The sequence below is a fragment of the Verrucomicrobiia bacterium genome, from assembly GCA_019634625.1.
Lineage (GTDB): Bacteria > Verrucomicrobiota > Verrucomicrobiia > Limisphaerales > CAIMTB01 > CAIMTB01.
Window position 1 is genome coordinate 1 of record JAHCBA010000004.1, and the last position, 57,671, is coordinate 57,671.

The 57,671-nt window shown below is 63.7% G+C and carries 46 protein-coding genes and 2 pseudogenes (1 of these 48 running past the window's edge); 14 read left to right on the forward strand and 34 right to left on the reverse strand.

What is annotated here, in order from left to right; genetic code table 11:
* The first annotated feature begins 80 nt into the window (after positions 1 to 80).
* The 7 genes from KF833_03320 (at position 81) to KF833_03350 (ending at position 15,545) form a co-directional block, all read left to right on the forward strand.
* The gene (locus KF833_03320; GenBank protein MBX3744315.1) at positions 81 to 479 is read left to right on the forward strand and encodes a BlaI/MecI/CopY family transcriptional regulator; all 399 of its coding nucleotides are present in this window, start codon (positions 81 to 83) and stop codon (positions 477 to 479) included.
* Complete coding sequence (locus tag KF833_03325) at positions 476 to 3,916, forward strand: carboxypeptidase regulatory-like domain-containing protein (protein ID MBX3744316.1); 3,441 nt, start codon at positions 476 to 478, stop codon at positions 3,914 to 3,916. Before KF833_03320 ends, KF833_03325 begins: the two co-directional genes overlap by 4 nt.
* A 103-nt stretch (positions 3,917 to 4,019) precedes the next feature.
* Entirely contained in the window at positions 4,020 to 6,818 is a 2,799-nt protein-coding gene (locus KF833_03330) for a sigma-70 family RNA polymerase sigma factor (protein ID MBX3744317.1), read from the forward strand.
* A gap of 843 nt (positions 6,819 to 7,661) precedes the next feature.
* Positions 7,662 to 9,038, forward strand: a complete 1,377-nt coding sequence (locus KF833_03335) for a hypothetical protein (GenBank protein ID MBX3744318.1) — start codon at positions 7,662 to 7,664, stop codon at positions 9,036 to 9,038.
* Between the two features lie 112 nt (positions 9,039 to 9,150).
* Positions 9,151 to 10,551 carry an ROK family protein gene (locus tag KF833_03340; GenBank protein MBX3744319.1) on the forward strand — a complete coding sequence of 467 codons (1,401 nt, stop codon included), beginning with the start codon at positions 9,151 to 9,153 and terminating at the stop codon, positions 10,549 to 10,551.
* 273 nt (positions 10,552 to 10,824) lie between these two features.
* The gene (locus KF833_03345; GenBank protein MBX3744320.1) at positions 10,825 to 12,456 is read left to right on the forward strand and encodes a site-2 protease family protein; all 1,632 of its coding nucleotides are present in this window, start codon (positions 10,825 to 10,827) and stop codon (positions 12,454 to 12,456) included.
* Positions 12,456 to 15,545 carry a c-type cytochrome gene (locus tag KF833_03350; protein ID MBX3744321.1) on the forward strand — a complete coding sequence of 1,030 codons (3,090 nt, stop codon included), beginning with the start codon at positions 12,456 to 12,458 and terminating at the stop codon, positions 15,543 to 15,545. The genes KF833_03345 and KF833_03350 overlap by 1 nt, the downstream gene beginning before the upstream one ends.
* Before the next feature lie 37 nt (positions 15,546 to 15,582).
* On the opposite strand, the gene KF833_03355 is transcribed toward KF833_03350, so the two are convergent.
* Positions 15,583 to 17,076, reverse strand: a complete 1,494-nt coding sequence (locus tag KF833_03355; GenBank protein MBX3744322.1) for a DUF1501 domain-containing protein — start codon at positions 17,074 to 17,076, stop codon at positions 15,583 to 15,585.
* A gap of 164 nt (positions 17,077 to 17,240) precedes the next feature.
* On the opposite strand from KF833_03355, the gene lpxK reads away from it, so the two are divergent.
* The gene (gene lpxK / locus KF833_03360) at positions 17,241 to 18,422 is read left to right on the forward strand and encodes a tetraacyldisaccharide 4'-kinase (GenBank protein ID MBX3744323.1); all 1,182 of its coding nucleotides are present in this window, start codon (positions 17,241 to 17,243) and stop codon (positions 18,420 to 18,422) included.
* A gap of 283 nt (positions 18,423 to 18,705) precedes the next feature.
* The gene (locus KF833_03365; GenBank protein MBX3744324.1) at positions 18,706 to 19,026 is read left to right on the forward strand and encodes a hypothetical protein; all 321 of its coding nucleotides are present in this window, start codon (positions 18,706 to 18,708) and stop codon (positions 19,024 to 19,026) included.
* Positions 19,027 to 19,222: 196 nt separating this feature from the next.
* Here the strand turns inward: KF833_03365 and KF833_03370 are convergent, their stop codons facing one another.
* The 5 genes from KF833_03370 to KF833_03390 all read right to left on the reverse strand — a co-directional run bounded on the left by KF833_03370 (position 19,223) and on the right by KF833_03390 (position 24,668).
* Positions 19,223 to 20,248, reverse strand: a complete 1,026-nt coding sequence (locus KF833_03370; GenBank protein MBX3744325.1) for a metal ABC transporter permease — start codon at positions 20,246 to 20,248, stop codon at positions 19,223 to 19,225.
* Positions 20,241 to 21,683 (reverse strand): metal ABC transporter permease, encoded by a 1,443-nt coding sequence (locus KF833_03375; protein MBX3744326.1) that lies wholly within the window; start codon positions 21,681 to 21,683, stop codon positions 20,241 to 20,243. The genes KF833_03370 and KF833_03375 overlap by 8 nt, the downstream gene beginning before the upstream one ends.
* Before the next feature lie 41 nt (positions 21,684 to 21,724).
* Positions 21,725 to 22,480 carry a metal ABC transporter ATP-binding protein gene (locus KF833_03380; protein ID MBX3744327.1) on the reverse strand — a complete coding sequence of 252 codons (756 nt, stop codon included), beginning with the start codon at positions 22,478 to 22,480 and terminating at the stop codon, positions 21,725 to 21,727.
* 67 nt (positions 22,481 to 22,547) lie between these two features.
* Entirely contained in the window at positions 22,548 to 23,543 is a 996-nt protein-coding gene (locus KF833_03385) for a zinc ABC transporter substrate-binding protein (protein ID MBX3744328.1), read from the reverse strand.
* 123 nt (positions 23,544 to 23,666) lie between these two features.
* Positions 23,667 to 24,668: a hypothetical protein gene (locus KF833_03390; GenBank protein MBX3744329.1), complete on the reverse strand. Its 1,002-nt coding sequence runs from the start codon at positions 24,666 to 24,668 to the stop codon at positions 23,667 to 23,669.
* A gap of 138 nt (positions 24,669 to 24,806) precedes the next feature.
* Between KF833_03390 and KF833_03395 the strand changes: the two genes are divergently transcribed.
* Positions 24,807 to 26,276: a dynamin family protein gene (locus KF833_03395; GenBank protein MBX3744330.1), complete on the forward strand. Its 1,470-nt coding sequence runs from the start codon at positions 24,807 to 24,809 to the stop codon at positions 26,274 to 26,276.
* A 147-nt stretch (positions 26,277 to 26,423) separates the two neighbouring features.
* Here KF833_03395 and KF833_03400 read toward each other — a convergent pair whose 3' ends face one another.
* Entirely contained in the window at positions 26,424 to 28,094 is a 1,671-nt protein-coding gene (locus tag KF833_03400) for a hypothetical protein (protein ID MBX3744331.1), read from the reverse strand.
* Positions 28,095 to 28,453: 359 nt separating this feature from the next.
* On the opposite strand from KF833_03400, the gene KF833_03405 reads away from it, so the two are divergent.
* Positions 28,454 to 29,167, forward strand: coding sequence for a hypothetical protein (locus KF833_03405; protein MBX3744332.1), 714 nt, complete (start codon positions 28,454 to 28,456; stop codon positions 29,165 to 29,167).
* Between the two features lie 329 nt (positions 29,168 to 29,496).
* Here the strand turns inward: KF833_03405 and KF833_03410 are convergent, their stop codons facing one another.
* The 5 genes from KF833_03410 to KF833_03430 form a co-directional block, all read right to left on the reverse strand.
* Positions 29,497 to 29,745 carry a DUF86 domain-containing protein gene (locus KF833_03410; GenBank protein ID MBX3744333.1) on the reverse strand — a complete coding sequence of 83 codons (249 nt, stop codon included), beginning with the start codon at positions 29,743 to 29,745 and terminating at the stop codon, positions 29,497 to 29,499.
* Positions 29,742 to 30,029 (reverse strand): nucleotidyltransferase family protein, encoded by a 288-nt coding sequence (locus KF833_03415; GenBank protein MBX3744334.1) that lies wholly within the window; start codon positions 30,027 to 30,029, stop codon positions 29,742 to 29,744. Before KF833_03415 ends, KF833_03410 begins: the two co-directional genes overlap by 4 nt.
* Before the next feature lie 337 nt (positions 30,030 to 30,366).
* Positions 30,367 to 30,879, reverse strand: coding sequence for a hypothetical protein (locus tag KF833_03420; GenBank protein ID MBX3744335.1), 513 nt, complete (start codon positions 30,877 to 30,879; stop codon positions 30,367 to 30,369).
* Positions 30,861 to 31,193: a nucleotidyltransferase domain-containing protein gene (locus KF833_03425; GenBank protein ID MBX3744336.1), complete on the reverse strand. Its 333-nt coding sequence runs from the start codon at positions 31,191 to 31,193 to the stop codon at positions 30,861 to 30,863. Before KF833_03425 ends, KF833_03420 begins: the two co-directional genes overlap by 19 nt.
* Before the next feature lie 258 nt (positions 31,194 to 31,451).
* Entirely contained in the window at positions 31,452 to 31,673 is a 222-nt protein-coding gene (locus KF833_03430) for a four helix bundle protein (protein ID MBX3744337.1), read from the reverse strand.
* On the opposite strand from KF833_03430, the pseudogene KF833_03435 reads away from it, so the two are divergent.
* Positions 31,672 to 31,887 (forward strand): annotated as a pseudogene (locus KF833_03435) (DUF1720 domain-containing protein). The gene KF833_03430 and the pseudogene KF833_03435 overlap by 2 nt on opposite strands.
* Here the strand turns inward: KF833_03435 and KF833_03440 are convergent.
* The 6 genes from KF833_03440 to KF833_03465 form a co-directional block, all read right to left on the reverse strand.
* Positions 31,865 to 33,766: a polysaccharide biosynthesis protein gene (locus KF833_03440; protein ID MBX3744338.1), complete on the reverse strand. Its 1,902-nt coding sequence runs from the start codon at positions 33,764 to 33,766 to the stop codon at positions 31,865 to 31,867. The pseudogene KF833_03435 and the gene KF833_03440 overlap by 23 nt on opposite strands.
* 451 nt (positions 33,767 to 34,217) lie before the next feature.
* A complete protein-coding gene (locus tag KF833_03445; GenBank protein ID MBX3744339.1) occupies positions 34,218 to 34,472 on the reverse strand; it encodes a type II toxin-antitoxin system prevent-host-death family antitoxin in 255 nt (84 codons plus the stop codon).
* A gap of 645 nt (positions 34,473 to 35,117) precedes the next feature.
* Positions 35,118 to 35,408 carry a hypothetical protein gene (locus KF833_03450; GenBank protein ID MBX3744340.1) on the reverse strand — a complete coding sequence of 97 codons (291 nt, stop codon included), beginning with the start codon at positions 35,406 to 35,408 and terminating at the stop codon, positions 35,118 to 35,120.
* A gap of 124 nt (positions 35,409 to 35,532) precedes the next feature.
* A complete protein-coding gene (locus KF833_03455; GenBank protein MBX3744341.1) occupies positions 35,533 to 36,198 on the reverse strand; it encodes a class I SAM-dependent methyltransferase in 666 nt (221 codons plus the stop codon).
* 133 nt (positions 36,199 to 36,331) lie between these two features.
* A complete protein-coding gene (locus tag KF833_03460) occupies positions 36,332 to 37,294 on the reverse strand; it encodes an FkbM family methyltransferase (protein MBX3744342.1) in 963 nt (320 codons plus the stop codon).
* Positions 37,287 to 38,321 (reverse strand): sugar transferase, encoded by a 1,035-nt coding sequence (locus KF833_03465; protein ID MBX3744343.1) that lies wholly within the window; start codon positions 38,319 to 38,321, stop codon positions 37,287 to 37,289. Before KF833_03465 ends, KF833_03460 begins: the two co-directional genes overlap by 8 nt.
* A gap of 127 nt (positions 38,322 to 38,448) precedes the next feature.
* Here KF833_03465 and KF833_03470 point away from each other — a divergent pair.
* A pseudogene (locus KF833_03470) lies at positions 38,449 to 38,722 on the forward strand (IS1634 family transposase).
* Positions 38,723 to 39,062: 340 nt separating this feature from the next.
* Here the strand turns inward: KF833_03470 and KF833_03475 are convergent.
* The 8 genes from KF833_03475 to KF833_03510 all read right to left on the reverse strand — a co-directional run bounded on the left by KF833_03475 (position 39,063) and on the right by KF833_03510 (position 48,504).
* Positions 39,063 to 40,322, reverse strand: coding sequence for a DegT/DnrJ/EryC1/StrS family aminotransferase (locus tag KF833_03475; protein ID MBX3744344.1), 1,260 nt, complete (start codon positions 40,320 to 40,322; stop codon positions 39,063 to 39,065).
* 39 nt (positions 40,323 to 40,361) lie between these two features.
* Positions 40,362 to 41,087, reverse strand: coding sequence for a class I SAM-dependent methyltransferase (locus KF833_03480; protein MBX3744345.1), 726 nt, complete (start codon positions 41,085 to 41,087; stop codon positions 40,362 to 40,364).
* Positions 41,088 to 41,098: 11 nt separating this feature from the next.
* Positions 41,099 to 42,196, reverse strand: coding sequence for a glycosyltransferase family 2 protein (locus KF833_03485; GenBank protein MBX3744346.1), 1,098 nt, complete (start codon positions 42,194 to 42,196; stop codon positions 41,099 to 41,101).
* Positions 42,193 to 43,281 (reverse strand): glycosyltransferase, encoded by a 1,089-nt coding sequence (locus KF833_03490; GenBank protein MBX3744347.1) that lies wholly within the window; start codon positions 43,279 to 43,281, stop codon positions 42,193 to 42,195. The genes KF833_03485 and KF833_03490 overlap by 4 nt, the downstream gene beginning before the upstream one ends.
* Positions 43,282 to 43,378: 97 nt before the next feature.
* Entirely contained in the window at positions 43,379 to 45,238 is a 1,860-nt protein-coding gene (asnB, locus tag KF833_03495) for an asparagine synthase (glutamine-hydrolyzing) (GenBank protein ID MBX3744348.1), read from the reverse strand.
* A gap of 61 nt (positions 45,239 to 45,299) precedes the next feature.
* The gene (locus tag KF833_03500) at positions 45,300 to 45,623 is read right to left on the reverse strand and encodes an FkbM family methyltransferase (protein ID MBX3744349.1); all 324 of its coding nucleotides are present in this window, start codon (positions 45,621 to 45,623) and stop codon (positions 45,300 to 45,302) included.
* A 658-nt stretch (positions 45,624 to 46,281) separates the two neighbouring features.
* Entirely contained in the window at positions 46,282 to 47,931 is a 1,650-nt protein-coding gene (locus tag KF833_03505) for a hypothetical protein (protein MBX3744350.1), read from the reverse strand.
* A 222-nt stretch (positions 47,932 to 48,153) separates the two neighbouring features.
* A complete protein-coding gene (locus tag KF833_03510; protein MBX3744351.1) occupies positions 48,154 to 48,504 on the reverse strand; it encodes a glycosyltransferase family 2 protein in 351 nt (116 codons plus the stop codon).
* A gap of 43 nt (positions 48,505 to 48,547) precedes the next feature.
* Between KF833_03510 and KF833_03515 the strand changes: the two genes are divergently transcribed.
* The gene (locus KF833_03515) at positions 48,548 to 49,771 is read left to right on the forward strand and encodes an ISAzo13 family transposase (protein MBX3744352.1); all 1,224 of its coding nucleotides are present in this window, start codon (positions 48,548 to 48,550) and stop codon (positions 49,769 to 49,771) included.
* A gap of 5 nt (positions 49,772 to 49,776) precedes the next feature.
* On the opposite strand, the gene KF833_03520 is transcribed toward KF833_03515, so the two are convergent.
* The 8 genes from KF833_03520 to KF833_03555 all read right to left on the reverse strand — a co-directional run.
* A complete protein-coding gene (locus KF833_03520; protein MBX3744353.1) occupies positions 49,777 to 50,781 on the reverse strand; it encodes a glycosyltransferase in 1,005 nt (334 codons plus the stop codon).
* 82 nt (positions 50,782 to 50,863) lie between these two features.
* Positions 50,864 to 51,565, reverse strand: coding sequence for a polysaccharide pyruvyl transferase family protein (locus tag KF833_03525; protein ID MBX3744354.1), 702 nt, complete (start codon positions 51,563 to 51,565; stop codon positions 50,864 to 50,866).
* A 218-nt stretch (positions 51,566 to 51,783) separates the two neighbouring features.
* Positions 51,784 to 53,193 (reverse strand): ABC transporter ATP-binding protein, encoded by a 1,410-nt coding sequence (locus KF833_03530; protein MBX3744355.1) that lies wholly within the window; start codon positions 53,191 to 53,193, stop codon positions 51,784 to 51,786.
* A gap of 84 nt (positions 53,194 to 53,277) precedes the next feature.
* The gene (locus KF833_03535) at positions 53,278 to 53,643 is read right to left on the reverse strand and encodes a four helix bundle protein (GenBank protein ID MBX3744356.1); all 366 of its coding nucleotides are present in this window, start codon (positions 53,641 to 53,643) and stop codon (positions 53,278 to 53,280) included.
* Between the two features lie 75 nt (positions 53,644 to 53,718).
* Entirely contained in the window at positions 53,719 to 54,084 is a 366-nt protein-coding gene (locus KF833_03540; protein MBX3744357.1) for a four helix bundle protein, read from the reverse strand.
* Positions 54,085 to 54,121: 37 nt separating this feature from the next.
* Positions 54,122 to 54,964 carry an ABC transporter permease gene (locus tag KF833_03545; GenBank protein MBX3744358.1) on the reverse strand — a complete coding sequence of 281 codons (843 nt, stop codon included), beginning with the start codon at positions 54,962 to 54,964 and terminating at the stop codon, positions 54,122 to 54,124.
* A 255-nt stretch (positions 54,965 to 55,219) separates the two neighbouring features.
* Positions 55,220 to 57,037, reverse strand: a complete 1,818-nt coding sequence (locus tag KF833_03550; protein MBX3744359.1) for a hypothetical protein — start codon at positions 57,035 to 57,037, stop codon at positions 55,220 to 55,222.
* A 37-nt stretch (positions 57,038 to 57,074) separates the two neighbouring features.
* A protein-coding gene (locus KF833_03555; protein MBX3744360.1) for a glycosyltransferase family 4 protein crosses the window boundary here: on the reverse strand, positions 57,075 to 57,671 show its 3' portion. It continues 567 nt past the right edge of the window; 597 of the gene's 1,164 nt are visible here — the last part of the coding sequence; the start codon falls outside the window, past its right edge; its stop codon occupies positions 57,075 to 57,077.

The following is a 57,671-nucleotide window of genomic DNA, read 5'->3' on the forward strand; positions in this document are numbered from 1 at the left end:
TCTCAGGCCGCCCCGCCTTATTGTCATGGTTGACACAGTACTATGATTATAGTAGATACGGTCTTCACAGTATTGATGCGATGAAGACCCGGCCGTCGGAACTTGAACTCGAGGTGCTGTCGCTGCTCTGGGATCGCGGGCCTCTGACCGTCCGCGAAATCCTGGAATCCCTTCCCGACCGCAAGAAGCGTGCCTACACCAGCGTCCTGTCCGTCATGCAGGTCATGGAGAAGAAGGGCCTGGTCGGGCGCTCCCGCGAGGGCGTGACCGATCGATGGCGTCCGGCAGTACGCCGCCAGAAGGTGATGGGACCGTTCCTGAAGAAGTTGGTCTCGCACCTCTTCGCCGGGCGCCCCAGCGCCGTGCTCCAGCAACTCCTGGATGCCTCGCCGACCAGTCGCGAGGAAATCGAATCCCTGAAGCGCCTCATTCACGAACACGAGAAGCAACTCCCGCCGAAGGAGGGTGACCCCTCATGAACGCCCTCATCGAAGCCCCCGGGTGGACGCCGCTGGTCACCGCCCTCGCCCATTCGCTGTGGCAGGGGGCCGTCATCGCGGCCTTCCTCTTCCTCGCCCTCCGCACGGTCCCAACCCGCCACACCAACGCCCGGTACGCCCTCGCCGTCGGGTCCCTGCTGCTGCTGGTGCTGGGCTGGCTCATCACCTGGACCTGGCTGGAACGTGGCCTCCAACCTGTCGCCGCCACCCCAACGTCCATCCACCCCCCTGCCGCGTCCCCTGCTCCTCCGGCCAATCCCCCCGCGCCGACCGCCCCCGCGTCCACCGCTCTCGCGCCTCTCGCACCCGTCCCCAGCCCCGTGACCCGCCCGGCCCCGCCGCGAACCCCATGGCAACCCGACCCCCGCTGGCATGCCCGCCTCGGCATCGCCTGGCTGGCCGGCATGCTCTTGTTCCAGATTCGAACCCTGGTCTCGATGGGACAGGCTCGCGCCCTGGTGCGGGACAGCCGGGTCCCGAACGACCCCGACCTCCTTTCCTGTTTCCACCGGGTCCGAACCCTCCTCGGCCTGCCGGTCCAGGTCCGCTTGCGAATCTGTCCCGCTCTGTCCGTTCCCGCCGCCTGGGGCGTCTTGAAACCCGTCCTCCTGCTTCCGGCGTCCTGTCTGGCCCGGGTTTCGCCCTCGGAACTTGAGGGGATTCTCGCGCATGAACTCGCCCATATCCGACGTCACGACGTGCTGGCCAACCTCCTGCAAAGGGCCCTGGAGGGTTTATTTTTCTTCAATCCCTTCGTCTGGTGGATCGGCCGCCAAATCCGCCTCGAACGTGAAGTCTGCTGCGATGCCCTGGCTGTCGCCGCCACCGGCGAACCGGTGACCTATGCCCGGACCCTTACCACCCTGGTCGAGCAACACTCCCCCACCCTCCTGATTCCGCCCTCACCCATGCCCGCCCTGGGCCATGCCCGGCACCCGCTCGTCGAGCGCCTGCGCCGGCTCCTTCAACCCCACCAGGCACCCCACCTGCACCTGCCTCGATCCTCCCTCGTCGCCACCCTGCTCCTCGGCGCGCTCGCCCTCGTCCTGATGAAGTGGACCACCGGCGCCGTCCTCGAGGCCCTCTCCCCGGCCCAGCGGATCGAACGGTTCGCCGAACTCCGCAAAGCCTATCCCGATCCCAACCGCTACTTCGCACAAGAGCCTTCGGAGGACCCGGCACCGACCACCCTGGTCCAGGGTCTCGTCCAGACCGCAGATGGCGCAACCCTGCCCCGTGCGACCTGGGTCCACATCCAATCGCGAAGGTTCGGCCACACGGCATTCTCCAGCGCGCATGTGACCGCCGACGGACGGTTCTCCCATGCCGTTCAGTCCGGCACCCTCCACCTCGCCGCCCGGGCGGACGGCTACGCGCCCGACTTCGCCGGCCCTTTCGAATCCCCCGCCCAATGGACCAACATCACCCTGACCCTCGGACCCGGATTCACCGGCGTCCTGCGACTGACCGATCCCGAAGGCCGCCCGGTGCCCAACGCACGGGTCCTCTCCCGTTATGATCACCCCGCCGGCCTGAGCCAGCTGGAACATGTGTCGGATGACGACGGGCGGGTGACCTTCGAGCACCTCGGAAACATCCCGCTCCATCACCAGGTCGAGGCCGGGGGATTCCAGTTCGACACCCTCCTGAATGTGTCTCCCCCCGCCGGCGAACCACTCACCTGGGTGCTCCATCCCGCCGCTCCCGCCACCGGCGTCGTGGTCTTCGACGACACCGGAGAACCCGTCCCCAACGCCGAGATCCACCTGGGCCAGCGCACCGGCACGCCGCCGTTATCGTACGGTGAAGCCGGTCCGCTCAACTTCCTGTCCCGGGCCGACGCCGACGGACGGTTCCAGCTCCGCAGCCTGCGGGACGACGCGACCTACCGCCTCCTCGTGTCCGGCCCCGGCGCCAGCGGGATCGTGACGGGCCCCATCGGCTCGGGCGACACCTCCCTCCGTTTCGAACTCCCGCGGGCCGTGATGCTGGAGGTCACCGTCCGGAACATCGCCCCCGCCCACCTCGACCGGATGGGCCGCCTGGCCCTTCATGCCGGCGCCTACATCCGCTACGAAGGTACCAGTCACGGCACCTCGAAGACGTTCCATGCAATCCCGGAAGACGGCGGGGCCACCCTCCGCGTCGGCCCCCTCTGGCGGTCGCCCACGTCCCTCAAGGTGGCGGATCGCGAGGTCAACCTGACCTGGGAGGAAGCCCGGGCCCGCACCGAACCGCTGATCATCGACCTGGCCATCGAGGAACCCGCACCCCCGCCTGCCGTCGAACCCGTCCTGCGGACCCTCCGCTTCGCGTTTCCCGACTCGCCCGGCCATCCAGCCCCCGGCGGGGCCGTGCTCGTCGAATACGTTCATGACCGCCGCATGAACCGCATCCTTGCCGGCATCACCAACCACCAGGCGGTGGCACAGGTCCCGGTTCCCACCCGCGTGGAACTGCTGCCCAACGCGCTCGATGGCTACTGGTTCGCTCCCCAATCCCTCCAAGTCCCCGCCGTTCCCGAACCCCTCGACATCCCCCTCAAGACGTTCCCCGCCGGCGCCATCCACGGCGACGTCGTCGAGGAAGACGGTCAGCCCGCCGCCAGCGTTCTGGTCAGTGTCATCCCGCTCGAACCCCTCCCCCAGGGAACCGGCTCCTCGCTCGGAGTCACGGTCAGGAACAGCACCGACTCCGGCGACCGGCAGAACCGGTTCCTGGCGGGCCCGCTGCCCTTCGGCGGACGCTACGTCATCTGCGCCTACCGCGGCGCCACCTACACCGTGAGCGAACCGCTCCCGATCAACGCCACCCAGCCCTTCCACGAAGTCCGCCTCGTCCTCCCCCTCGGCATCGAACTGACTGGCACAGTGCTGCATCCCGACGGCACCCCGCGACCTCGTGCAACCGTCGAATTCCACTTCAGTCCAACGGCCGGTCACGGGTTCTCCGGGGCGAAATCCCTCACCGATCGCGCCGGCCGCTTCACCTTCCCGGCCATCAATCCCGACGTGCGGGGCGAATACCACCTGCTGCTCCCCTCTCGCCGCGACGTCCTTCCCGTCCGCCAGCGCGTGGTTCCCGGTGAGCCTGTCGAAATCCGCCTCGAAACCGGACTCGTCCTCGAAGGCCAGGTCCTCGACCACCCATCCGGTCTCCCCCTCGAAGGCGCGGAAGTCTTCGCCCTGCGCCAGCCCCCGACCACCACCTCCTCCGGGGTCATCAACTGGACGGATGCGGAAGCGCCAACCGACACCGAAGGCCGTTTCCGCTTCAGCAACCTTGCTCCCGGCGCCTATCGGATCCTGTGCCGAAGTGGCCGCCTGGTCTCCCCAGACCGCATCGCGCAGGCTGGCGCAGGGGAAACGGTCACACTCACCATCGAACCCTACCCGTGGCACCGCCCCCAACCGTAGGGCCCGATTCCCCATTCCCCATTCCCGATTCGTCACCCGGCATCGCCTCCGCTGCGCCCTGCCCCGCTCAATACCCCGTGAGCGGCCACACGATTCCAGCAGGATGCGCGGCCAGCGCCTCAAGCGGGCCGTGCCCGGCTTCCAGGAGTTGTCCCCTTTTTCGCGGCGCGGCGATAAGAGAGGGATCACGCAGGCGATGAACGACTGGGAACTGATTCGGCGGTACGCGCAAAGCGGGGACGACTGTGCCTTCGCGGAGTTGGTGCGGCGGCATGGCCCCTTCGTGTATGCCAGTGCCCGGAGGCAACTCGGCGATGCACTGGCCGGGGACGCGACCCAGTCGGTGTTCCTGGTGCTGGCGCGCAAGGCGGCCGGGCTGGGTTCGAACGTCGTGCTGTCTTCCTGGCTGTTCCGAACCACCGGCTTCGTGGCGGCCCAGATCCGTCGCCGGGAGGCGCGACGCAACCGGCGGGAACGGGAGACCGCAGCGATGCTTTCCGATGCCATGGACAAGGAGGCCACCGATCCCCTGCGAGAGGAGGACGGGGAACGGTATCTCGACGACGCCCTGGCCGCGCTCTCGGAGCACGAACGCAGCGCGGTGCTGACCCGGTTCTTCGAGGGACTTCGCTTCGCCGAAGTGGGGGTACGATTCGGGATCGGCGAGGAGGCGGCGAAGAAGCGGGTGACGCGCGCGATCGAGCGGATGCGAATGCATCTGGTGCGGCGCGGGGTCTCGCTGTCGGCGGCGGCCCTCGGGACACTCCTGTCCGGACCCCGGGCCGTGGCGCTCCCGGATGCACTCGCACGGAGCATCGTCCGGGCGGCCTCGGGGCACGGGACCGCGGGCGTGACCGGAATCGGAGCGGTGTCGGGTCGCATTCGGGACGGGTTCGACGCGGGTCTGGCCGGATGGTTCCGGGTTCGACTCGGGCGGATCCTTGGCAACGCCGCGATCGGCGGTGCGACTCTGGCGGTGGCGATCGCAACGGGAATGCTCCTCGTCGGGCCCGCGGAGGCTCCGGGTGGGTCCAAGGGATCGGGTGGCGTCGAGGCGGACCCCGTGGCGGCCACGGTGCTGGCCATGCGGGCGCGGCGCGACCGATACGCCACGGTGGATCCGCACGTATCGCAATTGGAACTGACGGTGCTGGACGACGCCACCGACCAACCGCTCCCAGGGGCAGAGGTCATCGTGCGCCGCACGGGCAACACGGGCATCACAGATCTGCCCACCGAGGTGAGCGACCACGAGGGCCGTTCGGTGATCGCGGTGGACCCGCGTGGGCTGGCGATGCTGCAGGTGACGGTGACTTCCGCCGGCCGGGTGCCCGTACATCTGGACTGGCGCGGGTACGAATTCGATCGTCCCAGCCTCCGGCACACCCTTCGGCTGCCGGTCGCCGCGGTGTTGTCCGGGGTCGTCGTGGATCCCCAGCAACGCCCGGTGCCCGGCGCGAAAGTGCAGGTCACCGGTCCTTCAGGATTTGGCCATGGAAGGCGCGAGTCGGGGAGGAGCCAGTTGGAACTGGTGACGGATCGGGATGGAAGGTTTCGGTCGGACCAGGCTCCATGGTCGCGGGCTCCGGCGATGGACCCAACGACCGGGAGATTCCAACAGGGGGCCGCTCTCGGTCTCCTGGTGGACCACCCGGATTTCGCGCTGCACTCGATCGGCGTCGAGCCCGGGTCCATGGAACGGGATCTGACGATCGTGCTGGATCGGGGGGCGCTGCTTCGCGGCCAGGTCACGGATTCGGAGGGAACTCCGATCCATGGCGCCACCGTTTCCGGGAACCTGCCGACGAGAGCCGAGGTTGTGACGGATATCGAAGGACGATTCGATCTGCCTCATGTCAGCCGGGGAGGGGGGCTCCATTTCGTCGTGGTCGCGCCGGGATTCGTCGAGCATGGGGTAATCGTTTTGTTCCCACCCACGGCTGGATGGGGTGGGCCGCCGCCGTCGATGCCGTGGAGGCCCGAGCGGGCGATCTACAGTGCGTTGCCGGGAAAGGGCGATTCGATCGAGAAAGGGATGCCGCTCGACACCGTTGTCGTCCTGGGTCGGGAAGAGAATTTCGTTGCAGCGCCTCCGGATGCGGTATCCGCCACGGCGATCTCCACCCGCGTCCTTGGGACCGTCATCGATCAGGAGACCCGCCAGGCCGTTCCGGCGTTTCGGGTGCTGCGCCAGGGATTCGGCACCCGACACCTGATCGGGGAGGGGGTGAACGGGCGGTTCGATTGGGACCTTGGTGTGACAAGCGACATCGAACGGAACATCGAAGTCGAGGCGGACGGGTACTTTCCCTCGCTGGGGATCGGCCGGGAGGTGGAGTCGGGCGAGGGCCGATCGACGTTGGAACTGACGTTCGAACTGAGGCGGTCTGCCGGGATGTCCGGCTGGGTGGAACTTCCCAACGCCCGGCCGGCCGTCGGCGCACGGGTGGCACCGGTGCGGAGTGGCCAAGGCACGTTGAATGCCGGGGAAGGATCCGGGGAGGAGGTCCTGACGGGTGCCGACGGGAGTTTCCGACTGACCGTCACCGGCGGCGTCCCGCTGGTGCAGGTATCGCACCCTGGGGGTTGGCTGGTGTTTCCCCTGGCACCAGGTAACCCGACAATCGTCCGGTTGGAATCCTGGGGCACGGTGGAAGGGACATTGGTGGACGCCGGGCTCCCCGTACCCGACGCCGAAGTGAGCTTGCGCCCGGATGCGGCATCGTACCCGGGAGGCGTGGTGGCGATGAACTTCGAGCACACCGTGCGGACGGATGCGGAGGGACGGTTCCGGTTCGAGAAGGTGCCGGGCTTCCACCTGCGGGCGACCGCCGACGGCGCCACGGCGCAGGTCATTCTCATCCGCGGTAAGGCACCCGAGGTCCGGCTGGAACGTCGGTGAGGTCCACACCGGAGTCTTGCGCTGCGGGTGGTTTCTACACACCCGGTTTCTACACACCCTCGGTCCGGACCGCGGTCCAAAATGGGTTCCGGGGGCGGCTCGGGCCACAGCGGCGTCTGAACGGCGCAGAGCCCGGGTGGCGGGTCAGATCTGGGCTGGCCCGAGCGTATGGGGGAGAGGCTCGGAGGCAGGCGGATCAGGCCGCGCTGGTCGAGTTTGCGGAGCAGGGAGCGGGCGGAACGATGGGGTGCGGCATGGGTGGCGATAAGATGCCGCAGCAGAGCCGGATCATCGGCGCTGATACGCCGCCCCGTGAATCACGTGATCATTCACCTCGGCCCGACAACGGCCGAAGAAACCCCGTGAGTCCTGCCCCCAGGCTCAGGCATTTGGAAACAGCCAAACCCAAGTTGTCGGCAACGAGCCAGCGAATCGGAGGGACGAGCTCCGCGATTCCTCATCCCAACGCACCCCATCGTTGCGGCCTTGTGGAACTCGGCCCTCCGAGCCGATGCTTCGCGAAGTTCGCGCCTCTACCCACACCTCCGGGATGCACGATTTGGGTCTCGGTGCATCCCCAAGTTGTCGGTGAGGAGGCAGCCAATCGGAGGGACGAGCTCCGCGAGTCCTCATCCCAACGCTCCCCATCGTTGCGGCCTCGTGGAACCCGGCCCTCCGAGGCGATGCTTCGCGAAGCTCGCGCCTCTACCCACGCCTCCGGGATGCACGATTTGGGTCCTCCCTGCGGACTTGAGCCTTCCGGGACCCGGGTCGAAAGTCCAACATTCCCCAATGAATGGGCTCCATCCGACTGCCATCCCCGGGAATCTCCCATCCCGTCCCATGCATCGCAGGATTCCTCCGCTTGGATTGCTCGTGGGCGTGTTCTGCACCTGGAACCTCGCCGCCACCGCCCTCAATGCCACCGTGGAAATCGAGGAACCGGTGTACCAGTTCGCCCCGGCTCAAAACGGCGCCGGACCCATGTGGTGCCATGGGTCCACCAGCCTCGTCCGGATCGGCGACATCGTCTTCGCCACCGGCCTGGAAACCCTGCCCGAACTGCCGCCCCTCAACAATTGCCGCTGGAACCTCTGGCGCCGCGACAACCAGGGCTGGCAACGCATCCATGTCGATGATCCCGGCCGCACCCGGGAACCTTCCCCGCTCGCGGTCCTCGGCCCCGACCAGATCTGGGTCTCCGCCAATCCCACCCTGAACCCTCCCGGTACGGCCGGCGGCGGCCCCGCCCGCCCTGAACTGGTGCGCTTTCCCGGCAGGCCCCCGTTCGACCCCAAACGGGAACTCCCGGTCTGGGACGGACAACCCCGGTTCACCGAACACAGTTACCGCTCCCTCGCCGCCGATGGCCCCGGCGGCGAACTCCTGCTCCTTCAGAACATCGACTACGCCCATGCCGAATGGGCCTTCCGCGATCGCCGCGGACATTGGTCCGCCCAAGGCCGGCTGACCTGGCCCTGGGGCGCCGATTATCCCCGCCCCCAACCCATCCGCCTCTGTTATCCCAACGTCGCCCTGCGCCAGCGGGCCGTGCATTTCCTCGGAGTCAGTGACATCCTCGAACCCCGGCCGGAATGGCGCGCCGCCAGGAAGGAGATCACCGGGCGGGACTGGGATTATGACTTCCGCCGGCTCTTCTATTCCTGGACGCCCGACCTGACCCGCGAAGCCTTCCGGCCCTGGATCGAGATCGCCAGTCGCGAATCCACCGCCGGTTCCATCTCGTCCGCCGACCTTCATGTCGCCCCGGACGGTCATGTCCACCTGCTCTGGATGGAAAAAGCCCTCGACGAACGGCTCCGCGAACGCTTCTTCCCCGACGCCCGCCAGGCCCATTCCCTGGAATACGCCGTGATCCGCGACGGCCAGGTGGTGCGGCGCCGCACGCTGCTTCGTTCCACCGGGGAGGCCCCGGGCCCGGTCGCCTCCGCAGCCCGCTTTCATCCCCTTCCCGACGGCCGATTGCTCGTCTTTGCCCACCTGCGCGATGCCGGCACCCCGGGCCACTCCCTGTTTGAAGTCACCGCCGATGGATGGCCCGGCATTCGCATTCCCGTCACCCTCCAATACCCGCTCACCTCCTTTTTCACCGCCACACCGCGGGCTGGAACCGAACCCTCCACCCTCCTGGACCTGCTCGGCATGACGCCCTCCCAACCCGACACGCTGCGCTACGTCCGAATCCGGATCACCCCCTGATCCGACCCCGACGCCCACGGATGACGGAGCCGGGATCCGCGGAAGAACGCAGCGTTCCGCCTCGGAACTCACCCCGCTCGACGCCGACCGGCCGCCCGGTCAGAATCGTCCCATGGATGCGCACCTGCCGTTCCTCGCCGCTCCCCGCGTGGTTCCCTCCCTGGATCCGGACTTCCGTCCGGCCGCGCTCGCCGTGCAGGCCTTCGAACGGGAGGCCATTGCCTCGGGCCAGCCCCTCACCCTCGGAATCGCCCTCGAACAGGCCGATGGTTCCACCTTCCAGTTCCAGCGCCGCTTCCTGCCCCTCGATCACCCCGCCGCCGCGGCCAATGCCTTCTTCCTCGAGCGCCTCGCCCGCTTCCTCCTCTGGTCCCGCGGCGGCTGGAGAATCCACCTCCAGGGACCCGCTCCCCTCGCCAACGCCCTTCGCGATTACTACTCCCAAACCGAGGCCGGTCGCTTCGATGCCCAGATCATGGGCGACCGCATTTACGAAAAGCCCTTCACCGTCGAGTCCGTTCCTTCCCTCCCCGGGGAACGCGCCGCCACCCAGGCCCTCGGACGCCACTGGGACGGCTGCCGCATTGGCTTCGACCTCGGCGGCTCCGATCGCAAGGTCGCCGCCGTCCTCAATGGCGAACCCGTCTTCACCGAGGAAGTGGTCTGGGATCCCATCCCCCAGTCCGATCCCGCCTACCACTTCGACGGTGTCATGGATTCCCTCCGCAGAGCCGCCGCCCACCTCCCGCGGGTGGACGCCATCGGAGGCAGCGCCGCCGGCGTCTATGTCAACAATCGCCCCAAGGTCGCTTCCCTATTCCGCGGCATCCCCATCCAGCTCTTCGAATCCCGCACCAAAAGCCTCTTCGCCGAACTCCGTGCCGCCTGGGGCGGCGTTCCCTTCGAAGTCGCCAACGATGGCGAAGTCACCGCCCTCGCCGGCTCCATGGCCCTCGGTCGAAACGCCGTCCTCGGCATCGCCATGGGAACCAGCACCGCCGCCGGCTACGTCACCCGCGACGGCGGCATCACCTCCTGGCTCAACGAACTCGCCTTCGTCCCCGTCGATTACCGGCCCGCCGGACCCCGGGACGAGTGGAGCGGCGACCGCGGCATCGGCTCCCAGTACTTCTCCCAGCAGGCCGTCGGGCGCCTTCTCCCCGCCTCCGGCATCGAGGCCGATCCCGCCCTCCCGCTCCCCGAGAAACTCAAACTCGTCCAGCAACACATGGCCGCCGGGGACCCCCGCGCCCGCCGCATCTACGAAACGATCGGCACCTACCTCGGCTACGGCCTCGCCCACTTCGCCTCCTTCTACGACTGCGACCATGTCCTCGTCCTCGGACGCGTCATGTCCGGCGACGGCGGCGCCGTCATCCTCGACGGCGCCCGCGACGTCCTGCGAACCGAGTTCCCCGACCTCGCCGCCCGCATCGCCTTCCACACCCCCGACGAAACCTCCAAACGCCACGGCCAGGCCGTCGCCGCCGCCAGCCTGCCCGCCCCGGCATAACCCGGGGTCACATCTCTGAATTTGACATTTGGACCCGCTCCCCAGCCCCGGCCGGCAAATGTCAAATTCAGAGATCCGACCCCGCGAATTTTGTCTTCCGTCTTCCGTCTTCCGTCTTCCGTCTTCCGTCTTCCGTCTTCCGTCTTCCGTCTTCCGTCTTCCGGTTTCAGGTTTCAGGTTTCATCCCCCTCCCCCTCCCGCCCGACGCCATTGCCACTCCCGGGGCGACCCGTATAGTGCCCGGACCCGGACCGCCCCGCGGCCGCCCAATCTATGGAGTTCCTCAAGATCATCGTCATCTCCCTCGAAGTCCTGCTCTTCTTCAACCTGATGATCGTGGTCCATGAACTGGGCCATTTCCTCGCCGCCCGCTGGCGCGGCCTTGTGGTGGAACGTTTCGGCATCTGGTTCGGCCGTCCGCTCTGGGAGAAAAAGATCAACGGCGTCTGGTACAGCCTCGGCTCGATTCCCGCCGGCGGCTTCGTGGCCCTGCCCCAGCTCGCCCCCATGGACGCCATCGAAGGTCAGCCCGACGCCGACCGCGCCAAGCTCCCCCCCATCACCCCCCTCGACAAAATCATCGTCGCCTTCGCCGGCCCCCTCTTCTCCCTCGGCCTCGCCTTTGTCTTCGCCATCGTGGTCTGGGGCGTCGGCAGACCCGTCAGCGAAGCCGAGGCAACCACCACCATCGGCTACGTCCTGCCCGGTTCCCCCGCGGAACAGGCCGGCCTCCAGCCCGGCGACAAACTCCTCGCCATCGACGACCAGCCCGTCAACCGCTGGGGCGGTCTCAGCGCCGACTCCGTAAGCTGGCGCATCGTCCGCTCCGAAGGCGAAACCGTCCGGGTCCGCTTCGAACGCGATGGCGAAATCCGCGAGGTCACCGCCCGCCCCGTGATCCCGGAACGCCGCTTCTGGCAGCGCCAGTCCATACGCCAGCTCCAGATGATGCCCGCCGCCTCGCCCATGGTGGCCCGCGTCGAACCCGGCAGCGCCGCCGAATCCGCCGGGCTCCAACCCAACGACCTCCTCACCGCCGTCAATGGCCAGCCCCTCTACACCGCCATGGGCATCGGCGATTACGCCCGCCGTCACCCCGACGAATCCCTCTCCCTCTCCGTCCGCCGCGGCGACCAGACCCTCACCCTTCCCTTCGAACCCCGCGGCGCCCGCGTGGGTGCCGTCGTCCCCGACAGCCCCGCCGCCCAGGGCGGCATCCGCGGCGGCGACCGCGTCGTCGCCATCGACGGCCGCCGCTTCCGCACCGCCGAACAGTTCAGCGAATACGTCCGCGACAACGGCAGCCAGGAACTGCTGTTCACCCTCGAACGCGATGCCGCCACCCTCGAAGCCCGCGTCCGCCCCGCCATCCCCGTCGGCGATTCCCTCCCCCGCATCGGGGTCCAGTGGTCCAGCGACACCGGGATCGTCTATGACGAGTTCGGCCGCTTCGAAATCGTCCATCCCCGCCCGCTCGAGCAGATCCGCCTCTCGATGATGGCGATCGTGAACACCTTCGACGCCCTCTTCTCCCGCAACTCCGACATCAAGCTCCAGCACATGGCCGGTCCCGTGCAGATCGTCCGCGTGTACTACATCCTCTTCGAAAGCGACAACGGCTGGCTCCAGGCCATCTGGTTCAGCGTCATCCTCAACGTCAACCTCGCCCTCCTCAATCTCCTCCCCATCCCCGTCCTCGACGGCGGCCATATCGTCCTCGCCATCGTCGAGTGGATCCGCCGCCGCCCCATCAGCGGCCGCGCCCTCGTCAGCGTCCAGTACGCCTTCGCCTTCCTCCTCATCGGCTTCATGCTCTACGTCACCTTCTTCGATGCCCAGGACTGGCTCGGCGGACGCGAGGAGGCCGCCCCCGCCATGCGCTTCGAAGCACCGCCCCCGCCCTGATGATCCCCCGCGCCCTCCCGCCGCTGCTCCAACCCGCCCTCGCGTTCCTGATCCTCCTGCCCCTCCTCGCCCGGGTCGCGCCCCTCACCGGCGCGACCGCGGCGGCCGCCACCGAACCGCACTGGATCTGGACCGCCCCCTCCGCCGACGCGCCCGACCCCGCCGGTGACCCGGCCGCGACGCAGACAGCCTGGTTCCGGCATTCCTTCCGCACCCCGCCCTACACCTGGAACGCCCGCCTCTCCCTGTCCGCCCCCGCCGGAACCGAGGTCTTCCTCAACGCCCGCCCCGTCGCCGCCTCCCGCGCCTGGGACGAACCGGTCCGCGCCGAGGTCTCCATGAACCTCCTCCAGGGCGAAAACATCCTCGCCGTCCGCGTCCCCCGCCCCTCCGGCCAACCCGGCCTCCTTCTCCACCTCCAACTGGGCGGCACCGAAACCCGCCACGTCTTCTCCAGTCCCGACTGGCGTGTCACCTCCGAGCAACGCCCCGACTGGCTCGCCCCCGCCTTCGACCCCTCAGGCTGGTCCCCGGCCGTCAGCCTCGGCGCCCACGGTGTCGAGCCCTGGGGCCATATCCTGGATCGCCCGGTCGCCACCCCCGCCGGGTCCCTCCAACTCCTCCCCGGCTTCGAGGCGACCCTCCTCCGCTCGGCCCGTCCCAACGAAGGCTCCTGGATCGCCCTCGCCATCGATCCCAAGGGCCGCATCGTCGTCGCCCCCGAAGGCGACGGCCATCCCCTCTGGCGCTTCACCCCCGCCCCCGACGGCTCCCTCTCCGATCCGGAACCGGTCCCCGCCCCGATCCGCGCCGCCATGGGCCTGCTGTTCGCCCACGGAAGCCTCTACGCCAATGCCCGCGGTCCCGAAGGCAACGGCCTCTACCGCCTCACCGACACCAACGGCAACGACCGCTTCGATCCGGAGGAAGTCCGCCTCCTCAAACGCTTCGCCGGCGGCGGCGAACACGGCTATCACGCCGTCACCCTCGGTCCCGACAACCAGATCTACGTCCTCAACGGCAATACCACCGGCCTCCCCGAAGGCCTCTCCCCCCACTCCCCCTTCCGCAACGCCGCCGAAGACGTCCTCTCCCTCAATCCCGACGAAACCCACGCCGCCCGCGGTGCCCTCGCCCCCGGCGGTTATGTCGTCCGCACCGACCCCGACGGCCGCACCTGGGAACTCGTCGCCGCCGGACTCCGCAACGCCTACGACTTCGACTTCCATCCCGACGGCGAACTCTTCACCTGGGACAGCGACAACGAATGGGACTGGGGCACCCCCTGGTACCGCCCTGCCCGCGTCTTTCACCTCGTCTCCGGCGCCGAAATCGGCTGGCGCGACGGCACCCGCGCCTGGCCCGACCACTACCCCGACGCGATCCCCGGCGTCGTGGACATCGGACTCGGCTCGCCCACCGGCGTCCGCTTCGGCACCCGCGCCCGGTTCCCCGAAAAGTACCGCCGCGCCCTCTTCCTCCAGGACTGGTCCTACGGCCGCATCCTCGCCGTTCACCTCGCACCGCACGGCGCCACCTACCGCGGCACGTTCGAGGAGTTCCTCAAAGGCCAGCCCCTCAACCTCACCGCCCTCGCCTTTGGTCCCGACGGTGCCATGTACTTCACCACCGGCGGCCGCGGCACCCAGTCCGGTCTCTACCGCGTCACCTATCGCGACCCCCTCTCCCCCGCCGATCTTCAACCGGACCTCGCCTCCCCACCCACCCCCGCCCGCCAGCAGCGCCACGCCCTCGAACAGTTCCACGGCCGCGATCTGCCCGGCGCCGTCGAAGCGGTCTGGGAACTCCTCGGCGATCCCGATCCTGCCCTCCGCTTCGCCGCCCGCGTCGCCCTCGAAGCCCAGGACCTCTCCCGCTGGCGGCCCCGCGCCCTCGCCGAATCCCATCCCACCCGCGCCCTCACCGCCCTCCTCGCCCTCGCCCGCACCGGCGGGCCGGAAGACCAGACCGCCCTCTTCCGCGCCCTCGCCCGCTTCCCGCTCACCGGCCTCGACGAAGACCATCGCCTCCTCAAGTACCGCGTCCTTCAACTCTCCTTCCTCCGCCAGGGACGCCCCTCCCCCGAATGGACCTCCCGCGCCATCGAACGTCTCGGCCCGCTCTACCCCGCTCCCGGCTGGCGCGAGAATTTCGAACTCGCCCGGCTCCTGATCTTCCTCGAAGCCCCATCCGTCGTCGGCCGCACCCTCGACCTCCTCGCCGCCGCCCCCTCCCAACAACAGCAGATCCACTACCTCGCCCAACTCCGGCACCTCCGCTCCGGCTGGACCCCGCCGGACCGCGAACGCTACTTCGACGGGTGGCTCCAACCCCGCGATCACCTCCCCCAGCCCGGCTCCCTCCTCCACTGGTTCCACGATGTCGGACGCGACTACGTGGATGGCACCAACCTCGACCGTCACCTCGAAACGTTCCGCCGCGACGCCATCGCCCACCTCTCCGAATCCGAACGCGCCGCCCTCCGCCCACGCCTCGACGCCCCCATCGTCCGGGCCCAGGTCATCCCGCCCCAGCCCCGGTCCTTCGTCCAGGAATGGACCATGGACGACCTCATCCCCCAGCTCGATCGCGCCTCCTACGGCCGCAACTTCGATCGCGGTCGCCGCGCCTTCATCGACGCCCAATGCTACCTCTGCCACCGCTTCGGCAACGCCGGCGGTTCCATCGGACCCGACATCACCGCCACCGCCTCCAAATACGGCCGCCGCGAACTCCTCGAATCCCTCATCGATCCCTCCCGCGTCATCTCCGACCAGTACCAGAACGTCCGGGTCTTCCTCCTCGACGGCGATGAAGTCACCGGCCGGCTCCTCGCCGAATCCGACTCAGGCTGGACCCTCGAAACCGACCCGCTCGCCGCCACCGAACGTTTCGTCCCCCGGGCCGACGCGGAATCCATCGAACCTTCCCCGATCTCCGGCATGCCCGAAGGCCTCCTCAATGGCCTCACCGCCGGGGAAATCCTCGACATGATCGCCTTCATCGAAAGCGGTGGCCGCCCCGATGCCCCTGCCTTCCAGTCCCCCAATACCCGGCCCCAATACTCCGGCCCTGATTCCAGGCCCTGATTCCCGGCCCTGACCGCACGCCCCACCCTGCCCGTCCTCACGCCAGCACCGCGCGGAGCACGTGCCCGTGCACATCCGTGAGCCGCCGGTCCGCCCCGTTGTGCCGGAAGGTCAGCCGCTCGTGGTCCAGCCCCAACAGGTGCAGCAGCGTGGCGTGCACATCGTAAGTCGTCACCTTTTCCCCCACCGCCTTCCACGACCACGCATCGCTCTCCCCGCAACTCACCCCCGCCCGCACTCCCGCCCCCGCCAGCCATCCCACCGAGGTCCCGCCATTGTGGTCCCGCCCGGTGGCCCCCTGCGTGAAAGGCATCCGTCCGAACTCCGTGCTCCACACCACCAGGGTGTCCTCCCACAACCCCCGCGCCTTCAGATCCCGCAGCAGCCCCGCAATCGGCCGGTCCGTCGCCACCGCCATCTTCGGCAGCTCCGTGATGATGTCCGCGTGGTTGTCCCAGTTGTTCGTCGGCCCCCCCGCCCCGCTCCACACCTGCACAAACCGCACCCCGCGCTCCACCAGCCGCCGCGCCAGTAAACACCGCCGCCCAAAATCCTCCGTGGCCGCCTCCCCCATCCCGTACAACGCCCGCGTCGCCTCGCTCTCCGATCCCACATCGAAGGCCTCGGGCGCCGCCAGTTGCATCCGCGCCGCCAGTTCGTAACTCCGGATCCGCGCCTCCAGCCGCGTGTCCTCCGGCGTGGCCGCCAGATGCCGCTCGTTCATCCGCCGCAACAACGCCCGCCCCGGTTCCTCCCCATCCCCCGACACCGACATCCCCCCCGCCGGCGGACGCAGATACGGAATCGGTTCGGCCGCCCCCGCCTGGATCACCGTCCCCGCATGCGTCACCGGCAGGAACCCCGCCGAAAAGTTCCCCCGCTGATTGTAGGGAAGCCCCCGCGGATCCGGCAGTACCACGAAGGTCGGCAGGTTGTCCGACAGGTTGCCCAACGCATAGGACACCCAGGCGCCCATGCTCGGAAAACCCGGAATCAGAAACCCCGTGTTCATCAGGTAACTCGCCGGACCATGCACATTGGTCCGCGACTCGACCGCCATCAGGAACGCGATGTCATCCACACACCCCGCCAGGTTCGGAAACACATCGCTCACCCAACGCCCGCTCTCCCCATGCTGCCGGAAGGCAAACGGCGACTTCATCACCCGCCCAGGCTCGCTCGTCGCCGCCTCCACCCGCGATCCATCCCCCGGATCGAACACCTCCCCATGCAACCGCTCCAGCGCCGGCTTGTAATCGAAGGTGTCCATCTGGCTCACCCCGCCGTTCATGAACAACTGGATCACCCTCTTCACCTTCGGCGGAAAGTGCGGAGCCACCGCCCCCACCGCCCCCACCGCCGCATCCGCCATCGCCCGCTCCCGGAACACCATCCCCGCCAGCGCCATGCCTCCCAACCCCCCACCCAGCCGCTCCAAAAACGCCCGGCGATCCCCCCGCCAACGCTCCCCTCCACCCGCGTATTCCAGCGCCCAACCCGCAGACCCTCCGCTGCGACTCGTCCTTCCCATGGATTCGGTGTTCATGGCTGCGTCCTTGCAATCGGGATGACAGTGATCCTACTCACCCTCCCACCCCCTTGTCGATCCACAGCGGTGCCTTCCCCACAGCCTCCGATCTGGGCCCGCCCTCCCGCCTTGAATCCCCCTCCTCCCCGCCCCACCCTCGCCCGTCCATGTCCGAATCGCTGCGGCGCTGGACCGAATCCGCCGAAACCTTCTTCCTCGAAGTCATCTTCGAGCAGCGACGCGGTCGCCTCGCCACCCTCGTGCGCGCCGCCCTTCACGGCCTCTCTTACGGATACCGCCTGGCCATCAAGATCCGCAGGGTTCTCTACGATTCCCGCCTCATCCGCGACAGCACGCTCGGCGTCCAGGTCATCGCCATCGGCAACCTCACCGTCGGCGGTACCGGCAAGACTCCCGTCGTCGAAAAATTCGCCCGCCAGCTCAAGGACCAGGGCCGCACCGTCGCCATCCTTTCACGCGGTTACCGCTCCAAGCCTCCACCTCTCTCCCGCCGCTTCATCGACCGCATCCTCTTCCGCCGCGAACAGACTCCCCCGCGGGTCGTCTCCGATGGCACCTCCCTCCTCCTCGACTCCGAAAGCGCCGGCGACGAACCCTACATGCTCGCCTCCAACCTCAAGGACGTCATCGTCCTCGTGGACAAGGACCGCGTTAAGGCCGGACGCTACGCCATCGAGAAGTTCGGATGCGACACCCTCCTCCTCGATGACGGCTTCCAGTACTGGAAACTGCGCGGCCGCCGTCAGGACGTCGTCCTCGTCGATTGCCAGCAGCCCTTCGGCAATCAGTTCCTCCTGCCCCGTGGCACCCTGCGCGAACCCCCGTCTCACCTCGCCCGCGCCCATGTCATCTTCATCACCAAGAGCGATGGCAACACCGTCGCCCTCCGGGAACGCATCGCCGCCCTCAATCCCAAGGCCCCCATCATCGAGTGCGTCCATCATCCCCTCTATTTCGAGGATGTCTTCACCGGGGAACGCCAGGCCATCTCTTTCATCGCCGGGCGCCGCATCGCCGCCCTCAGCGGCATCGCCCAGCCCGAAAGCTTCGAGGAGGGCGCCCGCAAACTCGGCGCCGAAGTCGTCTATCAGCGCCGCTTCGCCGATCACCATCGCTTCACTCAGAAGGAACTCATCGACGCCATCAACCGCAGCAAGAAGCGCCGCGCCGAACTCCTCATCACCACTCAGAAGGACGCCGTCCGCTTCCCCAAACTCGACCGCCGCGACCTCCCCATCTACTTCATGCGCGTCGAAATCAAAATCATCTCCGGCGCAAACGGCTTCCGAGACTGCGTGAATCGCATCTGCTTCCGTCATCCGGGCTGATTCGCGATTCAGCAACCGTGCATCCCGAAGTTGTCGGGAGAGGTGCGAGTTTCGCGAAGCATCATCTCGGAGGGCCGGGTTCCACGAGGCCGCAGCGGAGTGATGCAATGGATTGAGGACTCGCTGAGCTCGTCCCTCCGATTCGCTGCCTCCTCACCCACAACTCCAGGATGCACCGATTCAGCAACTCACCCTACATTCACCATTGACCCAGCCGTGTCTATCAGGGCAAGAATGCCTCCTCTGGTTCGTTTCAATAACGACTCATTATTCACACACGTACATGATACCCAGTCCCGAAGCCTTGCGTCGCGCCGGTGAAATCCTCCGCGAGATCGAAGAACTTCAGCAGGAGATGGCATCCCTTTTCGGCGGTGCCACCAAACCCGCCGCCGCCCCGGCCAAACGCCGCGGCCGCCCGCCCGGCAGTGGCAGGGCCGCTGCCAGGGCCTCCGCCGCTTCCGGCGCCGCTTCCGCAGGCTCCTCCTCCGGCAAGTCCCGCCGTCAGATGAGCCCCGAAGGCCGCGCCCGTATCGCCGCCGCCGCCCGCGCCCGCTGGGCCCGCTACAACGCCGCCAAGAAGAAGAAGCAGGGCTCCGAATAACGTCCCCGTACCCCGCCACCCGGGATCCCTCGGGATCCCTCGGATCGCGGGCCTGCAAGCCGTCACCCTTCGGCTCGCACCCACGAAAACCCACCTCCGCGCCCGCAGAGGTGGGTTTTCGCTTTCCCCTTTCACTTTCCCCTTTCGCCTTACGGCATCGCCCTTCAAGGCGAACCGTGGTCGTTCATCCCAGCCCTCACGAATGCCTCGCTTTCCCGGACGCCCAGCCGGATCTCCCCGCCCCCGCCCCCTCGGGTGCGTCCGCCAGATCCGGAACCCGCCGCCTCGCCGCCCACCGCGACCACCCCCTCCATCCCCATACCAATCCAAACAAACACCCGCTCGCCACCACCATCGCCCCAGCCGTCGAGCAATCCAACCACACCGCCAGATGCATCCCCGCCACCGAACTCACCGCAGCCTGAACCCCAATCCATCCCAGGATTCGCGGCAACCGGTCCGATATCATCGACGCCGTGGCCCCGGGAAACACCAGCATCGCCACCACCAGGATCGCCCCCACCGACTCGAACGCGCTGACCACCACCACCGCCAGCCATCCCATCAACAGAAAATGCACCGTCCCCGCCCGGATCCCCAGCGATGTCGCCAGTCCCGCATCAAATGAACTCACCAGCAGCTCCTTGTAGAACGTCACGATCAGCACCACGGTCGCCCCCCCCACCACCCCCATCCGCACCACGGGTACCGGCGCCAGCTCCCGCCCGGCCCATGTCAGAAAAGCCTGAAACGGTACAAACCCGATCTCACCGTACAAGACACAGTCCGCGTCCAGATCCACCTGGTCCGCGAACACTGTGATCACCACCACCCCCAGCGCGAACAGTGCCGTGAACACCGTCCCCATCGCCGCATCCTGCTTGATCCGCGAACCCCGGATCAGCCACTCGATCAAGACCGTCGTCAGCACCGCCGCCACCACCGCCCCAAAATAAGGAACCGCCGAGTTCCGAACGTCCACCCCCTCCCCCATCACCATGCTCCCCAGCAGATAGGCCCCGGCCAGCCCCGGCAGAATACCATGCCCGATCGCGTCCCCCATCAACGCCATCCTCCGCAATATCAAATACTGCCCCACCAGCCCGCAGGTGCCCGTCACCAGGAATCCCATCAGCATCACCCATCCACTCAAGGCAAGATCCTCCGTCCACGGCTGCACAAACACCCGGTGCCATTCCAGCGGCGGAATCAGCTCACTCATGACCCTCCTTCGACCGTCGCACGCCACGCATCGGCAATCCGGGTTCCTCCGGACTCGGAATCCGCCGCCCGTGCGGATCGGTGGCCGCATAGTCCAGCCGCCGCTCCAATTGCCGCACCACGTCCTCCCCCAGCACATGCTCGATCTCTTCCGCATCCTCGTGCACATGGTCCGGCGCAATCTGCGCCGCATGGGTCAGATACAGCTCCCAGAGCCTGTGATTCCGTACCACCTCCGCCGCACGCTGCATCCCCGCCTCCGTCAACCGGAACCGCTCCCCACCCCCTTCCACCGTCGCCAATCCGTGCCGTGCCAGGCTCCGCACCCGCGCCATCGCATCCTCCAGCGTTTCCCGCCGCTTTTCCGCCAGCTCCCGAAGCGTCACCGTCTCCCCGCGAAATCCCCGGCCCTCCAGCACATGATAGGCCGCCTTCAATGCGTTCTCCCGCGTGGCGCGCCGCGTCGCCGCCCGGTGCCGCAACGCCCGTGGCACCACCCCGTGCCGCGATGCAAACAGGAACGCCCCCCCAAACCCCGCGCTCGCCATCAACACAATCGTCGGCCCCGTCGGTAAATCCCCCCCAATAAATGAAACAAAACACCCTCCCACCCCCGCCCCCATCCCCAGCAGGGCCGACCACCCCAGCATCCGGTGAAACCGGTCCGTCAACAGATACGCCGTCGCCGCCGGCGTCACCAGCATCGCCGCCACCAGCACCACGCCCACCGCCTGCAACGCGCTGACCACCGCAAACGACACCAGCAGCATCAGCCCGTGATGCGCCCATGGCGCCGGAAATCCCGCCGACCGCGCAAACGCCGCATCGAAGCTCGTCACCAGAAGCTCCTTGTAAAACAGCGCGATCAACCCTCCGGTCGCCACCGTCACCGCCCCCATCAACCACAAATCCTCCGTCCCGATCGCCGCCGCCTGCCCAAACAGAAACGTGTCGATCCCGCTCTTGTTCCCCGTCGGCAGCCTCTGGATCATCGTCATCAGACAAATCCCCACCGCGTAGAACCCCGCCAGCACCATCCCCAGCGCCGCATCCTCCTTCAATCGCGTCGTCCGCCGGATCCACCCGACCGTCATCGTCCCCAGCATGCCCGCCCCCACCGCCCCCACGAAAATCGCCCACGGATCCTTGGTCTGATTCCACAGGAACCCCGCCGCCACCCCCGGCAGAACCGCGTGCGACAACGTGTCCCCCACCAGCGCCAGCTTGCGCACCACCAGGAACGCCCCCAGCAACCCGCACGAAATCCCCAGCAGCACCGACCCCGCCACCGCGTACCGCACCGCCGGATCCCGCAAACTCACAAATCGTACCGCCTGCTCCCACCGTCCCGCCAGCTCTCCTCCCTCCCCTCCCATTCCCCCAACCGTCGCCGCGTCGCACGCAACGCCGGCCGCCAGGGTCAATGCCAGGCCCATCCCGACCCACCCCCAACCCCCACCCCATGCGACACGCGCCCTCATCGCTGCACCCGAACGGCCTCGGCCACTTCGCTCAGAATCGTCAGGCGCCCGCCGTACGTCTTCTGCAGCAGTTCGTACCGGAAAACCTCGTCCGTCGGCCCATAGGCCACCAACCGCATGTTCAGCAGCAGCAGCCGGTCAAAGTAGTTCCGCGCCGTCGGCAGATCGTGATGCACCACCAGAATCGTCTTCCCGCGGTCCCGTAACTCATGCAGCAGCGCCATGATCGCCGACTCCGTCGCCGCATCCACCCCCGCGAACGGCTCGTCCATGAAATACACGTCGCTCTCCTGCGCCAGCGCCCGCGCCAGAAACACCCGCTGCTGCTGGCCCCCGCTCAGGTTCGAGATCTGCCGGTTCGCCAATGTCAGCATCCCCACCTTCTCCAGACTCGCCCGCGCAATCTCACGGTCCGCCCGACCCGGACGCCGGAACAACCCCAGCCTCCCGTACCGCCCCATCAGCACCACATCCAACACGCTCACCGGAAAATCCCAGTCCACCGATTCCCGCTGCGGCACATACCCCACCCGGCCCCTCGCCTCCGACATCGGCTCGCCAAACAGCTTCACCCAGCCGCTCGCCGCCGGCACCACCCCCATGCACGCCTTGATCAACGTCGATTTCCCCGCCCCGTTCGGCCCGATAATCCCCACCAACCTCCCCGCCTCCACCGCCACATCAATCCCCCACAGCACGGGCCGCCCCTGGTACGCCACCGTCAGATCGTGGATCTCCAGCGCCGGCGTCACGCCTCTCCCCCCTGCCTCGCCTGCACTCACCTGCCCTTTCCTCCCATGACACGTCGTTCCCGGCGTTTCACCGCAACCCCTCCACCACGGTATCCACGTTGTACCGCATCATCCCCAGATAGGTGCCCACATCCACCCGCTCCTTCCCCGCCATCCGCATCTCCCCCGGCGCCCCCAGCGCGTCCGAATACAACTCACCCCCGATCCGTACCCCCGCATCGCGGCTGATCCGCTCCACCGCCGCCGGAGAAACGCTGCTCTCCACAAACATCGCCTTCAACCCGCGCCTCTTCACCAGGTCCACCAACCGCGTGATGTCCGACAAACTCGCCTCCGTCACCGTCGAAATCCCCTGCACCCCCACCACGTCCAGCCCGAACGCCCGCCCAAAATACCCGAAGGCATCGTGACTGGTGATCAACACCCGCTGCCGCTCCGGTATCTCCGCCACCCGCCCCCGCGCCCACTCGCGCAACGCCTCCAACCCCTCCCGGTATCGCGCCGCCCGCTCGCCGTACTCCCGCGCCCCCTCCGGATCCGCCTCCGTCAATCCCCGCGCCACCGCCTCCGCCGCCCTCGCCCACAACGCCGGATCCCCCCACACATGCGGATCCCATGCCCCACCCGCATCCCCCGCCCGCAATCGCTCCGCCTCCGGCACCGCCTCAGCCACCCCAACCACAATCCGCCCGCGCCCCCGCATCCTCCGCAGCATCTCCTCCATCCGCCCTTCCAGATGCAGCCCCGAATAGAAGATCACCCGCGCCCGGCTCAGCCGCCCCATGTCCCGCGCCGACGCCTTGTACAGGTGCGGATCCACCCCCGGCCCCATCAACCCCTCCACCACCACCCGCTCCCCTCCGATCTCCCGCACCAGATCCGCCACCAGCGTCGTCGTCGCCAGCGCCGCCAGCCGCCCCTCCGCCTTCGCTCCCATGCCCCCCGCCCCCACGACCACCCACCCCGCCACTCCCATCCACCCAAGTACCGTTCGCAATCGCATACGCTCTCCTTCATCGACGCCCCCGGCAGTGGCCCAACACCCCTGCAAACCGGGCGCCATCGCATCGCACCCTAGGCAACCCGCCCCCTGCCGCAAGCCCGAATTTAGCCAAGGCTAATTTTTTGAGCCTGGGCTCCCTTCGGGGACCCGCGCGAATCGTAAATCGCAAATCCCACCCCCCCCTCAGCCCGCCCCCCCTTCCGCACCCAACCCCGCGTGCGTGCCCGCCAGCCGTTCCACCACCTCCTCGTTCACCGTCACCCCCGCCGCCCCCAGCGCCAGAACCGCCGCCCCCAGCAACGGCGCCAGCCGCATCGGCTCGGTCCGCACCGGCACCTCCGCGTGCATCGCCCGCAACAGGCTTTCGCGCACCATGTCATTCAAGCGCACCACCGACCCGTTCAACCACACCGGCACCGGCCGGAGACCCAGCCCCACCAACCGCACCGCCGCCAGTCCCTGACGCGCCAGCTCCCGCCCCGCCCGTTGTCCGATGTCCGCCCACACCGGATCCCCGGGATCCGCATGCTGCGACACAAACCCCGCCAATGCCGCAAACCGGTCCTTCGAGTACTTCGGCTGATACACGATCGGCACGATGTCGGTGAGCGCCTTCACATTGAACCACTGCAGCACCACCTCCAGCAGGCACGTCGCCGGACCCGTCCCCTCCAGCGCACGGATCGCCGCCCGGATGCACTCGCGCCCGATCCAGTACGCCCCGCCCTCGTCCCCCAGCAAATGGCCCCACGCCCCCACCTGGGCAAACTCGCCCCGCTCGTTCCGCGCCAGGAAACTCGACCCCGTCCCCCCCACCACCAGCAGCCCCGGCCGGCCCAACCCCGCCGCATGAAACGACGCCATCACATCGCTCACCAACCGCGTCGTCTCCAGATCCAGAATCCCCCGGCACAACGCCTCCCGGTCCTTCGCGCTCCCCTCCGAAAACAGCGCCGCGCTCCCGATCACCGCCTGACAAATCCGGTTCCCCAGCGGCAACGACGTCTCCAGCGTTCGCACCAACTGGGTCAGACTCCGCCGCGCCTCCTGCAAGGTCGTCCCGAAGAAGTTCAACGACCCCGCCTTGGCGGTCGCCAGCGCCCGCCCGGACAAATCCACCGCCACCCCAAAACTGTACGTCGCCCCCCCGTCGATCCCCACCACCACCGGAACGGATTCCACCATGCCCCATCCTCCGAACCCGCCGCCCCCGGCGCGAGACGAAATCCGCGCTCACCCCACACACCCCACCCCAACATCCCCCTGTCCCCATCATTGCCACGAACGCCCGACAACTTTAGCGTCCCCCCCCAAGGAACCGGTATGAGCAACCTCGCGCAGCGCGCCGCGGAACTTCACGAGCGCATCCTCCAACCCCTGGCTGAACGGCTGGCCTTCGAAAACAATCGCGGCCTCGCCGCCTCGCCGGGTACCCCCGTCGTCCTCTTCCTCGGCAACCATTCCTCCGGCAAATCCTCCTTCATCAACTACCTCCTCGGCCAGCAGGTCCAGGCCACCGGACTCGCCCCCACCGACGACGGCTTCACCGTCCTCACCTGGGGCCTCCAGTCCGCCACCTCCGACGGCCTCACCGTCACCACCCATCCCCACCTCGGCTTCGACGACCTCGCCCATCTCGGCCCCGCTTTCACCTCCAAGCTCCGACTCAAAACCGTCCCCCACGACCTCCTCAACACCGTCACACTGGTGGACAGCCCCGGCATGATCGATGCCATCGGCGCCGCCAACACCCGCGGCTACGACTTCCCCGCCGCCGTCCGCGTCTTCGCCGAACGCGCCGACCTCATCCTCTTCTTCTTCGACCCCGACAAGCCCGGCACCACCGCCGAATCCATCTTCGTCCTCACCCAGACCCTCGCCGGACTCGGCTACAAGCTCATCCTCGTCCTCAACAAGGTCGATCGCTTCGCCAGCTTCCGCGACTTCGCCCGCACCTACGGCACCCTCTGCTGGAACCTCGCCAAGGCGATCACCACCAAGGACATCCCCCACATCGGCACCTGCTATCTCCCCTCCGGCACCGTCGCCCCCGATCCCCACGCCGGCAGCATCCCCCTCGACGACTTCGATGCCTCGCGCGACGAGATCCTCTCCGAAATCCAGCGCACCCCCGGACGCCGCATCGACAATCTCATCACCGAACTCCTCCAGCGCAGCAGCGAACTCCTCCTCCACACCCGCATCTGCCGCGAAGTCGGACGCGAATACCGCCGCCTCCGCCTCCAATGGTTCGGCGCCCTGATCCTCACCACCGCCCTCGCCGCCGTCGCCGCCTGGTTCGCCTGGCCCAACGCCACCCTCTCCACCCGCGGATGGGTCGTCGGCATCGGCGTCGCCGCCATCGGCGCCGCCTGGTGGCTCGGTCGCTGGCAGGCCCGCAACTTCACCCGGCGCCGCCTCCACCAGACCCTCCTCGACGAAGCCTTCGCCCAGGCCTGCGAAACCGAACTCGCCCTCCGCGACCGCGCCGATCTCCGCGCCCTCTGGGCCGGCATCCGCGACCGCACCGCCCGCGCCATCGCCCTCATGGGCCCCGGCCGACTCGCCCTCGCCTTCGACCTCGGACGTCAGATCGCCCGCCTCGAAAAACTCGTCACCCGCGAAATCCCCGCCCTTCGCCGCGACCCCGGCAGCCGCCAGCCCGAACTGGTCCTCGGCTCCAATCACGCCCCCGCCACCGCACCCGCCGCACCCGCCGCGCCCTCCACCACTCCCGATCCCGCCGGTCAACCCGCCCCAGCCTCCACACCCGAATCCGTCTCCCGCACCTGACCCGGCCCCAACCTCCCGGCCCTCACTCCGCAACGCAAAAAGCCCCGAACGCACTTCGCGTCCGGGGCCTTTTGCTCCCAACCAACAACCGACAACCAACAACCAACAACCAACGACCAACCACTCGCCATTCCCGATTCGCCTCCCTCACAACCCCAACATCCGTCGCTCCTCCGGCAGGAACTGACCCGTCGCCGCCTTCTCCCGATACCGCCTCGCCTCATCCGCCCGCCCGTTCGCCTGCAACACCAGCGCGTAATACCCCGCAATCGACGGCTGCTCCAACTGCTCCGCGCTCAGCGTCCCCATCACCCGCAGCGCCTCCTCATGCTTCTGCTGCATGTGCAGCGAAAACGCATAGGTCGAGACATACGTCGCATTCGTCGGCCCGCCCTCGTACACCTGACGCGCCAGGTCGTGCGGACGCAACTCGCCCGCATCCAGCAGCAACGCCGTCATCGCCAGGTTGTTCCTGATCGTCAGATCCTCCGGATTCGCACTCAACTGCGTCCCGAACAGCGACATCAACGACCGCGTCCGCCCCTCGGCAAACAGATTCTGCATCAGCATATCCGCCGCCCATTTCTCCCCCGGATACCGGTTCACCATCGCCGTCAGAATCTCCCGCATCTCATCCGCCCACCGCCACCGCGCCACCGTCTGCAATAGCATGTTCAACGCCCCACGATCCATCCCCGTACCCCGCATCGTCAGCCCCCACTCGATCTCCGCCGCTCCCGACATTCCCTGGTTCCGCATCGCCAGAGTCCGGAACGCATGCCGCAGAAACTCCAGCGCCCCCCAGTTCTGCCCCTCCAACGATGCCTGCAACCCCGCCCAATCCTGCACCGCCACCTGCAAGTCCGACGTCATCAGCGCCACCCCCGCATTGGTCTGATACTCGTCCGGCAACGTCCCGATCCACTCCAGCGTCGGACGCGGCGGCACCTTCGTCATCTGCCACAGAATCATCTGGTTCACCGTCCCTACCGAATTCGTCGCCAGCGCCCGCGCCGACATCAGCTCCTCGACGAAGTTCGTTCCCCGCGTCAACCCGATCACATCCAGCCGCAGCAACCGGTCACTGAACGCCACCTCGGGCTCCGCGATCATCCGCTCCGCCAGTGTCACCGCCCGGTTCGTCTCCCCCGTCCGCATCGCATGCCCGATCAACTCCCGGTACACCCGGCACCGGAACGCCGAATTCGTGGACGACGCCACCAACCCCTCGAGCGACTCCCGGGCCTCGACCCACCGCGTCTCGTTCGTCCCCTGCATCCGCACCACCGCCAGGTTCAACCGGACGAAATCGTTCCCCGGCTCCATCCGCGCCGCCTCCGAAAAATACTGTTCCGCCTCCGCAAACTGACCCAGCACCGACGCCACCCCGCCCGCCACGTTCTGGTACTCCGACGTCCGCCTCCCCGCCTCGCTCACCCCCGCCAGCGCATTCGTCGCCGTCATCGTGTCCCGGAACGAAATCGCCGTCTGCGCCAGCGCCAGCCGGTCCTCGATCGAGTTCGGCGCCAGATCCACCACCCGCTGACGCCACACCAGCGCCGACGGAGACCGTTCCCGCTCCATCATTCCCGCCATCAACCGCACCGCCTCGACATCCGTCGGTTTCGCCCGGATGGCCCGCTGCAGACTGATCATCGCCTTCCGCTCCTGACCCTCCTCCAGGAACGCCTTCGCCTGCGTGACGAACCGCTGCTGGCGCCACGACTTGTATCCCCGATACCCCCCGTACGCCATCCCCGCCAGCAACGCGCACCCCACCAGACAAATCACCAGAATCCGAACCCACTTCGATTTCATATTGCTTAAGTCTTGCCAACCCTAACCAACCGCCCCTGCAAAGCCAACCCCGCTTGAGCAAGGAGCTGCACCTCGAGGATCCACCAAAAGGCAGGTTTTGCGGCGGAACCCCAGAACGCAGAGGAAAGCCCGGAAAAACACCCCGATGCCCGATCTCTGGATGGATGCTCCGCAAAGGCCATTCCGCAGGCCATATCTCGGATCTTGCGAAGCCAGAGCGCCCTGGCATGTCCCAAAAGTGGCCCCGTTTAGCGTTGCCCTCGCGTACTGAATTTGACGTAAATCAATTGGCTAGCCGAATTGCCTCGCATTAGGTTCGCCGCCCATCGAATCAAACCAAGTCAAAGCACCAATCCCGCATGCAAATTCCACAACAAAAACTCTTTAAGTCGCCGCTTGTTCTCGCGGCGATTGCCAGCTTGGCCGCGTGCCAGGTCGCCAGCGCAGCGTTAAGCGTAACGGCATCCGTAGGGGGAGGTCCCCTTCCCAACACCGCAAAGCTGACTTTCGACGGTCTGCCGCTGGGCAGTGGTGGCGGGTACGCAGGCGCGGGCGTCACCGTGTCGTTCACACCCAACGCTCAGGTGGTTTCCGGATCTGTTGAGAACCAATATGCGCAGCCCTACTTTTCCGGACTCAATGACGTTGGCTTCGGAAATGCCGCTGCCGGGCCGGATGGAACCAGGTATCTGACCACCGGTAGAACGGGAGACAATGGTTCCATCACCTTCACCTTCGACAAGGACCATACATATCTCGGGCTCGTCTGGGGGTCGACCGATGACTACAATACCCTGACGTTCTATGATTCCGCAAATAATGTAATTGGTTCTGTAATTCCAGGAACCACCACGGGGATGCCAAATGCCGGAGGAGCACAGGGCATTAACGGCACTTACTACGTCAATATCACGTCGGATACGGCATTCAGAAAGGTTGTTGCCACGAGCGGCGAGTTTGCATTCGAGATGGACAATTTTGCAGTCGTTCCCGAGCCCTCGACCTACATCGCGGGCGGCTTGGCGCTCCTTCCCTTGCTGCTCGGGCTTCGATCCCGCCTCGCGAAGAAGTAGCCTCGGTCCCTTCATCGGCTGCCATTGATCGTTGTTTTCCCTTCGATAGGGCAGCAAGCACGGCCCCGAATGCCCTCTGCATTCGGGGCCCTTTCCATTTCCACGATCCCTCGACGGATCCCTTCCCCGTGCCATCAATGGGAAGCCTGAAACCTGAAACCTGAAACCTGAAACCTGAAACCTGAGACCTGAGACCTGAGACCTGAAGTCAATTTCCGGAGGGACGAGCTCCGCGAGTCCTCCCCCCATGCGCCATCCCCCTGGTCCCATCCCTTCCCGAGGCACGAGCTCCGCAAGTCCTCACCGCCACATGATGGCCGCTGCGGCCTTTACCGTTCTCCCTTCGCGACTAGAAGATTCCTCATTCCCGCGATCTTACGCCATGGAATCGACGAATGGAGCTGCCGGAAGGCTGGGTCGATAGCTCGCACCGCCTCGCCGATAATCATGAGATGATGCACCATCCAGACTTGGGTAAGCTCACTGTGGTCGAAGGCGGCCTTGCCCTTGGCCTGCTCTGTCTCGATCCTATCGACGGCATCCAGAATGTCCCGCAGCCGGTCTTGGGTCCCTCTCACAGCGGGATTGCCTCCTTCAGGACGCGCTCCCGGAGGTGGGGCTTCAGACCACTCTCCGTGACCAGATCCACTCGGCAGCCGAGAAGATCCTGCAAATCCTCGAGCAACCCGCCCAAGTCGAGCAGCGAACAACCACGACGGGTATTGATCAACAGGTCCAAATCGCTCCTTTCGCCCGCATCACCTCGCGCGACCGAACCGAACACCCGCACGTCGCAAGCCCTGTGCCGTTCGGCCAGTGCCAGAATTTGGGACCTCCGGTGAAGTACAACTTGCAGTGTCATACTTGAGGCAGATTACCTGGGAATAGCCCGCCCGAAAAGCCCCCAATCGCTTCGCCGATTACGACCCCGCACACCATCATGCATCGACTATCTGCATCCTGAAACCTGAAGTCTGTGGCCTGAGACCTGAAGGCTGACACCTGAACAAAGCCGAAGGCTGGGGCGCTTTGGAACCCGTCCACCAGCTCCCTGAACAACCGGATCACCCCCCCCTGCAAACCCCTTTCGTCCGAGCCCAAAGATCGATCTTCCTCCCCTCATAACTGTCCTCCCACTCCATCCTCTCCCTCAGGTCTCCGGTCTCCGGCCTCCGGTTTCAGGCCTCAGGCCTCAGGCCTCAGGCCTCCGGCCTCCGGCCTCCGTTTCCATCCGCCGGCCACGGTATCGCGTGCATCGCCGCGACCGCCTCAACAAACCGCAGCACCTCAGTCCGCAGCCGAGCCGCCACCCGATCCCCATCGCCACGCAGCAACTTCAGTCGATCCCGCCGTAGAACCAGATCGTACGCATGCGTGAAGACATGCCGAAAGCCGCGCAAATCGGCGAGCGGCCCCTCGATATCCCGCGGCAACAACGCCGGCCGAACCCCTGGAATCTCCAGCGTCACCCGCCGAATCAGTTCCGCATGCCAACGGCTCGGATCGTCAATCGCGTTCTCGAACCGCTTCGCCACCCGCAACGCCATCTGTTCGATCGCATTGTACAGTCGGCAGAGCTGGTGACCGGCCGCCTCCTCGTGGGCAATTCCCGCTCCCTCCAGCCGCTCACCGACCGCCGCCGCCGCCGACTCCACCACCTCCGCGTCCCGCAGAAGCTCCTGCTGCAACGTCATCAATTCGACCGCGTCCATCGCTGGCCCTCCCTTCGCACCGCCTCGGCAAACCGCGACTCCGACAACAATACCACGTCCACCTCCCGCCCCAGCACCTCGCTCAATTCCGCCTGCAGACGGTAGATCGTCACCCCCTCCGGCTCCCGTTCCAACGCAATATCCACATCCGAGCCCTCCCGAAACTGCCCCGGACGAACCACCGACCCGAACACCCAGACCTCGTCCCACCCCAACCACCGCGGCAACACCTCGCGCAACCGCTCCAACACCGCCAGACGCAACTCTTCGCGGCGCCTTCCCAGAGCCAGATCCCGCTGCTGAAGCAAAGTCATCAATGGGAAACCTGGAGCCTGAGACCTGAAACCTGAAGCCTGAAACCTGAGACCCGAATTCAATTTCCGGAGGGACGAGCTCCGCGAGTCCGCCCCAAATCCTCCATCCGTCCTCCCAAAATCCTCCATCCCCCTCGTCCCCTCGTCCCCTCTCTGCCCGAGGCACGAGCTCCGCGAGTCCTAACCGCCACATGATGGGCGCTGCAAACTATGCCGGTCTCCCTTCGCGTCTTGGCGTCTCTGCGTGAGATCCGCCCTTTACTGAATCCATTGGAACTCGGCATTTGATCGTGCCCGCGACGCCTCCCGATAATTCGCCGCCACAGAAGTCCCAGACCGGAGCAACTGCTTCCCGATCACCGCCACCTCCACCCGCTCCCGCGGCAGCTCCCTGAAGAACCGGATCACCCCCCCTGCGAACCCTTTCGTCCGAGCCCGCAGATCGCTCTTCTTCCCCTCATAACTATCCTCAAGTTCCATCTCTCCCCCTCCAGCTTCCGGCCTCAGGCCCCAGGCCTCAGGTCTCAGGTCTCAGGTCTCAGGCTTCAGGTCTCAGGTCTCAGGCCTCAGGTCTCCGGCCTCAGGTTTCAGGCCTCAGGCCTCAGGCCTCAGGTCTCAGGTCTCAGGTCTCAGGCCTCAGGCCTCAGGTCTCAGGTTTCAGGTTTCAAGCTTCAGGCCTCAGGTTTCCGGTTTCCGGCCTCAGCTTTCAAGCTCCCCCCTCTATACCCCGGCACCGTCTTCCGCAGCCAGGTACGAACCTGCTCCCCCGTCATCCCGTGCAACTCCCCGGACATTGCGACGAACACCCGCCGCATCTCCCCCACATCCTCCGCCTTCGACACGAACCGGAAAATCTTCCGGTGCGGTGTCGCCACAAAATCCTCCCCCTGGTGCGTGATCTCCTCGAACAACTTCTCCCCCGGCCGCTTTCCCGTGATCTCGATCCGGATATCCTCCTCCGGCTTCAACCCGCTCAACTCGATCATCTGACGCGCCAGATCCATGATCCGCACCGGCTTCCCCATATCCAGGACGAAGATCTCCCCGCCCTCCCCCTGCATCGCACTCTGCAACACCAGCATCACCGCCTCCGGAATCGTCATGAAATACCGCGTCATGTCCGGATGCGTCACCTTCACCGGCCCCCCCTCCGAAATCTGCTTCTGAAACAACGGAATCACGCTCCCTGACGACCCCAGCACATTGCCGAACCGCACCGCCATGAACTTCGTCCGCCCCGGATGCGCCGACGCCAGCGCCTGGACATACATCTCCGCCAGCCGCTTCGTCGCCCCCATCACACTCGTCGGATTGATCGCCTTGTCCGTCGAAATCAGCGTGAACCGGTCCACCTCATGACGCAGACACAACTCCGCCAGCCGCGCCGTCCCCAGGACATTATTCTTCAGCGCCTCCCCCGGATGCGCCTCCATCATCGGCACATGCTTGTGCGCCGCCGCATGAAACACCACCCGCGGACGGCACGCCTGGAACACCTGCTCCATCCGCTCCTCATCCATCACATCCGCAATCACCGGCACGATCCGTCCCCCGTGCCCCATCCCGATCAGCTCCTGCTCGATCGCGAACAGACTCGGCTCCGACCGCTCCACCAGCAGCACCTTCCCCGGACCATACCCCGCAATCTGCCGGCACAACTCGCTCCCGATGCTTCCTCCCGCCCCCGTCACCATCACCACCTGCCCCTCGAGAATCCCGCGAATCCCCTCCGTCGCCAACGTCACGTGATCCCGGCCCAGCAAATCCTGGATCTCCACGTTCCTCAACTGACTCACCTTCACCTGCCCGATCGCCAGTTGATGAATCGACGGCACCGTCCGGCATCCCAACCCCGCATCCCGCAGCAACCGGACGATCTCCCCCACCCGATGCGCCGGCGCCGACGGCATCGCAATGATCGCCTCATCGAACTGGATTTCCTCACGCGCCCGCGCAATCCCCTCCGGCGACCCCACCACCGGGATCCCGTGCAACCGCGACCGCCACAACGCCTGGTTATCCTCGAAGAACGCCACCGGAACCATCCCGTGCGCCGGCTTCAGCATCAGGTCCTGCGCCAGCATCGCCCCCGTGTCCCCCGCCCCGATGATCGCCACCCGCTTCACCTGCCGACTCCGCCCCGCATCCCCGTGCGGACGCGACTCCCAAAGCGCCCGCAACGCCAGCCGCACCCCTGCCAAGGCCACCAGCGCAAAAATGAAATTCCCCATGATCACCCCGCGCGGAGGCGCCAGCGTCGTCCCCGCAAAAAGCCACACCACCCCCGCCACCACCGCCGACAGCAGCAACGCATGGAACATCCGCGCCAGGTCCGGCGTGCTGAAATAGCCCAGCAACGGATTCAACTGCTGGAACAGCCCCAGGAACGCCAGTTGCAGCGGCACGAACCACAGCAGCACGATCAACCGCTGATGCTGCGCCTCCGCATCCACCGCGAAATCGAACCGCAACTCATACGCCAGCCACAACGTCGCGCACAACTCCACCCCATACATCAACCCCAGCATCCACACCCGCACCCGCGGCGAATACTTGAACAAATTCATTCTCATCACTCTGAAATTGGGACTATGGGACTATGGGACCTTGGGACCTTGGGACTTTGGGACCTTGGGACTTTGGGACTTTGGGACCTTGGGACCCTTGGGAGTCGGTAGGTTAAAAGTATGGAGGCCCCGTGAGGAACCGAAGACCCCATGGTGACCTGGACATACCGGCGCCCTTCCAATCCAATCAATAGGCCTACCGGTGGAGAACCTCGGAGCGGGCCCAATCATCCTTACTGCCTCAGAGCGGGCAATCTCGGCGCCATCACGCCACAACCGCCCAATTTCGGAGAATCCCGCAGGGTCTCCAGACATTAACCGCGAGTCGAATCCGCCACCGAGGATTCCCATCCCGGAACGCCCCACCCCACTCCGCAATCCCTACCACTTACCCCTCCCCACCCCAACCTTCCATCGTCCCAAAGTCCCAAAGTCCCAAAGTCCCAAAGTCCCAAAGTCAAGAAAGGTCCCCCCTGCTGGCCGCAATCCCGCCCGCCACCTCCTCCGCGTCGTAACACGTCTCGCCGAACGTCCGATTCAGCCGCGCCTCGATGTCCGGCATCCTGAACCGGCCTGGCCGATGCGGCTCGGCAGGAACCAGTCGCGCAAAGCGCTTGCCGCCCTTGGTGATCTCCACCGGCTCCCCCTCCTCGATCCACTTGGAAATCCGCGCGAACCCATTCCTCAAATCCCTGACCGTGGCCGTCTTCATCGTGATACGATCCTGTATCACACCTCCCCCAACGTCCATCGGCAATCCGTTCCCGGGAACGCTTCCGCTGCATCCCCGCGTTGTGCGTACCGAGGAGGCAACGCCTCCGAGGGACGAGCTTCGCGACTCCTCGACCCAACACTCCACACCATTGCGGCCTCGTGGAACTCAACGTAACCGTTCGCGGGCTTTTCGGGCGGCGGAGCGGACGGAGGTGTTCGGCCCCGCGACGAAGCCGAAGTGTTCTCGAAATGTCCAGAACACTTCGCACTCCAGCGACATTCCGGGTGGAGCATCCCGCAGGGATGCCAGAGGGTAGCCGGAGGTCGAGCCTTGCGAGACCTCCGGAACCCGTTCGATCAACCCATCCCGACCCCGTCAGGGGTCGCAGACCCGCACGAACGTCCGATCGTTCCGGGGAAACGATCTACGCCCCCTGCAGGGTCGTGACGTTGGTCCCGCCCTTCCATTCTGCCACACCACCCTATTCAGACACTTCCTCATTGACTTCCCCCCCCCTGCCACGCTAGTCCCAAAGTCCCAAAGTCCCAAAGTCCCAAAGTCCCAAAGTCCCAAAGTCCCAAAGTCCCAAAGTCCCAAAGTCCCAAAGTCCCAAAGTCCCAAAGTCCCAAAGTCCCAAAGTCCCTAAGCTTCCCGCCCCACCTTCCCTCCAACCATCGCCTCATAGAGTTCCTCGTAGCGCCCGATGAAGTGCGGCATCGAATATTCCTCAACGACCTTGGCCCTCATCCTCCTCCCCAGAACCGCCCGCGCCTCGGGGCCCAATGCCTTCACCTCAATCAATTTGCTCGCCAGGGCTTTAGAATCACCTGGAGGAACCAAGCAATCCGGAAAATCGGCCAGAATGAAATTGATCCCTGAAGTATTGGTTCCCACCACAACCCTCGCCGACGCCATCGCCTCGACCGGGGCCATCGGCATACCTTCCGTCCACATTGGTGGGCGTCGCAACCGTCCGATCCAACTGCGCCTCATGCGGCTTCCTTCCGTTGGTTGAAAGATGCCCAATCGCAATGAGCCTTGGCACCACAACGGGGCCCTACTTCCGACAAATGGCGAACAAGTGAGCCGTTCGCTGCCCTGAGTCGTCCAGGCCTTGTGACTCCCATCTGTTGATCAAATTGCTAATCATTGCCACCATCGTTCGAACGGGTCTTTTCACCGACATCCCTCGAATACCTCGAACTCTGTGCTTACCGGTCCGAACGCCATACTTGACGCTGACCGTGGAAAAGTCCTTCGAGAGCAGCCTCTCGAGGTTGTCCCTGGTATAGTGACGAATGTGGTCCGGATTGTAGTGAGGCGGTTCGTTTTTGATGTAGTCGCCGTTGGGAGTTGTAAAATAGGCAAAGCCGCCGGACCTGCAGACACGGGCAATCTGGCCAACAAATGCAACGTCGTCCGGCACATGCTCAATAACCTCTACGCTGATCACTCCGTCGAACGCGCCGTCCGGAAGCGTGGATTGTGTCATGTCCTCCAGTATAAGTCCCGTTATGTTGGATCGCCGCCGCCGTATCTCGGCCATCACCGACTCCGTCCATCCCAGGTGCAACCGCTCCTGAACCGCCGAGACACGGGGCAGTTCAACAATGGTGATATCAGCCCGCAATCCGACCGTGTACGGCGACTTACGGCCTCCGACATCGAGCAGCCTGGGCCGCCCTCCTATGCTGCCACTTAGAAACTCAAGGTCACGTTGCACCCGCCCCAGGTGCGCGGACATGCAAGGGCTCGCCCCAAGCATGAGGTTTTCGTACAATGTACGCATATCGAATGCTCCCAATCTCGCAGAGTCAGCGCTGAAATCATCTCGACACCGACTTCAATTCCTCCATTCACCCTGACTGTCTTAGTGGATGAAGTCCGGGTATGGGCGGCAGGATGTACGCACGAAGGATGCTATGCCCCACGGCCACCGCCTGCGCACCCTGCGATGCCTCCAAACAAAGCCAGTTGCCATGAGCACCAGGGCTGTTCCTCTCGCATCGCGGCCGAACACCCCACCTTCCGAGCGTCCAGATCCGGTATCCCAGATCACGAACCATCCCGGCCAATTCCGATACCGTCCGCCCCGCCCTCTGTTGCAGCGTTTCAGACGCTTCCAGCACCAGGGGTGGCTTGTTCTTTTGTAGATATCTCTCTCCACCCTCCAGCACCGCGCATTCCCAGCCTTCCACATCAATGAATACTGCAGCAGCGGCCGGCAATTTCTCCTGGTCAAGGCTTCGACACTCCACCTCGATGGACTTGCCGAGGCGACTGCCGGGACTACTTGACTCCGGTAGGAGCAGATGGCCGAGGCCTGACTCTGCCTTATTTTCCGGAAGTTGAAAGTTCATCCGCCCCGACGCGGTCCCCAAGGCGCATCGGTGGAGTGTGACATTCTGAAGCGCGTTGTTTCGCAGGGTCATTTCCAATAGCTCGGCGTTTCCGGGATTCGGCTCATAAGCGACGACCCTTCCCGATGGCCCCACCACACCGCAAAGATCCAGGGTCTCCGTCCCGACATTCGCCCCGATCTCAATAACCCATTCTCCGGTCCGACACAGGACCCGTGCCACACAGGCATTGCGCCAATCATAGCACCCATGGAACAGCATCCTGTACTGGTGCCGATCATTCAGCGGCGCCAGCAATCGCGTACCATGCAGGCTCTCCGATTCCACCAGATCCGTATGCTTCGCCACCTCCCGGTAGGGCAACAGTAGCTCCCTCGCCCTTTGGGCCAGGATCAGCGGCAACCAGCGGGTGATGGCCCGGGCCCGGCGAATTCTGCGCTGAAGCGATTCCTTATCCATTTTGCATCCCGCTCGTTCGGCAGTCCCGCCGCTCATTAGCGCCCGCTCGCCATTCCCGAACCTGGATGCCCAACCTTTGCAGTCCCTGACACAAGCCTTCCTCCATCGGTCCACTCGCCAGGACCACATCCACCCGCTCCCGCCAACCGGCGTTCAGCAGGCATTCAGGCATCCCAACCACCCGCACCCCACGAACCACCCTGTGCCATCGCCGTGGATCCTCATCGAACACCCCCACCACCTCAACCCCTGGGCATCCTTGCAGCGCTGCAACCATCCGCACGGCTGCATTCCCCCCGCCCACCACCGCAACCCGCATGCCTGCCCGCACTCCTAAGGTCGCCCCATCCGCAACCCCAAGGGCCTCACTCTTCGCCTCCCCATCCCGATCCCCATCCCAAAGTCCCAAAGTCCCAAAGTCCCAAAGTCCCAAGGTCCTCAACACCACCCCGGCATCCGTCCACCACGTCGCCATCGCCTGATACTCCAGGTTCAACGCGATCTTCCGAGGCAGACACTCTCGCACATAAAAGCCCTCCACATCGTCCGCGCCGGCCAGCAACTCCTCCTCATGCCGGAACGCCAGCGATGCCACGTCTGTGATCCCCGGTCTCAGCCTCAACACCTCCCGCTGCCCTTCATCATAGAGTGCCACGTACCTGGGCACCTCCGGACGCGGCCCCACCAGGCTCATCTCTCCGACCAGCACGTTCCACAACTGGGGCAGCTCATCCAGCTTCCACCGCCTCAACCAACGCCCCACCCTCGTGATCCGCGGATCCCGTCCCTGGGTCACCGCAATCCCCACCCGGTCCGCGTTGGGAACCATCGTTCGGAACTTCCAGATCCTGAACGGACGCCCGCCCCGACCCATCCGTTCCTGCCCGAAGAATACAGGGCCGCCATCGCCCAGTTTGACCGAAAGCGCGATCAGCAGACCCAGTGGCGACAACACCAGCAAACCAAGGGCCGACGTAACGACATCGGTGAGCCGCTTGAGGTTGGGACCATGGGACTTTGGGGCCATGGGACTATGGGACTATGGGACTATGGGACTATGGGACTTTGGGACTTTGGGACTTTGGGACTTTGAGACCATGGGACCATGGGACCATGGGACTTTGGGACCATGGGACTTTGGGACCATGGGACCACGGGCGGATTGCGTTCAGGTGGTCCTGGCCTGATCGTCACTCCGTCAGGGCTTTCCACTGGCCTACGAGGTGATGGGCTGGCAACACGGCCGACAAGACGACCTTGGAGGGGTTCCTGGAGAATATCGAAGCCCAAGACGGGTAGGCCCAGCGGAACTGGGTGATGGACCGGGGTATTCCGACCGAGGAGGTGTTGGAGAAGATGCGCCGGCACGATCCGCCGGTTCAGTATCTGGTCGGCACGCCCAAAGGGCGGTTGAGTCGGTTGGAGAAGCGCCAGACCGATCTGCGGTGGCAGGAGGTGCGCGAAGAATAGGCTCTGCCAGGTCAGGCGCCAGGAAGGCCGGTATCTGTTACGGACGAACCAGAAAGACGGCGATCCGGGTCGGGAGACTGATTTGTTCCCTTGCGAAATCGAGTGGATGCCTCTCACGGAGGCACAAAGACACGGAGATGGAAGAGAACACCATGGGGACCATCCCAATCAGGATCCTCCGTGCCTCGGTGCCTCCGTGAGAGAGAAATTCATCGAACATGCGGTCCAATCGTCCCAAAGTCCAATGGTCCCAAAGTCCCAAAGTCCCAAAGTCCCAAAGTCCCATCGTCCCATTCCCCTACCCTCTCATGATCCCCTCCACCACCGCCTGGCAAACTGCATCCACATCCCCTTCCTCCATATCGGGAAAAAGCGGCAACGTCACCAGTTCCGGATACAACCGCGCCGCCACCGGAAAGTCCTCGGGTTTGTACCCATACATCTCCCGATAATACGGATGCATGTGCAGCGGCAACCAATGCACCGACGATCCGATTCCCCGCTCCGAAAGTCTGCGGATAAACTCCCCACGATCGATCGACAACCGGTCCAACCGCAGCCGGATTGGGTACAGATGCCAGGAATGAATTCGTCCAGGCAACTGCTTTGGCAGAATAATCTCCTCGATGCCTCCCAGGCGCTGCTGATAGGCCGCCGCAAGGTCCGTCCGACGGCGGTGCAGTCGATCCGCCTTCCGCACCTGATGAATCCCGATCGCCGCCGCGATATCGGTCATGTTGTACTTAAACCCCGGCGCCAGAATCTCGTAGTACCACGATCCCTCTCCCGTGTACCGCTTCCATGCATCCTTCGAAATCCCGTGCAACGACATGATCCGCATCCGCTCCGCGTACGCATCATTCCCGGTACAGGCCATCCCCCCCTCCCCGGTCGTAATCGTCTTATTCGCATAGAACGAATAGCAACTGATATCCGCCCCCCACCCCACCGACCGCCAAACGCCCTCCTCCTGCACCTCTCCCTTTTCAGGTTTCAGGTCTCCGGCTCCAGGTTTCAGGTTTCTGCTTTCTGCTTTCTGCTTTCTGCTTTCCCAAAAATGCGCCGGACAACAATGCGCCGCATCCTCGACAATCCTCAACCCATGCCGCCTCGCCAGATCCTGCACCCCCGCCACATCCCCGATCTGCCCCCCGTAGTGCACGGGAATGATGGCCAACACCCGACGCCCCTTACCCTGTTCGGCCACAATCCGTCGCTCCGCGTCCGCCACGTCCAGATTGAAATCCTCCTCGCGGCAATCGACCAGGATCGGGTGCGCCTGGAAATACCGGACCACCTCGGCCGTCGCCGCAAAGGTCATCGTCGGCACCACCACGCCGTCCCCGGCCTGCACTCCGATGGCCTCAAGGGCCAGGTGCAAGGCCGCCGTACAGGAATTCACCGCGACCGCGTGACGCTGGCCCAGGTACGCCGCGAACTCCCCTTCGAACTGTTTGGTCCGCGGACCGGTCGTCAACCACCCGCCCCGAAGCGTCGCCACCACCTCCGCGATTTCCTCCTCGCCCACACACGGCCGGTAAAAGGGTACCTTGCGCATCATGTCAGATTCCCACGGATTCAATGGAACAACACCCGCCTACTTCCGTGCCCGAAAGAACCCGATGTAGAGCCAGTCCCGCGGCAGGCAACGCGATAGCCACTCCTCCATCTTTCCTCGCCACCGATTCCACCTTCCCTCCCCGTTTCCCGCCCCGATGAAGCCGAACGGCTTGACTTCACGTTCCGAAAACTCACGCAGAAGCCAGTCCAGCTCCACCGGGCTCATGTGCCTCCAACCCAGATTTCCTCGGTGCCTGCGCAGTCGCACCCACTGATGGAGCACATTCCCCCGCAAGTTCTCAGCTCCCAGGAATAGTCCACCGGGACGCAAGACCCTCCGGGCCTCCTCCACCGCGAGCCCATGGTTCTCCAAGGTCCGACTGGACCGGACCTTTCGAATCCCCTTTACCCCGCCTATCACCGACTTGCACGCAACAATGTCAAACGAATCGGCCTCATAGGGAAGCCCCATGAGGCTGGCGGCGGCATACTCGATTCGATCCGTGACACCATGGCGCTGATGAATCTCCTTCGCCAAGGGAGTAGGACCGTCCACATCGGTGCAAACCACCCGACAACCCATCCTGGCGAACCACAAGCTCATCCCACCATTTCGCTCACCGACAGCCAGGACCCTCAAGGGCTCCACCCCGTTCGATGGAATCCACTCCCGCCAGTACGGAAGGCACCGCGCCCAATTTCCAACGTCCCACTCGATGATATCCCGGAGCAGGGCGGGTTGAGGCGTGTCGGGGAGGACCATTCCGGGCAGCTTCACCGGGTCAAACGCTCATATCCCGCCCTCGCCCGACGGCGCAGCAGGACGAAGTCCACCAACCCTCCCAGGAATCCCCAACCATAGGCCACATGGTAGGTGGCAAAGACCACGGGAAGCGCCGGCAAAAGATCCCATCCCCACCGCCTTGCAGTCGTCCATGAGGCGACCAAACAGCCGCCTCCGTAAAGGGCGACCACACTCCCCAACACCCACCAAAGCCACGGCAAAAAGGTCCCCCCAAGCGCCAGTCCTGCCAGTGTCAGAAGGAATCCTGCGGGAACAACATGCCTCCACGACGCCGGCAGCCGATGCTTCTGGATCACCCGGACTTTCCAGTAGCCGTACTGCGCGTACTGCCGGAACAAGGCCTTCAAGGAGCCCCTCGGACGATACCAACTGCGGATCCTCGGATCCTGCCAGATCCTCCCGCCCCCCCGGACAATCCGAAGGTTATGCTCATCGTCCTGGTTCCGGACCAGCTCCTCGTCGAAGTATCCGAACTTCTCAAATGCCTCCCGGCGCCAGCACCCATAGGTCACGGTGTCCACCGGCCCCTCATAGTCCACATCATGAAATCGGGCACCACCCACAGCGAAACGGGAATGATAGGCGGCGGCGATCGCACGCGGCCAGTACCCCTCCGCCCGGGTGCGGGCCGGCCCGCCCACGTTGTCCGCGCCTGTCTTCTCCAGGACTTCAACACATCGCCGCACGTAATCCGGGGCATACTCCGTGTGCGAATCCATCCTAACCAGGATCCTTCCCCGCGCCTCGCGGATCGCCTGGTTCAGGCCTGTCGAGACGATGCGCCCCGGATTCCGCACCAGCCTGATCTCCGACGCCGCACCCGCTTCCCCCGGCTTCCGCTGCTGCAAGTACCGTTCCACGACCTCCAAGGTCCCATCCTCCGACTCCCCATCCGCCAGGATCACTTCCAAGCCACCGTCCGGGGCCTCCTGTCTCCTTACCGACTCCAGGCAGGCCACGATGCTATCCGCCTCGTTCCTGCACGGGATCAGGATGGACACGCGTGGGCCACGGTCCCCGGTCCCCTCGGCGGAACCCGCCACACTCTCGTCGCTTTGCAGGCTCATTCCCGACCCATGCCCTCCCGGCCCCGACTCCAAGTCACGATCTCTCCGTAGAGTGCCTCGTGGGCCGCAACCTCCGCTTCGATGGTGAACCTCTCGAGAACGCGGCGCCGCGCCTCCATCCCCAATTGCTGGCGAAGTCCCGCGTCGGCCACCAGGGCTGCCAGCGCGCCCTTCATCGCCTCAACGTCTTCCGGCGGCACCAGCAACCCCGACACGCCAGTCTCCACGAGGTCTCGAGATCCGGGAATGTCTGTCGCCACACAAGCCTTCCCGCAGGCCATGGCCTCCAACAGGGCCACCGGACATCCTTCCATCCTCCACCTGGCCCAGGTGGGCAGGACGAATACATCCACTTCCGAGAGCAATGCCGGAACATTCGAAACCTGCCCCAGAAAGTGCACTCGACGTTCCAGCCGCAGCCTCCGCGTCAACGCGTCCAGTTCCCTCGCGTATTCAGCATCGAGTGGAGCGCCCGCCAGAAGCACGTGGAGATCCGCCGACGTCGCCACCGCCTCCAGCAGCGTCGCATGTCCTTTTACGGGCAAAAGTTGGGCCACGCAGGCCACCACGACGTCGTCAACTGGAATGCCAAGCCTACAACGCAAATTGAGTTCCGGGACGGCCTCGGGGTGGAATCGCTCCGTGACCACCCCGCGGGGGACTAGGCGCGTCTTGCGGGCCCATGCCGGACGTCCGAAGAACTCCCGAAGCATGTCGGTGTTCTGCGCTGCGATCCGGGTGGCAAACTGCGTCCTCAACCTCCATGCCCGCTCGCCCCAGCTCATGTTCTTCTTGGTGAAAACCCATGCTCGCGCCCCAGCCATTCGGGCGATGATGGCCTCCGTGTAGTCGGAACTGTAATGGAAACTGTGCCAGATCTGGAAGCCACCGCGGCGGAGCCGCCGCGCTGCCCGCCACGCCCGCCACGCCAGACTCAGATAGGGCCTCGCCGGAACCGTGAACTCCGCCTCGATGAACGGCAACCCCAACTCCTCGACCACCCGATCGAGTTCTCCGCCTTTCCGACTTACACACACTCCCGGCGCCAACCGCCTTCGGTCCAGTCGCTCGACAATGTTCAGCATCGCACGACCCGAGCCCGCGGTAATGAAGTTCGGAATGGTGAAAAGTACCCGGATCGGATCCACGGAAGGCATTGCAAAGGGAATTACCTCGGAGAAATCAACGCGAAGGAGCGCCAAGCCATCGCTGTGCCCACCACTGCAGCGACAACAGGGTCCACAAGGTCCACTTGTGATCCGCCCGACCCTCCAGGTGCTCGTTCCACAGTGTCCTCAACTCCCGAACGTCGAACATCCCCGAAGGCATCAGCTTTCCGCCGAACAGCGTATCCTCCACCACCCCCTTCCACGGTCCACGAAGCCATCCCGCCAGGGGAACACTGAAGCCCATCTTCCTTCGTGAGATCAGTTCCTCACCCACCTCCCGCGCCAGCAGGTCTCTCAGGGGCGCCTTCCGCTCCCCTCCCCTAAGGCATTCCATGGGATCCAGTCGCAAACTCAGTTCAACGACCTCCCGATCCAGCAGCGGCACCCGCACTTCGAGACTGTTATGCATCGATGCCATGTCCACCTTCTTGAGGCACCGCTGCATCTGCCCGTAATACTCGGCGCGACGTGAAAAATGAGCCAGGTCCCGGATCCCTCTCGTGGCCGGCTCCGCATACAGATCAAACCCCTTCAGCCCCCCCCTCAGGTCAGGAGCCAGCCGGCGCAGCCACGCCTCCGATAGGCGGCTGTTGACCCCGGAGTAGTACGCCCCTGGAGACGGGGCCAGCAGGGACCCGCTGCGCCGCCCCAGCAGGCCGATCTTGCCCGCCCCATACAGGCACCGCCGTACCCACCCCGGCCATCGCCAGTCGCCGGCATGGCGCAGAAGCGACCAGGGACGTTCATACCCGAAAAACAGCTCGTCCCCGCCATCCCCGCTCAAGACCACCGTCACCTCCGTCCTTGCCAACCGGCTCACCAGAAGGGTCGGAACAATGGAAAAGTCACCCAGCGGCTCATAGCTGGCTTCGCGAACCTCCCCCAACACCGCCAACGCGTCCTCTCCCCGAATCTCCGTCAACCGATGCGTGACATCCAGCCGGGCCGCGTAGGCGGCCGCCATGGCTCCTTCGTCCTGACCCCATCCCGGATTGCCGATTGTGAACGCCCGCAACCCTCCATCGGTCTGCCTCCGCGCCACAGCGGTCACCAGCGGGGAATCCACCCCCCCGGACAAATACACGCCCAATGGAACGTCTGCGATTCGCTGCCGCCTCACCGCCCTGTCCAGCACCGCTCCCAGCCCCTCCAAGGCCTCCTCCCCATGCAGATCGGACTCCGGCGCCTCATCCGGAAGCGACCACCATCGTCCCTCCCTCCACGCGCCACCCGGTCCGACCTCAATCCACCCCCCCGGCGCCACCTGTCCGGTATTCCTCAACAGGCCCAGTGCCGGCGGCACATGGTGCCAGCGGAGATAGACCTCCAACACCTCCGCGTCCACCTCGGCTCCGCCGCCCCAGGGTACCGTCACCAGGCAGTTCAACTGCGACGAAAATGCCACCCCTCCGCCGGCTGGATCCCGGCGCCAGTACAAGGGCTTGATCCCCGCGTGATCGCGCGCCAGCAGCACCGTGCGCGCCCGCCGGTCGTACCAGGCCAGACCGAACATCCCATTCAAGCGCCCCAGAAACCCCCTACCCCAGGTCTGCAAACCCTCCAACACCACCTCCGTATCCGTCCCTGACCGAAACACCCGCCCCTCCCGCTCCAGTTCAACCCTCAATTCCCGGAAATTGTACACCTCCCCGTTGAAAACCAGCACCGAACCCTCGTCATGCGACACCATGGGCTGATGCCCGGCCTCGCTCAGATCCACGATCGCCAGCCTCCGAAACACCAGATGGCACATCCCTTCCGGGCACACCCATTCCCCTGCGTCATCCGGTCCCCTCCGCTCCAGGCGACAGCCCACCTCCTCGGCTTCCCAACCGGACCAAAGCCCTGCAAACCAACCTGCGAATCCACACATTCCCCTCCTCCTCCTTTTAGACTACCTTACACCCACCCCGCATTCCTGATATCCCAGCAAATCAAATCCCTAGAATATGTACTTCTTTCGTAGAAGAAATAACATTAACAGGCCAGTCATTTGGTACGACTCGTTCATTCGACATGTCGATAAAGTAACTATACCCAACACTCTCCAAATACTCGAAAATCGCCTGACATGCATCGTTCACTTCAACGATCGCCACCGGGTGACTGCGCCGAAGGACGCAACCGGCACCCCGTAATACGCTTAAGTCGTGACCATCTGTATCAATCATCAGCAGTTGCACATTCTGCTTACCAATAGCCGCATCCACAGTGAGCATCTTCTCCTCGTCAGCTGCGCCTGCACCACAGGCAATCACCTCGATCCTCTCCTGGAGTCGATTTGTCTCCACATTGGAACGGAGTACGGTCGCAACCCTCGGATCCCTTTCGAAAACAACCACTCGCCCTGTTGGACCTAATGCCTAACCTAGCATGACGGCCACAAACCCATAGTTTCCTCCGACCTCAACGGCCGTGTCACCTTCCTTCAGAACGGCGCGCGCGAGCCTACACAACCTGTTCTCAATACCCCGCTTCTGGGCACGATGCAGCACCCGTGGAGGAGCGGCGAACAGGAAGTGTAGAGCCTCCCATACGACTTTTCCCTGGACTATCCATGGATCCCCGTGTGGGCGGATCAGAAGATCCCGTGGCTTCCTGAGGACAGGAGACCCAGCTACACGTCGGGCGACAGTTGGAGGAAATACAAATTGTAGGAAACGACAAATTCCGTACCAAAGAAAATTCATTTTCCAACCCTCAACCAATCTAGAGTTTGTCCCCGCAAGGACTGATTTTGAAAGGCTCCAAGGCCAGTAAGGACCCTTGTGGCGACATGACGAGGTAACGGATTTCTGAGTCGCATGGCGAGCCGGATATCTAGCCCTTCTTCTCTATGCACGTTCCTCCTTCCGACCCGCCGCTGCGCTGGACCACCACTGCCTCCGGACACCGAATTCTCCAGGTGCCACCAGGTCACACGTCCACCCTTGCCTCACCCACCCGATGCCAGGCCGCAGCAATAAACCCCAAACTCTCGTTTCCGTCATAAAGCGATCTCTCTCCGGAACGGATACTTTCAAACCGCGCACGGACCGCCCTTTGTTCAAAAATCTCGGGTAGGCCGAGGAAAATTCTCTCATAGGCTCCAAGACCCCCAGAGGCTCTCAGCCATTCATTGAAATTGACCCACGACCTCGGCCGGGCTTTGCGCCTTCCCCACCTATCAATGGCCCTGCCAACCACCCGGCTGACCTCCATCACAAACTGTGCACGATCTACCCTCCCATACAGATTTGGTACCGCAATCTTCGCCAGTGCAGGATAGAGGCGCCGAAAAAGCAAATAGTACAGCCTGTGGTCATATCGCAACGCGGGGTCCAGGTTTGTCAGCCATGGTGCAAAGGTTGAATCCATTGAAGGTAGTACCAGAACTCCAAACGCCATTAGCTGCAATTCCTGGCCGAAAATGAATTTTCTATCCCTATGCTCGCACAAGTACCGCTCCTTCACCTGCTCCAACTTGGAAGCACCCTCTCCAACATAACCACCGAGAACCGAAAGGACCCGTTCCTTTAACCCTGCGAGACTGATCGCCATCGTGGCTCGCAGCTCATCCCGTAAGAGTGCTCCGTGATGCCTCATTCGCTTTGTCGCCTCCGCAACGATCACGTCCGCCAGGCCGTCCAGTTTGGCACGGTCCGCGTCGGTAGCCTTAAGTGTCCACCCAAGACTCCCAATCAGATTTCTGGTTAGGCGACGACCAGCAGACGCGTCAACATAGTACGATCCGCCTATCAACGCGTCGCCCAGGCAACCGGTTGTCAACGCACTGCAGTTGCGCTCCTGAAGCAGCATACCCGACCCCCACCATACCGGATTGACTAGCAGTTCAGTCTCTAAAAAGACATCCCTCAGATGCAGGTTCTCTATGGAGAATCGGCCATCCACGGCATTCAGGGTCCACGGAACTTGAAGGACTCTCGCCACCTCCTTCGCCAGATCCACCTCCACACTATCGGGATCACCGTGGGTGCATGCGACAGTATCTGCACCTAGTGCACTGAATCCGCCAAGCACAAGGCGGGAGTCCAATCCGCCGCTCAACATTACACCCACCCTCCCTGCCAATCGCCCCAGGGTCGCCAGACTCATTCGCCAGCGCTCCGCGGCCTCGTCACCCAAATCCGCCAGCTTTCCCCCCAGGCAGTTCGACCAAGCGCTTGACCAACGGTGCACTCTTGGCGACCTACTACCCCTCAGCGATAATCTAACCATTGAACCAGGCGCGATTCGCGCCAAATTCTTGACTAATGTCCGTTCTCCCACCACGTATCCAAGAGCGTACTGCTCTGCAAAGGCTACATCGTCGATTTCCAGGCCCCAAGCCCTTGCCATTCGAAGAGAATTGCAGCACAGAACCTCGTCTGGTTTTTCACCGTAATAGAGCGGTAATGATCCGAAATCATCGCACATCAGCAAAAGCGTGCATTCCTTCGTGTCCACCAACGCGACATTGAATACTCCATGCCAGTACGCAGGATCTGGCGTCACCTCCTCATTCCAACCGCATAGCAAGTCTGCTGCTGTCAGATAGGTTCCATCCCCGAGAACGGGTCGTCCCATCACAACCACTCCCCGTCCCGTTCTGGGGTCGAAATGCCAGTCAAATCCCTGCTGCACCCTGAATCCCTGCCAAATTCCAGCAAAGGATTCCGGCCTCGACTCCCACTCCGACCAGCGGTACCGCGCAGATGCTGGACCAAGGGGCACCACGTTAGGAGTAGTCCCAATTCTGATAAGAAATCCGGCTTTCACATGCCTCTCGCCTGACGTGCCATAGTTTTCCTAACGCGCTGGCAGTGCAATGTCGTCATCCCCCATGATTGCAATAAGGCGGCCCAGCGCCTCTCGAATGCCCTGGTTGAACGCCTGAGCTGGTCCTACGCGAATCCTGTTGCAGACCAAACGACAGCGCTTGTCCCCAGAAAGTCGACTCCTCAACCCATCCACCACCCCATCGTCTGAGGCATCATCCACCACCAGTAGTTCCCAGTCCCGTATAGTCTGGTTCCGGATAGATTCAACCGCTTCCCAAACCAAGATCGGGCGATTGCAGGTTGCGATAACAACCGAAACTTCCACATGGCCAGCATTGCATGCTTTCACTATGGGAGCGCGCAACAATAACTTGAGCATTTAAGCCTTGCAATCGAGGACGAATGGCATTCACCTCTTTGAGGTGACCGATCCCAAACTTGTGAAGCGGATTCGGCTCAAGTACCGCTCCCTGTCGGGCATGATGGATGAGCGGATGCGTCGCCAGTGGGCGGCCTCGGAGGCGGCTGACTTGGGCTGGGGAGGCGTGAGTACCGTGGCGAAGGCTACGGGGCTGGCCCGTAACACGATTATCGCGGGAACCCGTGAACTGGAGCATCGCCGAACTCACCCCGATGAGGCGATCACCGTTCGGATCCGCCGAGAGGGTGCCGGTCGTAAGCCGCTCGTCGAGACCGATCCCGACTTGCTGGCCGCCCTTTCGGCGCTGGTGGACCCTATGACTCGCGGACACCCGGAGTCGCCGCTTCTGTGGACCTGCAAGAGTACAGCGAAGCTGGCAGCGGAGCTGCGGCGCGAGGAGCATGTGGTCAGTGAGCGAACGGTGGCGGCCCTTCTGAAGGCTTCGGGTTACAGCCTCCAGGCCAATCGCAAGACACGGGAGGGCGCGTCGCATCCGGACCGGAATGCCCAGTTCGAACACATCAGCCGGCAGGTACTTCATTTCCAGCGCGGATCGCAACCTGTGATCTCCGTGGACACGAAAAAGAAGGAATTGGTGGGCGAATTCAAGAATCCCGGAAGGGAATGGGAAGTGAAGGGAGAGCCCACAGCGGTCAACGTGCATGACTTCCCCGATCCCAAGCACGGCAAGGCCATTCCGTATGGAGTCTATGACCTCGCGAGCAACGAGGGTTGGGTCAGTGTCGGGATTGACCACGATACCGCCCGATTCGCCGCGGCGAGCATCCGCCGGTGGTGGCAGGAGATGGGATCTCGGAGATTCCCCGGCGCGAGCAAGTTGATGATCACCGCCGACGGTGGTGGAAGCAACAGCAGCCGCAACCGCCTGTGGAAGGTGGCATTGCAGGAACTGGCGGATGAAATCGGCCTTCGCCTTGATGTGTGTCACTTCCCACCTGGTACCAGCAAGTGGAACAAGATCGAGCATCGCCTTTTCAGCTTCATCACGAAGAACTGGAGAGGCCGGCCATTGACTGGATACCAAGTCATCGTGAACCTGATCGCTAACACAACCACGAAGGAGGGGTTGCTGGTTCGAGCTGCATTGGACACAACTGAATACGAGACCGGCATCACTGTGACTGACGAGGAGTTGGCACGAGTGAAGATCACGAAGTCCACGTTTCACGGCGATTGGAACTACGCGATTCATCCCCGAGTCTGAATTGATCAAGTTATTGTTGCGCGCTGCCTAAGCCCTTCAGGCATGGCACCCTCCCTTCTGCGCAAATACCTGGCCAGGCGCATCCCTGCACCCTTCTGCCGAAGGAACGTTGTCACCATGACCAACCGCAGATGCCACCTACCCCTCTGCCCCAGCTGCCAATGGATAGCCTCCCGGAGCATTCGATGAGTCCTCCCAAACAATCCCGCATCGAGCCCAATGACTCCCATAGACCAAGCAAGCGTCCGAAGCCGCCATTGCACAACATCAATCTCGACCCACCGGCTACACCGCAGCGCTCGCGAAATGAGAACATATGCTTGCAGCATACTCACTGCCTTTCGGCGTAGATGCTTCTTACCACTGCCCTGGCTGACCCGGCCCGGCACCGAAACCCCAACCCGACACAGCGGCTCCGGCAAGTGTGCAATGGCAACATCATGGCACCCAACCCTAACATCGTGGACATAGTCCTCCCAGGCATAGAGCGCTTCCCAGGGAGCCCCCAGAACATCACAGGACGTACGCCACATGCAACCGGAAGTAGGCCAAGGCCTTCCAAACAACACTGCTGGTAGGATAGCATCAAAGCCCTCTGAACTCCGTCTCCGAACACCTAAAGATCCTAGATCCGTGACTTCCTCCGCCGTGGAGTAGACCATACCCAAATTGGGTTGATCTATCAGCACTCCCAGCAACCTTTGAATCGCGTCCTCCCGAAGTTTATCATCGGAGTCAACGTAGAGAACATGGGCTTTGTCGACCCTACTTCTCCCCGCTTCCCTAGCTGTTCCTGGACCACGATTCTTATCAAGTCGCAGCCACTCGATGTTGAGGTCCGGATAGGTCCGTGAAATGCTATTTCTCAGTGGAGGCTCAGATGCATCGTCAACCACTATTGTCCGGCTCGGTAACACCGTTTGCCTTTCCAGGCACTCAAGAACACAAGTCAAAGCATCAACCCTGTTATAGGCCGGAACAACCACATTCAGATCTCCACGCAACTTCATACTAGGGCAAAATCGGCCCGGCTTTCAGTATCTCAAGAGATTTGCAAATGCGCGCATTCGTTTGCTCTTAGCAGTCGCATATCTAACTACGCAGCATTTCGGAACTAATACGGGTGATTTTCCCAGGAAATGACGCAAGCAGCCCTCTCTGCATCTCTACTAAGTTCGTCCCAGCTACTATCCGCAGAGCCTGGTCTTCTACAAGACGCCTTTGCACTCTTTCGTCTGACAAATCATTGTTTTGCAGATCTAGGGGTACACTTATCCCAGCCCCTATTGACTCGATGTAGTCCAAGTATTTTGCTTCTCCACCATTTTGGCATATGGCATTCGACCACTTAACCCAAACAGAGGGAATTCTGTACGCATTGGCGACAATTAATCCGTGCAAACTAGAGCTAACAATTAGTGAACAGCAAGCAATTTCATCAATTACACTCACCGGATCCTGCGTAACTTCGATCAAGCGCCATTGGGAAGGCAATTGTGATTTCCTGATAGCTTCCAGTTCCATGAAATGGGGCACAACCCCAACCTCCCATTTACGCACTCCTGGAGCAGGCCAATAGATGGGCGCAAGCAGAGCTGGATCGCCAAAGGAAATTGCCTGAGAGCGATCAATTGCCCCATTCTTTAATAGCCATTCTTGTGTGATATAGCCACGTACCGCCAGCACGGTCGCGCCTCGGCTTTCCATTGAATCATGGAAGGTCTTGATCCCAGAACCCCAGACTACACAGTTCGGCCGAGCACGACGTATAATACTCCCGATTCCGAGCAACACCGGCCTTGTCTCGCACGCAGTGCTTGGCCTAGACCACCTAACGCGTCTTCCAGAAATCTTTTCAATTATGCGCTTAGATAGTAGATCTCCGAAGTTCTCGTAGCCCAACTGCCGCTGGATCTTCTCTGATGCCCAGTACAAGCGAATTGGTTGCCGCATCATTTGCCAAAGCCTGGCTATCCAATTTTGCATGTGGGTCGCTGTATACAATTGGTGCATCAGATACCGGATGTCCCGCCTTCGACTGCTATTAAGTTGTGTGATGGTGAACACTCATGCCCTTGTTTGTATTCCCAACGGTGCTCTACCATGCAGCAACAGTTTTTGCGGCTTGGAGTTCTACCTGATTTGTAGAACACCGAACCAGCGACCTCAAGTTGCCTCCCGATCTCTATTCGATCGAGAACCCTTCCATTCTCCTGTAGCGCCAGTGCGAGTCTGTACCTTCCAGGAAGCAGTGGTAGCACCGGCATCGAACATGTGAGGCTACCTTCCCCGATAGCCGTGGGTACCGTGGCTCCTACATAGCAGGTCGAAAGACTTATGATTCCTATATTGTTGTCGTCATAGATTGTTATTGCAACATCAAGGTTGCAGACCGTCCTTTCACTACTATAGCCTACTCTTATGGACAATGGGGCACCCGCAAGAATAATCTTGTCGCCTCCTGACTCGCCGGCCAGAAGTTCGATGCTAGTAGCTCTTAATTTTGAATGCTCTCGTCTAGTGGATTCTAGATGCTTGCTGAAATTGGTGTCATTCACGGAGTTTGAGTAGCAGTCTAGGCATCTTTCAACGGCACCGTCGAAGATTATTGTTCCGCTTCCGATCAACAAGCCTCGGTTGCAGAGTGCTCGGACCGCTCCAAGATTGTGACTTACAAACAAAACAGTCCGTCCCAATACCGCGATATCTTGCATTTTTCCCAAACACTTAGTTTGGAATTCCGCATCCCCTACCGCCAGCACCTCATCGACGATCAGAACTTCTGGTTCAAGGTGGGCCGCCACTGCGAACGCCAGTCTCACCCGCATCCCGCTCGAGTACCGCTTCACGGGCGTATCGATGAACTTCTCCACGCCGGAGAAGTCCACGATTTCATCGAACCTGGCATCCACCTCCCGTTTCTTCATGCCAAGAATCGTTCCGTTCAAATAGACATTTTCACGCCCCGTCAGGTCCGGGTGGAATCCCGTGCCAACCTCCAGCAGGCTTCCCACCCGGCCGTACACCGTGGCCCGGCCCGAGGTGGGTTCGGTGATGCGGGAGAGGATCTTCAGCAGGGTGGACTTGCCCGCCCCGTTGCGTCCGATAATCCCCAGCACCTCGCCGTGCTTGACCTCGAACGAGACGTCCTTGAGGGCCCAAATGATGTCTGAGGGGTCGTTGTTGGTGGTGGGTTGGTGGGTATTGGCGGTTGGGTCCTGGGTACCTCCCGGTTGGGTTGGCGGATTGGAATCTTGGGAGAGGTCATCAAAGCGGCTCAACTTGCGGAGATTCCGAAAGTTGCGCAACGGCGCCCTCACGAAGGAGGCCATGGCCCCCAGCAGCGTCTCATGACGCTGTTCCTCCTGCCCGATGCGGTAGGCCTTGCTAAGATTCTCGACGCGGATGGCGATATTGCTCATTCCAGTGAAGAAAGCAGAAAGCAGAAAGTAGAAAGCAGAAATTGGCCAATCATGAAGGTATTGATGGAGTGGCTTTAGGGCACTTCATCGACTTGCCTTGGTTCTATTGATCATTGTGGTGAGGATTGCAATCAGCTCTGAGGCTTCTCTCTCCAGCGGCTGCGTGCTGTCAGGATCTACTCCGCACTCTTCACGAAGGAGTTCCAACCAGAGCTGGCTTTCGTCGGCTTCCTGGAGTGCGCCTCCGAGTTTCGAAGCGAATTCCTCATTGGACCGTGCGCGGGAGGCCTCGCGCACCTGTGCAGCCACCGATGTTCCCGAGCGCAGCAGTTGCTTCCCGATCACTCGCAGTTCCTCCCTTCCCTTGGGAAGACCCACAAATAGCCGGATCGCCCCTGCCGCAAATCGCTTCGTACGTCCCCGAAACTCCTCCGGCAACCGGCCACTCACAAAAGCAGAAAGCAGAAACTAGAAAGCAGAAATTGGATGATCATGATGGCTTTGATGGAGTGGCTTTGGGGCACTTCATCGACCTGCCTTGGTTCTATTGATCATTGTGGTGAGGATTGCAATCAGCTCTGAGGCTTCCTTCTCCAGCGGCTCAGTGCTGTCAGGATCCACTCCGCACTCTTCACGGAGGAGTTCCAACCAGAGCTGGCTTTCGTCAGCTTCCTGGAGTGCGCCTCCGAGTTTTGACGCGAACTCCTCATGAGACCGGGCACGGGATGCTTCCCTGACGTGCGCGGCGACCGACGTCGCAGAACGCAACAACTGCCTTCCGATCACACGCAGTTCTTCCCTTCCTTTGGGCATGCCGACGAACAGACGGATCGCCCCTGCCGCAAATCGCTTCGTACGTCCCCGAAACTCCTCCGGCAACCGTCCACTCATAACTTTTTCTGCTTTCTGCTTTCTACTTTCTGCTTTTCTAAGCGACGTCAGCAAACACCCTCTCCGTCCTTCGAAAATACATCGCTCCCGCGACGAAGCACAAGGTCGCCGACAGGCCACCCATGCCGATGAGATCCCAGGGCATGGGGCCGGTGTTTAGAATGGCGGCCCGGAAGCCTTCGATGACGCCCGCCATGGGGTACAGACCATACCAGAGCCGGAACTCCTCGGGGATCTTGGAAGCGGGCCAGACGACAGGGGCGGCGTACTGCAGTAGGGTGACCGCAAAGCCCATGGCGTGACGAACGTCCCGGAATTGAATGGCCAGGGCGGAGAGGCCCATGCCGATGCCCGCCGAGGTCAGGATCATCAGAAGAATGGGTATGGGAAGCAACAGCACATTGGCCGACGGCACAATCCCGTACCAGACCATGAGCAGGGCCAGCAGGCTCGAGGCGATCGCAAAATCGACCAGCTTGGAAAGGACAGGAACGAGAGGTATGAACACTCGTGGAAAATACACCTTAGTGAACAGGCCTGTGCCGCTGATCAGACTGCCGGTTGAACCTGTCAGCGAATTGGCAAAGTAGGTCCATGGCAGCAGGGCGGCGAAGCTGAAGATCGGGTACGGCACACCATCGCTGGGCACCCCGATGAGGCGGCCGAAGATGATGGAGAAGACCACCATCGAGAAGAACGGCGTCAGCACCGCCCAGGCGATGCCCAGCACAGTCTGCTTGTAGAGAACCGTGACGTCCCGCAGGACGAGGAAGTACAGGAGGTCCCGGTACTCCTTGACCTCCCGCCAGTCAATCAGGCGCCAGCCCTTGCGGGGTTCGATGATGACGATGGGGGTGTCGGCTGATGCGGAGGGGGGCATAGGGAAACCTGAAAGGGCAAAGCAGAAATTGAAAAGCAGAAATTGAAAAGCAGAAAGCAGAAAGCAGAAAGCAGAAATTGGAAACCTGAGGCCTGAAACCTGAGACCTGATAGCTAATGGTGAAGATCGAAGAGCTGAGGGATTCGGTGGCTGCGCTGATGGCTGACGGTCGGACGGTTCGGTCGGGGCTGGGAAGCGTTCGAGAATCTACCCGCCGTCTTCCGTCTTCCGGTCTCAGGCTTCAGGTTTCAGACTTCAGGTCTCAGGTTTCGCTAAGAATGTTTCAAGCGCCACCGACGTCGTAAGCAGCATCGACACCGTGTACCCCTCGGCGCCACCGGATCGGCCCGGGGCGAAGGTCTTGAGAAGGTCTTGGATGGCGGCGCGCGGGAAGAGATCGTGAAGGCGCAGTCCGGGTCGGGTCAGCCAGAGTTCCAGACCGGCGCGGCCCTGGGGTCCGCCGAACTGCACCTCCCAGTTGCGGGACCATCCCGGATCCCCGCGGCGAACCCGGTCGAGCTTGTTGAGAAGTCGGTGCAGCAAGGCTGTGACTCCGGCGGGTGCAGGGGAGAACAGGTCCACCCCGGTTTCCTGCCACGGCACCCGGGCCAGGGCGGGCGCCTGGCGCTTTAAGTACTCGATTTGCAGACGACGGCCGGCGAGTTGCCGGGTGGGCACGGTAAGAAAGAAATCGGCGATTCGAGAATCATAGAACGGCAATCTGGGAATGGTGGCCGCCCGAAACATGCGGATGCTCGCCAGGGTCCATCGAGACGACCAGTGATCCGTCTTCCACGCCTTGATGCGAAAATCGGGATCGGACAGGTGATGGTAGTTCTCCAGGGTGGATGTCATCCACTCCCGCACTGTCCGCTCGACGACTGCGGAGCCTGCGCTCAGATCCGCCGTGAGATGTGTCAGGAGCCATTGCCGGCCCTTCTTGGCGACCTTGCCCCAAAGGTGCCGCACCACCGCTTCCTCCTCGCTTCCCGATCGGTCGGCGCTCTCCCAGCCCATGTCATCGAACCAGACGTCGCCCCAATGGGCAGCGATCACGGCATCCGAGCGCTGGGCCAGCGGCCGTCGGACGAAGGCCTGCCGGCATTGGGTGACATCCTGAAAGCCCTCGACGGCGCCCATGACGACAGGGAGATCGTCGAACAGGTAGGGTTGAAGGGTGAAGGCCGTGAAGGGCAACCCAGCCTCCCGGGCGATGGCCGAGGAAAGCCGCGTTTCCACCGAGCCATCGCTGTATCCGTAGGAGTAGGCCCAGACACGGTCACGGTCGGCGTGCCCCATCAGAGCCGCCACGGTGGAACGGGCGTCCAGTCCACCAGAGATGGGTACGGCTACCCGCCCTTCCCGGGTCTGCTCCTCCATCACTGCATGAAACCGGTCCGCAAAGGCGTCCACCGCTGCCGCATCGGAGCGATCCGCGAGAGGTTGGTGGCTCCAGTGCCAGTAGCGCCTTGAGGAGATCCGCCTCAGATCCTGGTCGAACACGTGATGCCTGGCCGGTTCCAGGACCCGAATGTTCGAGAACCACGTACGGTCTCCCGGGAAGAATCCCAGCGTGAGGAATCCGCTCAGGCCCAAGGCATCCAAGGCATTCCCACCCGACAGGCGGACGAGAGACGCATAGCAGGTCCCGATGGCACGCGGTCCCGGGCCTTCCCGGTGATAGGCGTGAACGGTGCCGAAGCGGTCGGTGAAGACATGCCATTGACCCCTCTCGCGCTCCCAGGCGATCAGAAGGCAAGATCGTCGAAAGGCCTCCTGTTGGAGCGGTGCGGCATCGAAGCTAGGGGTATCGAACGCGCGCTGCAGGGCATCGAGGTCCTGCGTCGGCACCTCGCCGAGGCACCAACCCCTCCCCCAGGGCGCATCCCATTGGTGGCAGGGATATCCGGCCCAGTCCCCGGTGGGCGGCGCGATGCCTTGCCTCGCCTCATCCTTCCGCGAAGGCACCTCACTCCAATGAAACCCGGTTGGAAGCGTGCCCTCCCCAATCCGACATGCCAGCCATGCCCCGATCGACTCGTCCGCAGCGATCTTGGTGTCCGGTGGCTTCATGCTGTCCCTGGAACCCAGGTTCCTTGTACCGGGGAGTTCATGATGCACCCCTCAGAGTCTGGCACTTCCGATCGGAAGCACATCCCCGCGCCAACAACTCGCGGTAAATGGCCGCGTAGGCTTCCACCATCGGCTCCGGTGAAAACAGACGTTCGGCGGTAGCCCTCGCCCGATCCACCAATCGTTGACGCAGGGTCTCATTCTCCAGGAGATTCAAGATTCCCTCGGCGAATCCGGCTACGTCGCCGGTGTCCACCAGCCAGGCGTTCTCCTGATGCACCAGGAACTCGGACGGACCCTCGGCACGGGACGAGACCACTGGCACGCCAACCTTCATCGCCTCGATGATCGAAGTGCCCAGGGCTTCGGTTTCGGAGCAGGAGACCAGAATCGAAGATTGAGCCAGCAGGGCGGGGACATCCGTTCGGCGTCCGAGAAACTGGACATGTTTCTCCAGGGAGAGTCGTCGGCATTCCAGGCGAAGCTGGTGCTCGTATTCCGTGTCGTAGGCCTCACCCACGAGGCGAAGCATGATGTCGGATTGACGCTCCCGAACGCGGGCGACCGCACGAATCAAATCTATCTGCCGCTTCCCGCGCTGCAGATGGGCAACACAAAGAATGCCGGGGACCGC

Excerpts from the sequence above, each read along its gene's own strand:
- KF833_03490 (MBX3744347.1), bottom strand. The coding sequence starts at position 43,281 with ATGCTGAACATTGTCGAGCGACTGGACCGAAGGCGGTTGGCGCCGGGA.
- KF833_03450 (MBX3744340.1), bottom strand. The coding sequence starts at position 35,408 with ATGGCCCCGGTCGAGGCGATGGCGTCGGCGAGGGTTGTGGTGGGAACC.
- KF833_03480 (MBX3744345.1), bottom strand. The coding sequence starts at position 41,087 with ATGGTCCTCCCCGACACGCCTCAACCCGCCCTGCTCCGGGATATCATC.
- KF833_03440 (MBX3744338.1), bottom strand. The coding sequence starts at position 33,766 with ATGAGAATGAATTTGTTCAAGTATTCGCCGCGGGTGCGGGTGTGGATG.
- KF833_03395 (MBX3744330.1), top strand. The coding sequence starts at position 24,807 with ATGAGCAACCTCGCGCAGCGCGCCGCGGAACTTCACGAGCGCATCCTC.
- KF833_03420 (MBX3744335.1), bottom strand. The coding sequence starts at position 30,879 with ATGGACGCGGTCGAATTGATGACGTTGCAGCAGGAGCTTCTGCGGGAC.
- KF833_03355 (MBX3744322.1), bottom strand. The coding sequence starts at position 17,076 with ATGGGAAGGACGAGTCGCAGCGGAGGGTCTGCGGGTTGGGCGCTGGAA.
- KF833_03460 (MBX3744342.1), bottom strand. The coding sequence starts at position 37,294 with ATGGATAAGGAATCGCTTCAGCGCAGAATTCGCCGGGCCCGGGCCATC.
- KF833_03475 (MBX3744344.1), bottom strand. The coding sequence starts at position 40,322 with ATGCGCAAGGTACCCTTTTACCGGCCGTGTGTGGGCGAGGAGGAAATC.
- KF833_03370 (MBX3744325.1), bottom strand. The coding sequence starts at position 20,248 with ATGAGTGAGCTGATTCCGCCGCTGGAATGGCACCGGGTGTTTGTGCAG.
- KF833_03520 (MBX3744353.1), bottom strand. The coding sequence starts at position 50,781 with ATGAAGTTGCGTGGAGATCTGAATGTGGTTGTTCCGGCCTATAACAGG.
- KF833_03430 (MBX3744337.1), bottom strand. The coding sequence starts at position 31,673 with ATGGAACTTGAGGATAGTTATGAGGGGAAGAAGAGCGATCTGCGGGCT.
- KF833_03425 (MBX3744336.1), bottom strand. The coding sequence starts at position 31,193 with ATGACTTTGCTTCAGCAGCGGGATCTGGCTCTGGGAAGGCGCCGCGAA.
- KF833_03330 (MBX3744317.1), top strand. The coding sequence starts at position 4,020 with ATGCGCGGCCAGCGCCTCAAGCGGGCCGTGCCCGGCTTCCAGGAGTTG.
- KF833_03485 (MBX3744346.1), bottom strand. The coding sequence starts at position 42,196 with ATGAGCCTGCAAAGCGACGAGAGTGTGGCGGGTTCCGCCGAGGGGACC.
- KF833_03340 (MBX3744319.1), top strand. The coding sequence starts at position 9,151 with ATGGATGCGCACCTGCCGTTCCTCGCCGCTCCCCGCGTGGTTCCCTCC.
- KF833_03465 (MBX3744343.1), bottom strand. The coding sequence starts at position 38,321 with ATGGCCCCAAAGTCCCATGGTCCCAACCTCAAGCGGCTCACCGATGTC.
- KF833_03530 (MBX3744355.1), bottom strand. The coding sequence starts at position 53,193 with ATGAGCAATATCGCCATCCGCGTCGAGAATCTTAGCAAGGCCTACCGC.
- KF833_03405 (MBX3744332.1), top strand. The coding sequence starts at position 28,454 with ATGCAAATTCCACAACAAAAACTCTTTAAGTCGCCGCTTGTTCTCGCG.
- KF833_03365 (MBX3744324.1), top strand. The coding sequence starts at position 18,706 with ATGATACCCAGTCCCGAAGCCTTGCGTCGCGCCGGTGAAATCCTCCGC.
- KF833_03345 (MBX3744320.1), top strand. The coding sequence starts at position 10,825 with ATGGAGTTCCTCAAGATCATCGTCATCTCCCTCGAAGTCCTGCTCTTC.
- KF833_03320 (MBX3744315.1), top strand. The coding sequence starts at position 81 with ATGAAGACCCGGCCGTCGGAACTTGAACTCGAGGTGCTGTCGCTGCTC.
- KF833_03545 (MBX3744358.1), bottom strand. The coding sequence starts at position 54,964 with ATGCCCCCCTCCGCATCAGCCGACACCCCCATCGTCATCATCGAACCC.
- KF833_03550 (MBX3744359.1), bottom strand. The coding sequence starts at position 57,037 with ATGAAGCCACCGGACACCAAGATCGCTGCGGACGAGTCGATCGGGGCA.
- KF833_03505 (MBX3744350.1), bottom strand. The coding sequence starts at position 47,931 with ATGGGACGACCCGTTCTCGGGGATGGAACCTATCTGACAGCAGCAGAC.
- KF833_03375 (MBX3744326.1), bottom strand. The coding sequence starts at position 21,683 with ATGGGCCTGGCATTGACCCTGGCGGCCGGCGTTGCGTGCGACGCGGCG.
- KF833_03335 (MBX3744318.1), top strand. The coding sequence starts at position 7,662 with ATGCATCGCAGGATTCCTCCGCTTGGATTGCTCGTGGGCGTGTTCTGC.
- KF833_03350 (MBX3744321.1), top strand. The coding sequence starts at position 12,456 with ATGATCCCCCGCGCCCTCCCGCCGCTGCTCCAACCCGCCCTCGCGTTC.
- asnB (MBX3744348.1), bottom strand. The coding sequence starts at position 45,238 with ATGTGTGGATTCGCAGGTTGGTTTGCAGGGCTTTGGTCCGGTTGGGAA.
- KF833_03385 (MBX3744328.1), bottom strand. The coding sequence starts at position 23,543 with ATGGCGCCCGGTTTGCAGGGGTGTTGGGCCACTGCCGGGGGCGTCGAT.
- KF833_03540 (MBX3744357.1), bottom strand. The coding sequence starts at position 54,084 with ATGAGTGGACGGTTGCCGGAGGAGTTTCGGGGACGTACGAAGCGATTT.
- KF833_03325 (MBX3744316.1), top strand. The coding sequence starts at position 476 with ATGAACGCCCTCATCGAAGCCCCCGGGTGGACGCCGCTGGTCACCGCC.
- KF833_03400 (MBX3744331.1), bottom strand. The coding sequence starts at position 28,094 with ATGAAATCGAAGTGGGTTCGGATTCTGGTGATTTGTCTGGTGGGGTGC.
- KF833_03390 (MBX3744329.1), bottom strand. The coding sequence starts at position 24,668 with ATGGTGGAATCCGTTCCGGTGGTGGTGGGGATCGACGGGGGGGCGACG.
- KF833_03445 (MBX3744339.1), bottom strand. The coding sequence starts at position 34,472 with ATGAAGACGGCCACGGTCAGGGATTTGAGGAATGGGTTCGCGCGGATT.
- KF833_03510 (MBX3744351.1), bottom strand. The coding sequence starts at position 48,504 with ATGCTCAAGTTATTGTTGCGCGCTCCCATAGTGAAAGCATGCAATGCT.
- KF833_03415 (MBX3744334.1), bottom strand. The coding sequence starts at position 30,029 with ATGACACTGCAAGTTGTACTTCACCGGAGGTCCCAAATTCTGGCACTG.
- lpxK (MBX3744323.1), top strand. The coding sequence starts at position 17,241 with ATGTCCGAATCGCTGCGGCGCTGGACCGAATCCGCCGAAACCTTCTTC.